This window comes from Pseudomonas sp. NC02 (assembly GCF_002874965.1).
Lineage (GTDB): Bacteria > Pseudomonadota > Gammaproteobacteria > Pseudomonadales > Pseudomonadaceae > Aquipseudomonas.
Window position 1 is genome coordinate 4279067 of the sequence record NZ_CP025624.1, and the last position, 57671, is coordinate 4336737.

The following is a 57671-nucleotide window of genomic DNA, read 5'->3' on the forward strand; positions in this document are numbered from 1 at the left end:
TACATCGAGATAATAATGCCCAGCCGCCCGGACTCATCGCCCCTGTCATTAGCCGCCGCCACCTCCCACCCCGAGCGACAGCAGGCGCGCAGCGACTTGCAGGCCAATGTGCAAAAGAATCTGAGCACGCTGGTGGAGTCCTGCCGGTCGGTGGCCGACATGTGCCGCAAAGTTGATGTGAACCGCCAGCAGTTCAACAAGTACCTGGTGGGCCAGCACGTGCCGTCGCAGAAGATTCTGCAAAAGATCGGCCGCTATTTCATGATGGAAGCCGAAGACCTCTTCCGCCCGCCCGCCGAGTTCAAGAAGTTCTATGAAGGCTATGAAAACGAACTGCCGACCGGCTTGCGGGCTTCGGAGCAGTTCAATCATTTCCTGCCGCTGGCCAAGCAGTCGGCTGACGTGCTCGAAGACTATCTGGGGGTGTATTACCGCTACCACAATTCATCGATCTACAAGGGCCGGATCCTGCGTTCGGTCACCTGCCTGTACCGCGCCGACTCGATGGTGCAGTACGTCACCGTCGAGCGCTTTCCGCTGCGCGATGGCAGCGGCAAGATCGGGTATTCATTCACCTACCACGGGTTCTGCCTGCTGCTGGGCGATCGCCTGTTCATGGTGGATTTCGAAGGCAAGCAACGTAACGAAATGACGTTTTCGATCCTGACGCCGCAGCATCGTCGGCCGATCCGTTTTCTCTATGGGTTGGTGACGGGTGTGGCGTCGTCCTCGTTCCGCCAACCCTTCTCCACGCGCATGGCGCTGGGACTAGTGGACAAGGGCAAGATCCGCAAGCATCACTTGCGCAATGCAACGGTGCTGTTGCCCAGCGACCAGTCGATCCCGCTGGACGTACGTGAATACATGACCGGCGACAACGCCACCATTGTCTGGGGCGGTCAGGACTGAGGGACCTGCAGGGGCTGGCGTGCCGTCATCATTTCAACCAGCGACGGGCCCTTGCTGTTGAGGGCTTTGACGAGGGTCGCGTTGAGTTGTGACGCGTGTTCCACGCGCCAGGCTTCAAGGCCGAAGTTTCGGGCGATGCCAGCGAAGTCCGGGGCATAGGGTTTGCCATCCGGCAGGTTGAATTCACCGGCCCGGTGTTGCTCGATGGGCGGCGTCTGTACGTCGCCCAGGGCTTCGTCACCGCTGCTGTTGAAGACCAGGAACACCACCGGAATGCTGTGCATCACGCACACAGCCATCTCTTGCATCGACTGCAGGAAATCCCGGCTGCCCACGGCACAGACCACCTGGCGGGCGGGCATGGCGAGCTTGGCGCCGATAGCCGCCGGGACGGCCCAGCCGAGGGTGGCGGGGTTGCCGGCGCACAAGTGCCTGCCGGGGTAATGCACCGGGAACATCTTGCGGGCCATGGGCTGGGTGGGGCCGCTACCGATGACGAGAATGGCGTCGTTTTCCAGCACGGAGGATGAGGCGCGGCCTTCGCGCAGTACGCTGATTTTACGCGGGGTGGGTTGGGGTTCTGCACGCAGGGTGGCGGGTGGCAGGCTGGCGTTGGTGGAGGCGCCTTGGAGGGCGTCGTCAATGGACAGGCTGACAGGGCCGGGATGGGCGCTCAGCATGGTGTCGAAGGCTTGGCGCAGGGCTTGGGGTAGCTGTTGTAGTGTCGAAACCGTCGCGTGATCTTTCATGACGTTGGCGGCTATCGTTTCGGGCTGGGCGTTGCTGATGACCAGCAGCGCGCAGGCGTCCTGGTGCGCGGTGGCGAGGGCTCCCAGGGCTGAGGGGATGCCCAGGGGGCCCGTGAGTACGACGGCCATGGGGCGACCGCACGCACGGTAGTAGCCGTCGGCGAGGTGCACGGCGCTGTGGGCCTGGATGACGTGGATAAAGGGGATGTCGGTGCCCGGGGTCAGCAGCGCTTCCACCAGGGCCCGGGCGCCGTCGCCCGGGGGCCCGGCTACGTAGTCGACACTGTTGGCCTTGAGTGCCTTGGCGATGATTTGGCCACCTGTGAATTTCACTCGATACTCCAGCGAATGCGCGGCGTCTGGGCCGGGATCAGGCTTGGAGTATTCGCCTGGTGCGGGGTGGGCTCAATTTCGCACCTTGGGTAAAAGAGACGCAGATTGACGCAGATATTGGGGCTCACTACAGCACAGCGGCCTGCAGGCCGGCTTGAGTGTTAGAAGCCAAATCAAAAGCTAAAGCGGGCACGGTCAAATGTGGGAGCTGACTTGCCAGCGATGGCATCGCCCAGGTGTGTCTGATGTACCGAGTTGTCTGCATCGCAGGCAAGCCAGCGCCTACAGAAAAGCCGCTCTGCTTCTGCTCTGGTTTCTAACCTGCAGGTCGGCTTTCAGGCCGCCGTGCTCTTGCTACGGATCCCCCCAGAAACCCCTGGCCCCCCACGTGCGCCGCTTAGGTCACTCCAATGCGTCAGAGTGCGTCGCTTTTAACCCCCCTGCGAAATTGAGCCCCCCGCCTCCCCGCTCAATACTCAACCCATGAAAACAACAAGCCGAGCCTATCAAGCGCTGGGCGCACCGCTTCAGGCCCGCAACACCCTGCAGCCCGGAATAAGCGTGCGTCGCCCCGCCAAGGAAGAGTCAATCGGAACAGTGGAGGCCTTACCACCCTCCCCAGCAGCATGGAATCAATGCTGGCCATAACACTGCCGATCCAACTGACTGCATACAAAAGGACGCACCTGGCATCGACACCAGGCCCATGCCTTGCAAGTCGCTCAACATTTGCACCCACCACCCAGGCAGGAACTCGAAATGAAAAAAGAAATAGAGACGGGTTATGGTTTGACCGGCATTGACTTCAATTCCCTCAGCTTGAAACGACGCTCGTTCCTGCTGGGCGCTGCCGCCTCTGCCGCAGGCTTGTACCTCGGCTCGTTCGTGCCCAGCGCATTTGCCGCCACCACCGGGCACCTGGAAATCCTCGGCTGGGAAGGCGAAACCGGCGACGCCGAACTCGCCGACTGGCGCAAGCAACGCAACGTTACCGTGCGCTCCAGTTATGCCAGCAACCAGGACGACATCACCGCCCGGCTGGCAGGCTCCGATCCAGTGCAGCTCGACCTGACCATGTACGCCCTGGGCTACGAAAAGATCTATCAGGAAATGGGCCTGCTCAAGGCCATCGACACCACGAAGATCCCCAACTATTCCGCCGACAATACCCTCGCGCTGTTCTACAAGGGCAGCCGTTGGTACTGGGACGGCAAGCAATGGGGCATCCCGTTGCTGTGGGGGATGAACACCATCATCTACAACCCCAAGAACGTCAAAAAGCCTTCCCAATACACCGACCTGCTGGACCCCAAGCTCAAGGGCAAGTTGACCTTTGTCGATGACGGCACCTCGAACTGGTCGCTGATCGCGACCATCGCCGGCTACGGCGACAAGTACCCCAACCTGACCCGCGCCGAGTTCAACGACGCCTTTGAAAAACTCAAGCCGTACCGTGATCAATGCCGCGTGTTCGCAGCTTCGTCGGGTGACGCGGTATCGCTGCTGGTATCGGGTGAAGTGGACGCGGTGTTCTCGGCCTCCGCCAACACCCCGAGCGAAACCATCAAGCGTGGCGTGACCACTGCCCTGTCGGTGCCCAGCGAAGGCGCAGCGCTGTGGTGCGATGCGTTGTTCATCCCGAAAACCGCCAAGGATATTCCCCTGGCCCTGGAGTTCATCAATAAGACCCTGGAGCCCGACATCCAGGCCAAGATGGCAACCACGATGTTCTCCGGCGTGGTCAACCCCAAGGCCGTGCCGCTGCTGCCGGAGGACCTGAGAAACACCTTTGACTACGCGAACCTCGACAGCTTCTTCGAGAAATCCAAACTCTATGGCCAACCGCCCCTGAGCTCCGAAAAGTATGTGACCTATGCGGAATGGATCGATCAGTGGGCGAACTTCAAAGGCTCGTTCTAGAGCGCTTGGCACGCCGGCGCTGGCAACCGTGGGGTGGGTGTTCATCAACACGCGCCCCACGGGTCAACGCGCCCTGACTCTCGAATAAAAACGCAAAGGCAACCTCATCATGACCGTAGTCAACAACACCGAGTCCATGCCCCTGGACGACGGCGATTCAAGGGTCGGTAAACACGTGAAGATGGATAAGAGAACCCTCAGCGGGTATTGGCTGGCGTCGCCGCCGTTGCTGTTTCTGGTGGTGTTCTTTCTGGTTCCGTCGGCACTGTTGCTGATTGCCAGTTTCTGGACCGCCAAGACCTTCAGCATGGAGCCCGCCGCCACCCTGGCCAACTATGCCAAGGCCCTGAGCGCCAGCGGGTTTTATGACTCGCTGTGGATCGCCCTGCAAAACGGCTTCTGGACCGCCCTGCTCTCCACCGTGATCAGTGCGCCGGTGGCCTATTACATCGTGTACCGCACACGCTCCAACGCCGTGTTGTACCTGGCGTTGGTGTCGTGGTTTTCCAGTTACCTGGTACGGGTCTACGCATGGCGCTCGATCCTGGGCACCAACGGCGTGATCAACTCCACCCTGCTGCACTTCGGCCTGATCGACCAGCCGCTGGAGTGGCTGGTGTTCAGCAAGTTCGCCGTGGTGCTGACCCTGGTGCACATCATGCTGCCTTTCACTCTGTTGCTGCTGGTGTCGGGCCTGCGGGACATCAAGAAGGACTACCTGGAGGCCGCTGCCGACCTGGGCGCCGGCGGTGTCACCATTCTGTGGCGGGTGATCATGCCGATGGCCCACAAGAGCATCGTCAGCTCCTTCATGTTCACCTTCGTGCTGGCCGCCAGCGACTACGTCACCCCGCAACTGCTGGGCGGCCGGGATGCGATGACCACCGGGCTGGTGATCGCCAACCAGTTCCGCTCGGTAGGTAACTGGCCACTCGGTGCGGCGATGGCTTATCTGCTGTTGATCGTGTTCATGCTGGTGTACGCGTTGCTGCTGGGGGTGTTGCGCGCAGCCAACCTGGCACCCGGCAAGCGTTACCACGACTGACTGCCGCTCATAAAAAAGGTAACTCGCCATGATCCGGTTATTCACTTACGTCTACATGTTGTTCCTCTACGCGCCCATCGCGATTATCGCGCTGTTCAGCTTTCACTCGTCCGCCTCGCTGTCGTTCCCGTTCGAGGGTTTTTCCACGCGCTGGTACGAGGCGCTGTTCAGCAGTTCGGACTTCATGACAGCCCTGACCAATAGTGCGATCGTCGCCGCCGGTTCGGCGATTCTCACCACGCTGCTGGGCACGTTCTCGGCCCTGGCGCTGATGCGCATGAAAGGCCGGGTAAAAGCGGTGTTCGCGTTCATGAACTTTGCCCCCATCGCCTTGCCCGGTTTGTTTTTGGGGATTGCACTGGTGATTTTCTTCTCACTGGTCGGCCTGCCCCGTTCGCTGCTGACGGTGATCATCGGCCACACCCTGTTCACCTTTCCGTTCTTCGTGGAGTCGGTGCGCTCACGGCTGGAGTATTTCGACCTGTCGTTCGAGGAGGCCGCCCGCGACCTCGGCGCCTCGCCCCTCAAAGCGTTCTGGCTGGTGACGCTGCCGATCATCGGGCCAACCATCGCCGGCGCCGCGATCCTCGCGGTGGCGCTGTCGATGGATGAATTCCTGATCACCGTATTCGTCACCGGCAGCGACACCACGCTGCCCCTCATGATTCTTTCGATGATGCGCCGCGCCGTCAGCCCCACCATCAATGCCGCCTCGGTATTCATGCTGGTGGTGACCATCGCCATCATCGCCATTGCCGGCCTGGTCATGACCTTGCGTCGTCGCCGCCTCGAACTTGAACGTGCTGAAACTGCAGAGTAATCACCATGACCAACAGTATTGAACTGACCGGGATTTCCAAGAGCTACGGCAACCTCACTGCCCTGGGCAAAGTCGACCTCACGGTAAAACGCAACGAGATCCTGACCCTGCTCGGCCCCAGTGGCTGCGGCAAGACCACCCTGATGCGGATCATTGCCGGCTTCGAAGAGCCCACCACCGGCAAAGTGGTGATCGACGGCAAGGACTCCACCGCCCTGGCGCCTGAACACCGCCCGGTGAATATGGTGTTCCAGAAGTACGCGCTGTTCCCGCACCTGGACGTGTTCGACAACGTGGCCTTCGGGTTGCGTTTGAAGAAGAAGCCCAAGGATGAGATCAAGCGTGAAGTGAACAAGGCGCTGGAACTGGTGCAACTGGAAAGCTTCAAGAGCCGCTGGATCTCCGAGCTCAGTGGCGGGCAGGCGCAACGTGTGGCCCTGGCCCGCGCACTGGTGAATCGCCCGGCGGTGTTGCTGCTGGACGAGCCGCTGGCGGCCCTGGACCTGAAGATTCGCCATCACATGCTTAACGAGATCAAGCGCATCCACGAAGAGACTTCCACCACGTTTGTGTATGTGACTCACGACCAGGACGAAGCGATGATTTTGTCGGACCGTGTGGTATTGCTAAACAAGGGTGGCATCGAGCAGATCGGCGGGCCGCAGGAGATGTATTGGTCGCCGCGCACGTTGTTTGCCGCCAGGTTTTTCGGCGATACCAATATCGTCAACGGCACGTATGGGCTCGGTGGCGTGGTCGAGTTGCCGTTTGGGCGTTATGCCCATACGGCTAAAAGCGGCGTGGGTGCAGGGCCGGTGAATGTGTCGATCCGGCCTGAAACCATCGGCCTTGAGCCGGCGCTGGGCGCCGCACTGGCCGACGGTGCGTTTGCCGGGAAGGTCAAGGACACTTCGTTTATCGGTAATCGGGTGATCTACCGCGTGGAGGTGGCCGGTGGCACGCTTGATCTCAAATGCCAGCAACTACCGACTCCCGGCAGCCACGCACTGCCGCCGGGTACGAACGTGGCGTTGACCTGCAAACCGGAAAGCTTTGTGGTGATTCCGGTCTGAAGGGGTTGAACATGGGGCCTGGCTGAAGCAGCCGAGGTTCATTTTTACGCTGGATCATGCGCTCTTTCACGGGAGGCTGGTCTGGCGTTTTTTTTGCCCGGGGGGAAGAGAGTAATGGTCGGTTTTATTGAGCGGGAAGTGGGCCCTCCGGTAAGTCTAGATTTACCGGGGGCCCGTGCCGGGCTGACCATCTCATTAGGGCTCTGCCCCGCCTGTCGGCGCCTCGCCTAGGCTCGGCGTTCCCTCACTCCGGCACCGCGAAGCGGGCTGCCGCGACGGGCCATCCATGGCCCGGCGCGGCTAAACCGGCGTCCTGCCGGTTTACCCGCTGCGCAATACCTGCGTTCGGCCTCGGGCTTATTGGGGCAGTCAGATCAAGATGAAGATCAAAAGCACGGCGGCCTGAGAGCCGACCTGAGTGTTAAAAGCAAAGGCAAGATCCAGAGCGAAAGCAGAGCTGCTTTTTTGTAGGAGCTGGCTTGCCGGCGATGCAGACACCTCGGTGCATCAGACACACCCAGTTGATGCTATCGCCGGCAAGCCAGCTCCTACAGTGGACCGTGCCCGCTTTAGCTTTTGATTTGGCTTTTAAACACTCAAGCCGGCCGGGAGGCCGCTGTGCTCTTGATCTGCTTTTGATCTTGGGCGCCCCGTTAAACCACGCTGGCCGAACGCAGGCTTTGGAGCGTGGGTAACCCGGCAGGACGCCGGGTTAGCCGTCCTGGGCCAAGGATGGCCCATGACGGCGGCCCACGGTCCAAAGCCGGAGTGAGGGCACTCCGAGCCTAAGCGAGGAGCCGAGTGGTGGGGCAAGAGCGTTTTGCTTACTTTTGCGCTGTTCAAAAGTGAGCCGCTGTAAGAGCGGAACCAATCTCAGCCATCACCCAAATAACGGATATGTACCCTCAACCGTGCTTCTTGTAACGACGAATCCGAATATCCGCCTGCTCCTTGTGCCCCGCAAACCCTTCCATCCCGCAAAGCCGCGAGCAGTATTCCCCTACCAACACCGAAGCCTCATCCGTCAGCACCCGCTGATACGTGCACGTCTTGATGAACTTGCCGACCCACAGCCCGCCGGTGTACCGCGCAGTCCCGGTGGTAGGCAATGTGTGGTTGGTCCCAATCACCTTATCGCCATAGGAAACGTTGGTGCGCTCACCAAGGAACAACGCGCCGTAATTGGTCATGTGCTCCAGGAAATACAACGGATCGCGGGTCATCACCTGCACGTGCTCGGAGGCGATGCGATCGGCTTCCTGCACCAGCTCGTCGACGCTGTCGCACAGGATGATTTCGCCATAGTCGCGCCAGGCGACAGAAGCAACCGGTGCGGTGGACAGGATCGCCAACTGCCGCTCGATCTCCGCCGGCAGGGTTTGCGCCAACTCCGCACTGTTCGTCAAAAACACCGCAGGCGAATTAACCCCATGCTCCGCCTGCCCCAACAAATCGGCAGCGATGATTTCAACATCGCTGCTGTCATCAGCAATCACCAGTGTCTCTGTAGGCCCGGCAATCAAGTCAATACCAATCTTGCCGAACAACTGACGCTTGGCCTCGGCCACATACGCATTACCCGGCCCAACGATCATATCCACCGGCTTGAACGTATCGGTGCCCAACGCAAACGCAGCAATCGCCTGCACCCCGCCCACGCAATAGATCTCATCGGCACCCGCCAAATACATCGCCGTCACAATGGCCGGATGAGGCTTGCCATCAAACGGCGGCGCGGCCGCAACAACGCGCTTCACCCCGGCCACCTTGGCCGTCAGCACGCTCATATGCGCCGACGCCAGCAACGGGTACTTGCCGCCCGGAATGTAGCAAGCCACCGAGTTCACCGGAATATTGCGATGCCCAAGGATCACGCCAGGCAAGGTCTCGACTTCCACATCGTGCATCGAGGCTTTTTGCACCTCGGCGAAGCGCCGGACCTGGGCCTGGGCAAAGGTGATATCGCCGATTTCCTGCTCGGACAGGCTCGCCACGCAGGCGGCAATTTCTTCGTCGCTCAGCCGGAAAGATACAGGCGACCACTGATCAAACTGCTTCGAGTATTCACGTACGGCCGCATCGCCGTTACGGGCGACGTTGGCGATGATGCGCTCAACGGTATCGCGGACTTGGGCGGCAATCTCGGCTTGGGCTTCGACCGGTTTAGGCGTTTTCAGGTAACGAATCATCAGTGGCTCCAGGTGGTTCTTGAGGGCACGCGACATGCCCCCGGCATTGGCAACCATCTTTTCCTACCCCCCTGCCCCGGGCAATTTCGCAGCCTCCCTATTGGTGACGCAACCTGACGCAACACAGACGCAGTGTTGAAGCACTGCGGCGAGCTGCTGACGTTATTCGTATAACCCCCGATGAAAAACATGTAAGCCCCATTGACTTAGGGATTCGGAGTGATAGGTTAAATAAGCGGTTATACGTATAACCTAACAATCACGCCCAACGTAAAGAGGTGATCAACCGTGAGTCGAGTCTTGTATCTATTCGGTGGCTGGCCCGGCCATTTCCCCTACGAAATTGCGGCATGGGCGCGCACCGTTTTCCAGGAACTGGATTTCGAGGTCGAAGAGTCCACCGACATCTTCACACTGGACAGGGACTTGACCGGTTATGACCTGATCGTGATCGGCTGGAACAACGCCGTCACTACCGAGACGCTCACCGCGTCCCAGGAAAACCGCCTGCTGGAAGCGATCGAAAGCGGCACCGGCCTGGTGGGTTGGCACGGCGCAGGCGCGGCGTTTCGCGCCAGCCTCAAATATCACTGGGTGCTCGGCGGCTCATTCCTCGAACACCCGATGGGCGAAGGCTTTCCCCACCCGTACCAGGTCAACGTCATCGACCACAGCCACGAGGTGACCCAGGGCGTCGAGGATTTCGAGGTACGGTCCGAGCAGTACTACATGCAGGTCGACCCGAACATTCATGTGCTGGCTGAAACCACCTTCGACGGCAACCCCTTCCCCTGGCTCAACGGCCATCGCAGCCCGGTGGCGTGGGTGCGCCAGTGGGGCCAGGGGCGGGTGTTCTATCACTCCATCGGGCACGACACCAGCAACCTCGCCGACCCGAATATCCGCCGCCTGACCAAGCAAGGCCTGAACTGGGCGACACGCGGGCGTGCAGCCAGTACCGCCGAGGCAACCCCCTCCGTTTCATCAACCCAAGGAGTCCTGTCATGACTAAATTGACCGGCAGCCAGATCGTGGCTCAAACCCTGAAAAACTATGGCGTCGAATACGTCGCCGGTATTCCCGGCCACGGTATCTGGACCCTGACCGACGCCTTCCTCGAAGAAGACTCCAAGCTCAAGTTCATCCAGGTGTTCCATGAGCAGAGCGCGGTGCATCTCGCCGACGGTTACTACCGGGTGAGCGGCAAGCCGATGGCGGCAGTGACGTCCATCGGTGCCGGCGCCGCCAACACGGTGATCGGCATGGCCACCGCGTTTACCGACTCCACCAGCCTGATGCTGATCACCGGCGGGCCACCCACCCACATGCGTGGCCATGGCTTGCTGCAGGAGCTGGAGCGCTACACCGACAACGACTTCCCGAAAATCGCCGAGGCCGTGACCAAGCGTCATTGGGTGGCGACCCGTGTTGAAGAGTTGCCGTTCATGATGCACCGCGCCTGGAGCGCAATGGTCACCGGACGCCCGGGGCCGGTGCACCTGGAAATCCCGATGGATGTGCAGGCCGAGGCCGCTGAAGTGACCCTGCATGCCCTCGAAGAGCGCACCCCGATCGGCAAATGCTTCCCGGACCCGGCAGCCACCGCACGCGCAGTGGAAGAGCTGAAACTGAGCAAGCGCCCGGTGCTGGTGATCGGCGGCGGCGTGATTACCGGCGAAGCCAGCGCGCAATTGTTCGCCCTGGCCGAAGCCTGGAAGATCCCGGTGGTCACCACCTGGAACGGCAAGAGCGGCTTCCCGGAAGATCACCCGTTGTTCGCCGGCAGTGTCGGCCAGACCGGCACCCTGTGCGGCAATAAAGTCGCGTCCACCGCAGACGTGATCATCGCCGTGGGCTGCCGTTTCACCGACTGGTCGTCGTCCAGCTACGCCAAGGGCGTGACCTTCGCGATCCCGCCGTCGAAGCTGATCCACATCGACATCGACCCGCATGAAATCGGCAAGAACTACCCGGTGACCGTGGGCATTTGTGCCGACGCCAAATACGCCCTCGCCGCCATTGTCGAAAGCCTGAAAGGCGAGACGGTTGAGCGCGAAGAGTACCTGAGCGACCTGCGCGGTTATCAGGAAGAATGGGAAACCAAACTGGCGGGCCGTCGTGACTCCGATCGCTTTCCGTTCACCTCGCAACGCCCCCTCGGCGCGCTGCGCAAAGTGTTCCCGCGGGACACCATCGTGGTGGTTGGCTCGGGCAACACCCAGGGCGCGGTCAAGCAGACCTTCCCGGTCTATACGCCACGTACCCACCTGACCTCCGGCGGCTTCTCGTCCATGGGCTGGGCCGTACCTGCGGCCATCGGTGCGAAGCTGGCGGCGCCTGACCAGCCGGTGGTGTGCATCCTCGGGGATGGCGATTTCCTGATGACCTCCCAGGAAATTGCGATCTGCGTGACCAACAATATCCCTGTGGTGTTCCTGATCCAGAACAACGCCGGCTACATGTCGATTCGCGGTGGCCAGCGCAAGCAGACCAGCCGCCATATCGGCACTGAGTTCAACCACCCGGACGGCACGCCCTACAGCCCGGACTTCAAGGCGGTGGGCGAAGCCTTCGGCCTCAAATCCTACCGTGTGGAGCGCCCGGAAGACCTTGAGCCTATCCTGCAGGAAGCGCTGGATTTGAATGTGCCGGTGCTGATCGAAGTACCCACCGACCGCGATGCGGCTGGCCCTTGGGTGCCCGGCTGGTGGGACTTCCCGATTCCGGAATACATCACCGACGAACGCCAGGATGAGTACTGGCAAATCCGTAATTCCGAACAACACCTGTAAATGCCGGAGCGGCTCACATGAGTGATGCATTGATTTCGCATCATGCAGAGCTGAATCCACAACCGGGGGCGCCGCGCGAACCGCGCGCCCTCGACGTGGTGACACCTGATGCAGATGGCACGATCAACTGTGACGTGGTGATTATCGGCTCGGGCATGGGCGGTTCGACCTTCGCCCATGCCCTGCGTGACAGCGGGCTGGATATTGTGATCGTCGAACGAGGGGATTTCCTGCCCCGGGAAATCCAGAACTGGAGCGCTGAAGCGGTGTTCGGCCAAGGACGCTATCGCAATGCCGAACCGTGGCTGGACCAGGCCAACCAAGCATTTTCGCCGGGGGTGTTTTATTACGTCGGCGGCAACACCAAATTCTACGGCGCCATGCTGCCACGGTTTCGCGAGGCGGACTTTGGCGAGATCCAGCATGCCGAGGGCGTGTCGCCTGCGTGGCCCGTCAGCTACGCCGAATTTGAACCCTGGTACGCCGAAGCGGAAAAGCTCTACCGCGTGCATGGCCAGGCCGGCATTGACCCAAGCGAACCCTGGCGTTCAGGACCCTTCCCGCAACCGGCACTCAAGCACGACCCGGCCCTGGTTGCGCTGGAGCAAAGCATGCAGCGTGCCGGACTCAAGCCGTTCGTGATGCCGGCGGCGGTGGACTATGGCGATGGCGGCGATTGCGTATTGTGCTCAACCTGCGATGGCTATCCGTGCCTGGTGGAGGCCAAGGCCGACGCTGAAGTTTCTGCGCTCAGGCCCGCCCTGCGCAGTGGCAGCATTCGGCTGATGACTCGCACCACGATCAGGCAGCTGAACACCGATAACGATGGCAAAACCGTGACTCAAGCGCGGGGTCTGTTCGATGGACGCGAGGTGACACTGCGTGCCAAACGCTTCGTGCTGGCGTGCGGCGCAGTCAACAGTGCGGCATTGCTGTTCAAGTCTGCGAACGCTCAACATCCTCATGGCCTGGGCAATAGCTCTGGGCAGTTGGGGCGTAACTACATGGTGCACAACAGCACCTTCATGCTGGCGGTGGACCCGCGACGCAAGAACAACGTGACCTTCCAGAAAACCCTGGCCATCAACGACTGGTACAGCGCCAGCCCGCACAACGCATTCCCCTTGGGTAACGTGCAGATGCTGGGGAAAATCCGCGAGCCGATGATCAGTGCCATGCGGCCCTGGCTGCCGAAATTCGCTTCACGCTATATCACTGACCACAGCGTAGACCTGTACCTGACCTCGGAAGATCTGCCGACCCAGGACAACCGCGTCACCTACGACACGCAGCGCGGTGCGATCAAGGTTCACTGGACGCCGAACAACCTCAAGGCCCATGAAGGACTGGTGAGCAAGGCCACCCAAACCATGCGTGATGCAGGGTATCCGCTGATCCTCAAGGCGCGCATGGGCATCGCGACGAACTCCCACCAGTGCGGCACTGCCGTGATGGGCAAGGACCCAACCACCAGCGTGCTGGACCTGAACTGCAAGCTGCATGACCTGGAGAATGTATGGGTGGTGGACAGCTCGTTCTTCCCGTCGTCGGCGGCAGTTAATCCGGCACTGACCATCGCGGCGAATGCCCTCAGAGTAGCGGCACACTTCAAGGGGCAGCCCGGGTAAAGGTGGGAGCTGGCTTGCCTGCGATGCAGTCGACTCGGTCTGTCAGTGGTATTGAGTCGATGCCATCGCAGGCAAGCCAGCTCCTACAGCGATCCCTTACCAACGGGATCAGGCGTCTGCCTGCTGGATACTGCGGGTCGAGGTACGCACCACCAGCTTGGTGGCGAAAATCTTTTGCTCGGGCGCCAGCGGCGCATCAGCCGGGGCATTCAATTGCTCGGTCAGCATGCGTGCGGCGTACACGCCCTTCTCCACCATGGGTTGGGCAATGGTGGTCAACCCGAGCTGCACCGCCTCGGGAATATCGTCGAAGCCGATCACCGAAAGTGTCTGCGGCACTTGGCGACTGAGGGCGTGGGCGGTTTTCATGCAGGCAATCGCCATCACATCCGAGCACGCCACCACTGCCGTGACGTCGTTGGAGGTCAGCAATGTGAACGCTGCGGCCTGGCCGGACGTGGAATCCAGCCCACCGGCCTCGATCACGCTCAGGTCTTCAAACGCCAGGCCCGCGGCGGTGGCCGCCTCCACGTAACCGGTGAGGCGTTCGCGGACAATCCGCTCACTGGCACTTTTGAAGCGTTGCAGGTCAATCGGGCCGCGGTAACCATCCGGGTTGAGGCGGTCAATGATGACGCCGATCTTGCGGTGGCCCAGGTCCAGCAGATGCTGCATTTGCGTGCGAGCCGCACCGCGATCGTCGATGCCGACAAAAAACGAATTCTCGACCAGCGGCGAGTCGATCACCACGAACGGAATACTGTGCTTCACCACCGCCAGCACCGCCGGGTGATCATCGGGCAGGGTCGAGATAATCAGGCCATCCACCAGCCCGCGCAGGGCCAGGCTGCCGTGGCTCGCCGCCGGGCCCCGGCCCACCAGGCGGTTGTTGTTGAGCGGAAACAGTGTCAGTGCGACATTTTCCAACTCGCCCACTTCACTGATGCCGCGCAGCATGGCGATGGTGCACGGGTCGGCAAAGGCCAGGGACAACTTGTCCATCATCATCAACCCGATGGCGCCGATCTTGCCCGAGCGCAGGCTGCGGCCCAGCACATTGGGGCCCGGGTAGCCCAATGAAGCGGCCACCTCGAGGATATGCTCGCGCTGGGCCGGGGACAGTTTGGAAGGTCGGTTGTAGGCGTAAGACACCGCAGGCTGGGACACCCCTGCCGCCAGTGCTACGTCTTTCATTGAAACGGCCATCGCTTGCTTCCCAATCCTTTTGAAACCTCATGCGAGGTCATGAAAAAACAGGCGCTCAGTGTACCCGTTGAGGGGAAACCTTCGGAACCAGTCGTGTGGCACTGAACATGATTGCGACCATCAGCGAGGCAACCGCCAGCAGCGCCCAGGATAGATTCGTCGCGTGGGCGAACAAGCCGATCACCGCCGGGCCCATCAGGATACCCAGATAACCGAGGCTGGTGGCAGCGGCAATCGCCAGTTCCCCCGGCATGGTCTTTTGCGCGCCCGCCAGCGACAGGTACACCGGCGCGATATTGGCCAAACCGATGCCGATGACCGCAAACCCCACCAGGTTCACCTGCCAGTTCGTCGCGAGCACCACCGTGAGAAAGCCCAGGATTACAATCAGGCCACCGCCCACCAGTACCAGCCGGGCGCCGAGCCTGAGCAGAATCCGGTCGCCACTCAAGCGCCCCAACGCCATCATCACGGCGAAGCAGGCGTAGCCCAGGCCTGCAATGGAAGGCTCGACATCACGCACCTGGGTCAGGAACACCGCGCTCCAGTCGAGAATCGCACCTTCGGCCAGAAACGCGAACAGGCACAGCACCCCCAGCACCAGGACTTTACGCGTGGGCCGCACAAAGATCGGGCTGCCCTCTTCGCCGCTGCGCCCGAGCATCTGGCGCCCGTAACTCAGGACAAACGCAGCCAGTGCCGCCATCACCGCGCTGCTGGCCAGCAACGGCGTGGCGCCCAGCCAGAGCAGCGCGGTGATCCCCGCCGCACTGACAATCGTGCCCAGGCTGAACAAGCCATGAAAACCCGACATCAAGGACCGCCCGGTCGCACGCTCAACCATCACGCCCTGTACGTTCATCGTCACATCCACTGCGCCGCACCCTGCACCGAACACGGTCAGGGCAAACATCAAGCCCAAGAATGAATGTGTGGTCGCCAGCAGAGGCAGCGTCAGAAACACCAGGGCGATGCCGATGTGCATGGTAAAGCGGCAACCTTTGCGGGCGTTCAGGATGCCCGCCAGCGGCATCATCACCAGTGAGCCGAGGCCCAGGCACAGCAACAGGATGCCCAATGCGCCGTCGTCCACCCCGGCCCGGCTGCGCGCATAGGGAACCAGCGGCGCCCAGGCGCCCATGCACAGGCCGGACAGCAGAAACGTCAAGCGGTAGGCCGACATATGCGGCGTGGAGCACGGCAATAACAACTCTTGAGACGACACGGAAACCCCAATACCTGAACAGTTGGAGTTATACGTATAACTTAAAACTCAAGCGCCAGCCACTGCCTTGTTACTGTTACATATTCTGGATTGATAAAGCATTGACAGCCCACAGGGTGCAGGTTTTACTTCCGCAAGGTTATTCGTATAACCCAAAATTGCATAACCACCCCACAAAAACAAAAGGGACCATGCAGCGTGATAAGCACTTTCCAGAAAACCCCGATCCCCCCGCGTATTCGCAAGGCACGTATCGCCACCTTTCTCGGCTTCATGATGATCGGCGCCATGATGTACATCTGGTCCACCGGTGTAAGCGTGTTCAGGACCCAGCTTGGCCTGACGGGAGAACTCGGGGACTCGAGTTTCGGCCTGATTGCCCTCGGGGTCGGTGTCGGCTCCGCAGCCGGTGCGCTGCTGGTCGGGCGGCTGCTGGACACCTTCGGCGCCAAGCCGGTAATTACCCTTGGCGCCCTCGCCTATCCCCTTTCGATTATCCCGCTGGGCTTCGTCAACGGTTTCTGGTTTGCGCTGTGTTTCGGCTCTGTGCTGGGGCTGTTGCGCGGCGCCCTGGATACCGCCTTGAATGCCCACGGCGTGCAGGTTGAACGGTTTTATCGACGCTCGATCATGTCCGGCTTCCATGCCTTCTATTCCCTGGGCGGCTTCCTGCTGGGCATGGCATGCAGTTGGCTGACCCGGTTCTACACCGACAGCGTGCTGGTGCCTTACACCGTACTGGGCCTGGCGATGTTCATTCTGGGCTGTGTGTTCAGCCGATGGTTGCTGGGCAAGCATGATGTGCCCGACGCCCAGCTCGACGACTGGCAAGCCGGCACCCAGTCCCGGGACGAAACCGGCAAGGGCCCTTCGGCCAAGACGCTGCTGGTGATGATCGCTCTCGGCACCTTGCTGCTGGGCAGCATGATGGGCGAAAACGCAATTGCCGACTGGGGCCAGGAATACATTCGCCGGGAGTTCGCGACCACCACCTCGACCGCAGGCATGGCGGTCTCACTGTTCGTCGGTGCGTCATTCGTGGGGCGTCTTTTTGGCGACCGCCTGGCCGCTGCGTTCGGTAATGCGCAGGTGGTGTTTGGATGCGGTACGTTGTGCGTCCTCGGCATGATCACCACGATATTGGGCGGTACGGCCGTGACCGGCGTTGTCGGCTTCGCGTTGTTTGGCCTCGGCCTTTCGTGCATCGCACCGTTGATGATCTCCGCCGCCGGGCGCCGGAACCCGGCACATGCCGGGCGCAATATCGGCATCGTCAACTGCATCGGATTTTCCGGGATGCTGGTGGGCCCCGCCGTCATCACCGTCATCGTCAGCAACTTCGGCCTGAGCAAGCTGATGTTCTTCCCGCTGGTGATGCTCGGTTTGCTCGCGACGTTCGGCCCACTGCTGATGCGCGCGCCGAGAAAAACCGTTGCCCGCGGCAAAGCGCAAACCGAGGTGTGAGGGAGGCCCGCATCGTCACTGCACCGGCAGGAAATTCATTAGCAGCAAGCTTTGCGCGTAGTTGAGCCCGATGCGCCGGTAGCGTTCGTCGAGCATCTGGGTCAACAGGTCGAGGCGCGCGACGATCTTGCCGAACTCCACGGCAAAGCTGAGGTTGCTGCCCGCCTCCGAGATCTCGTTGGAGAACAGCAACAGCGAGCCATTGGCATCCTGGCGCTGACTGAGCAGCCAGGTGGCCTTCTCGATATTGCGCGCGGCATTGCTGACGAACTGCGGGTTGATCGAGTCCGTTATATAAAACTCGGTGCGCCCGCCGTGTGCCGTCACCAGCATGCTGCCGATCGCGTAGATGAAGGCGCCTACCCGGTCGCCGCGAAACTCCGGGCTCAGGGAATAGCTCAGCGCCGCCAGGTCGCGACGATCCCCCAGGGCAGGCAGTGGTTGGCGAAGTTCGATGGCCTGGCGGATTTGCCGGGCGGCGGTCACCGCGTCGGTGTAACCCGATTGACGCCACTGGTTGGGGTTGCGCAGGTAGAGCTTGCTCATCAGCAGATACAGGCTTTGCAGGTTGTCGCGCATGCTCAGGGTGGCCATGCGATCAACGCTGGTCTGGAAGAACTCGTCGGGCTTGCCGTTGCTGAACTGCGTGGCAATATCGCGCCCCTGCTGCTGGCTGCAACCGTTGGCGCAAAGCATCAAAACCGCAGCCAGCCACAGCGGCTGACGCATCCATCGGGTGATAAAAACAGGTAACGTGCGATCCATCGGCACCAGGTCTGGGTCTGCTGTCCACGCCGGAAATTAGTGTGGTCGGGACAGAGATAGATCGGAAGAACGGGAAAAAGTGCAGTGAGGGCGGCAAACCAATAATTTTTCCAGAGGTGCATCCACTTTGATCCTTGGTACGTAGATTCAATACCCTCACCCGGAGGGCACAAGCACCAAGGAGATACATCATGCACGCCATCTACAAAAAAATTGCTGCCGTTGCCTGCTTTACGATCCTCTCCGTCACCACATCCCTAAGTTTTGCCGCCGACACCGTAATGGTGGGCGGCGCGGCGATGTATCCGACGAAAACCATCGTCGAAAACGCAGTCAACTCAAAGGACCACACCACTCTGGTTGCGGCGGTCAAGGCAGCCGGACTGGTGGATACCCTTAACAGCAAAGGCCCGTTCACCGTATTCGCACCGACCAACGAAGCTTTCGCCAAGCTCCCCGCAGGCACCGTGGATACGCTTGTGAAACCTGAGCACAAAGCCGATCTCACAAAAATCCTGACCTATCACGTGGTGGCTGGCACTCATACCTCTGCACAACTGATGGCCGACGCCAAGAAGAACGGCGGTACCGTGATGTTGAAAACCGTGCAGGGTGAGTCGCTGACGATCAAGCTGCATGACGGCAAATTGTGGGTGGTGGATGCCAAGGGTGGCAAGGCCAGCATCAGCATTGCGGATGTGATGCAGTCCAATGGCGTGATTCATGTGGTTGATTCGGTGCTGATGCCGTAATCGTCGCTTGACACCGAAAAGCCCGACGCAGTGTGCGTCGGGCTGATTCGGATGCTTCAGTTGTCGGGGTGTTCACTCGCGACAGAATCAGCCGCATCCACATCCGACATATCCTCTTCCAGAGGGGCGTCATCGTCCGGCGGTAGAGGCGCTTCAGGTTGATCGCGCCGAGGATCATGCCCGGTTTCATTGTCTGTACCGCGCGTTACGCCCTGCTGGGATACGTTTCCAGGGGCCTTCTCGTTAATTTCCATGCTGGCTCTCCGTTCTAGCGCGGGATGTCCGTGCTTGAACATGAGAAACGGTGCGGTGTCGCGAGTGCCGGCCGATGGACGAACGGTGGGGATCAATTTCATAACGGCCCTAACGCTCCGAGAGACTCTATCCACCGCAGGATCGCGGGTTTCTCTGCTGGTTTTTCGCCAATGCAACACACCTCGGGGTCGGTGAGAGAACACCAGACAGACACCGGGTCTCCCACTCGCAAGCCATACGAGGCTTTACGAAGCGCCGTCGTTGACCAAGCGTCAACCGTCTCGTTGAGAGACTTGTGAAAGTGCTGCCCATTGACGCTATAGCTGAAGCTCATGAACTGGCGTCCGGCCCACGATGCCTCACGCCCTACGAAGGTTACGTAGCCAGGCACCACTTGCCCCGCGTCCATGGCGCTCATGAGTTCTCTCCTGAAAACAGCCCGGAAACACGTTTGTTTTTTGTGCTTTTACACTGTTATAGCTCAGAGGCCCGCAGCGCGACAGGTCCTTGGTCGCCGCCTCCGGTGAGGCCTGAAACTGACTACCCTTTATATCTGACACACATTGACATATCGATAATTCTCGATATGATCACGCCATGGACTTACTCGAAATATTCAAAGCCCTCTCAAACCAGACACGCCTCGAAATCCTGAAAGGTTTGAAAGACCCCGAAAAGAACTTCCCTGCACAAGATGAAGGGGACGTTCACACGGTGGGCGTGTGCGTCAGCAGTATTCAGGAAGGCATCGGGCTCTCGCAGTCGACGGTGTCCGGTTACCTGGCAACGCTGCAACGGGTGGGCCTGGTCGAAGTCAGGCGCATCGGCCAGTGGACTTACTACAAGCGCAATGAAGCCACTATCCGCAGGCTTGCCGAGATCATAGGGAAAGATTTGTAGTTTTTTTTTTCGCCACATAATATCGAGATTTCGCGATATCCCTTTTTGTCGAAACGAGGAAATGCAATGAAGGCGTTGATACTCAAGTCATTTGGCGGCCCGGAATCATTCGAACTTCGCGACGTTCCCAAGCCCGTTCCGCACACGGGGCAAGTCCTGGTCCGCGTACACGCAACCTCCATCAACCCGCTGGATTACCAGGTCCGACGTGGCGACTACGCTGACCTGGTGCCGCTACCGGCGATTACCGGGCATGACGTATCGGGGGTCGTTGAGGAAGTCGGGCCGGGGGTTACGTCCTTCGCGCCAGGCGACGAAGTCTGGTACACCCCGCAAATATTTGACGGACCCGGCAGCTATGCCGAATACCACGTGGCGGCCGAAGGCATTATCGGGAAGAAGCCCCCTGCCCTGAGTCACCTTGAAGCGGCAAGCCTGAGCCTGGTCGGCGGCACCACCTGGGAAGCGCTGGTGGTGCGTGCAGCCCTCAGGGTGGGAGAAAGCATCCTGGTGCACGGCGGCGCGGGCGGCGTCGGCCATGTGGCGATCCAACTGGCGAAAGCCATTGGCGCCCAGGTGTTCACCACCGTACGCGACGTCAATGTCGAGTTCGCGCGAAGCCTGGGCGCGGACGTAATCATCGACTACGAAAAGGAAGATTACGTCGACGCCATCCTGCGGGAAACGGGTGGCCGTGGCGTTGATGTGGTGTTCGATACCATCGGCGGCACCACATTGTCCCGTAGCCCGGACGCGCTTGCGCAACTGGGTCGCGTGGTCACGATTGTGGACACGGCGCACCCCCAGAACCTCGTCCAGGCCTGGGGCAGGAACGCGAGTTATCACTTCGTTTTCACACGACAGAACCGCGGTAAGCTGGATGAAATGAGCGCACTGATCGCCAACGGTCAACTGCGGCCACACGTTGGCGCGGTCTATTCCCTTGCTGACATCCCGCTCGCCCATTCCCGCCTTGAAAGCCCCAACAACGGCATTCAAGGGAAAATCGCGATTGCCGTGTTTGCCGGCTTACAGGAGGATTGGCGCAACGGTGCCTGAGCTGATCGCACTGAACCACTTTTTTGGAGAGCACGGGTAAATGGCAGAACTGATGGAAATGCTCGACGGCCCAAGGACCGCACAGCAGGAACTGTTCTACGACCTCGAAGATGCGACGGCCGTTATCGCCTGGTCGGTCAATCAATTGGCCACTATCGCCGGGGTCGCCAAATCACCCGACGAAGCAGTCGCCCTGATGAAGATGGGTGCACTGCTCGCGGCTCAGCAGGAAAAGCTCAGCGGGTACGCGGATGAGGTGAAGGCCGGAAGGATTGTGCGAGGAGAGGATCACTCGTGATAAATACGCTACGCACCCAACAACCTTTCACATCCCTTTCACACTCGAGCGCTTATCGTCACTCCAGCTCCTAAGTGAACACCTTTAAGCCCGCACTCCCCATCGCGGGCTTTTCTTTGCCTGGAATTTGGTAAAAGGGATATCAAAACCTTCATCCAGTTTCATTTGTTGATGGCCTGGGCTGTCGCCTTAATGCTCCCACACGAACTCGTGCACAGGAGCAAAATATAATGAAAAAACGTCAACCGTTACTTCAGCTCAATACCTTGGCCGTGGCGCTGGCATTTGCCTTGCCGGCCATGAGCTATGCCAGCGATCAGTCCGACTCCAAGGGCTTTGTCGCCGACAGCAGCTTGAATATCCTCAACCGCAACCTGTTCTGGAACCAGAACGGCAACGGCGCCCACACCCGTGACTGGAGCCAGGCGCTGATGGCGACCTACAGCTCGGGCTTCACTCAAGGCACCATTGGCATCGGCATTGATGCGTTTGCCGACCTGGCGTTGCGCATCGACGGGGACACCGACCGCGCCGGTGGCCCGAACATACCGTCCGACGCCAATGGCAATCCGGATCATGGCTTCGCGAAGGCTGGTGGTGACGTCAAGTTCCGTATTTCCAATACCACGCTCAAGGTCGGCGACCTGCAACCTACGTCGCCGGTGTTCGCCACCGCCGATAACTACCTGATGCCACAGACCGCAACAGGCTTCCAGATCGACAGCCATGAAATCACCGGCCTGAACCTGGAGGCCGGCCATTACACCTCCGGCACCGGTACCACCACCACCTCGCGCAGCGGCGACATTCTCGCCAGCTATGCGGGCGTGGAAGCGTCGTCGGCCAGCTTCGCGGGGGGCAAATACCAGTTCAGCAAGGAATTCACCGCGTCGCTGTACGGAGCACACCTGGAAGACGTGTGGAATCAGTACTACGTCAACCTGAACCTTGTTCATCCACTGACCGATGACCAATCCGTCGCGCTGGACTTCAACCTCTATCGCACACTGGACGACGGCAGCGCCAAGGCCGGGACCATCGACACCACCGCAGCCTCGCTGGCGGCTGCCTACACCCTGGGTGCACAGACCTTCACCCTGGCCGGGCAGAAAGTGCATGGTGACGAGCCGTTCGACTACGTCGGCTTTGGGGAGACCAATGCCGGCGTCGGTGCCGGGCGCTACGGCAACTCGATCAACCTGGCTGACTCGGTGCAATACTCCGACTTCAACGGCCCGGGCGAGCGGTCCTGGCAGATGCGCTATGACCTGGACATGGGAGCCTTTGGCGCCCCCGGCCTGAGCTTCATGGCCCGCCATATTCGCGGTGCCGGCATCGACGGTACGCATACCCCCGGCAATTCGGCCTACACCGGGTTCTATGGCGCCAACGACCAGGAACACGAAACCGACGCCGAAGTGAAATACGTCGTGCAGAGTGGCCCGGCCAAGAAGCTGTCCTTCCGCCTGAGGGAAGCCTGGCACGATGGTGATGCGTCCACCGGGGGGCATCTGGTGCAGACACGCCTGATTACCGAGTACCCGTTGAATATCTTCTAAACAGGCGGGAGTGCCCGGTTGATGGATCTACCGGGTACTCTGCGTAGCCAGGTATTGATCGGTAGGCGTTTTGATTCCACACACAAAAAAAGGCGCTACCAAGAGCGCCTTTTTTGTTACCGCTGACTTATTGCAAACTAACCTGACGCAGTTCGGGCTCTTTCCCGCTACCAATCGTGATGCGCTTGGGCTTGGCCTCTTCAGGAACCACGCGCAGCAAGTCGATGCTTAACAGCCCGTTGTTCATCGAAGCACCGCGCACCTCGATATGATCTGCCAGCCGGAACGACAGCCGAAATGCTCGTTGCGCGATGCCCTGGTGCAGATAAGTGACTGCTTTCTCGGTTTCGCGCTTGTCGCCAACGACTGTCAAAACGCCCTTCTCGACCTGTATATCCAGATCCGCTTCAGTAAGCCCAGCGACAGCAATGACAATGCGATATTCGTCATCACCGTGCTTTTCCACATTGTGAGGCGGATAAGTGTTCGGAGCCTCGCTGCGAAGCGCCGACTCAAACAGGTCATTGAAGCGATCGAAGCCCACGGATTGACGGAACAAAGGGGCCAACGAAAGGGTAGTAGCCATCTCAAAATCTCCTGATTAAATCCAAGTGATTAAGTGCGCGACCCGCATTCGGCGTCGCGTGATAAAAATTTATGTTCGCCGGGAAAATTTTCAAGAGGGCAGATAAAAATTTTTACATTTGAGTACCAGCCGGGAACGGCTTGCTCGGTTGGATAGACAGGCCGCCCTCAGGCTGCGATGCGTAGTCAGCCCACCTTTCTCTTGAGTGCTTGCCTGGGTCGGGTTCAGCAAGCGGTGGCTTCTTGGAACTCTCTGGCATGTTCGCCATTACTCGCGGCATGTCTTAAAATATCCGGTTGCCGAAGAACCGCCATGACATATCCATGAAGGGCTTCAATCCTTTACAAATAAGTGTGGTCAAGATGAACAAGCCTTTCATTTCGCTGTGCCCTGAAATTACGCGGGCGCACGCGCTGACGTTGGTGGATTGGTTAGAGGATGAACGCATCACCTGCTATCTGAGCGATTCGCGTCATGTCTCCCGCTCCATTGAGCAAGTCATTGATCGGACTCAGTTGCCGATCCTGACTCATCTATTCAACCAGGGCGGCAGATTCTTTATGGCCTATGACCGGCATGACGCTCCGGTGGGCTTTGTCCGTCTCATCAAGACCGGCTCAAATTGCGAGATTGTCCTGGTCATCGGAGACAGCGACAAATGGGGCCGGAACCTGGGCGCCAGCACGATCCGCGAAGGCATGAAACTGGCCTTCCTCGACATGCGGGCCGAGAAGCTCATCGCCAAGATTCACCCGGACAACTCGCGCTCGCTGAAAGCCTTTCTGCGCAGCGGCTTTATGCTGGAGAGCGAAACGCCGACATTGACGTCATTTTCCATGACGGCGGCGAGCTATTTCCAGTTCTTGCGCGAAGGCGCCGGTGGCGACTCCACCAGGATCTACATCACTGAAATCGACAAGGCCAGGCTCGAGGATCTGATCGCGTTCGAGCAAGGCCCGGCGGTTGTTGAACTCGAACATGAGCTTGAGCGGGCCATTGTCGTCAAGCCGCAGCAGGTGGCGTGCAATGTCATCACGATGAACTCCAGGGCCTTGCTGCAACTGGACGATGAAGAGTTCGAAGTGGCCTTGGTCTACCCTGAAGACGCGGACAGCAACGCAGCAAAGCATTCCGTGTATTCCGACATAGGCACCGCCATCCTTGGCTATCAGGAGGGAGACGCCATCGACTGGCGAATTGCTGACCGGACCCGCCGGATTGAGATCAAGAAAGTGCTTTACCAGCCGGAGGCTGCGGGCGACTTCCACCTGTAATTGCGCCTTTTCTCAGTAACGAATCACGCCAGACAGCGCGCCCGGCTTGGGTGCCTGACTTCTCCAGCGTGAACTGATAACCGAGACGGTTATCGGCGCGGGGGGTGAGATCGTGAAACCTACCCGCTGACGCCCACTTTTTGCAGAGTTGCGGAAACTGCCTGAAATGATACGGAAACGATTAGAGGTGTATTCCTGAACCCCAGAAACGCAAAAGCCCCGCAATAGCGGGGCTCTTGAGTAAATCTTGGCGGGAAACCAGGGATTCGAACCCTGGAGACGCTATTAACGTCCGCCGGTTTTCAAGACCGGTGCATTCAACCACTCTGCCAATTTCCCTTGTGCAACACAGGATTAGCGTAGCTCATCCTGCCTCAGCGGGCGCCATAATACCCGAATGAAACACACTGTCAAACTCTCGCCATAGCTTGTTACAGAGCGTCTGTTATGATCCTTGCGACTGAATGTTTCAAAACTGAAGGAGTGTCGCCATGCGCGAACAAAATTACGCAGTGAATGGAAACGCGCAGGCTGAGCAGCTAGAAGTTAGCCGCGTCCTGCGCAATACGTACGGCTTGCTCGCTCTCACCCTCGCGTTCAGCGGCGTGATGGCCTTCGTAGCCCAGCAAATGCGCGTCGGCTACCCGAATATCTTCGTCGTGCTGATCGGCTTCTACGGTCTGTTCTTCCTGACCAACAAGCTGCGCGACTCGGCCTGGGGCCTGGTGTCGGCGTTTGCCCTGACCGGTTTCATGGGCTTTATCCTCGGCCCGATCCTTAACCGTTACCTCGGCATGGCCGGCGGCGCGGAAGTGGTCAGCTCGGCATTTGCCATGACTGCCCTGGTATTTGGCGGCCTGTCGGCCTACGTGCTGATTTCCCGCAAGGACATGAGCTTCCTGGGTGGTTTCATCACCGCCGGTTTCTTCGTGTTACTGGCTGCGGTACTGGCAGGCATGTTCTTCCAGATCAGCGGCCTGCAACTGGCGATCAGCGCAGGTTTCGTGCTGTTCTCCTCGGCCTGCATCCTGTTCCAGACCAGCGCAATCATCCAGGGTGGCGAGCGTAACTACATCATGGCCACCATCAGCCTGTATGTATCGATCTACAACCTGTTTATCAGCCTGTTGCAGATCTTCGGCATCATGGGCCGCGACGACTGATCGCAGCCGCATGCAAAAAGCCCGCTTCGGCGGGCTTTTTGTTGCCTGCGGCTTTATCATTGCCACAGGTTTTGCCTTCAGAGTGTTCCATGAAGTTCGCGATTGCGCTTTTTTCCGCCGCCCATGCGCCCTCCTCGCGCCGTGCCTTGCTGTTCGCCCAGGCGGCGCTGGCGGGTGGGCATGAGATTGTGCGGCTGTTTTTTTATCAGGATGGCGTCTACAGCGCGTCCACCAACATTGTTGCGCCGCAGGACGAGCAGGATATTGCCCGTCAGTGGCGCGAGTTTGTCAGCGAGCATCAGCTTGATGGCGTGGTGTGCATCGCCGCGGCCCTGCGCCGTGGCGTGCTGAATGCCGAAGAGGCCACCCGTTATCAGCGCAGCGCGGTGAACCTGGACGCGCCTTGGGCATTGTCCGGGCTTGGGCAGTTGCATGACGCCGCCCAGTCCGCTGACCGTTTGATCTGCTTCGGAGGGCCGTGACATGTCGAAATCCTTGCTGGTGATCAGCCGACAGGCGCCGTGGTCCGGCCCCGGCGCCCGTGAAGCGCTGGATATCGTATTGGCTGGCGGCGCGTTTGATTTGCCGATTGGCCTGTTGTTTCTGGATGACGGCGTGTTTCAACTGGCCGCAAGCCAGGACGCCAGGGCCGTGCAACAGAAAGACCTGAGCGCCAACCTCCAGGCCCTGGAATTATTTGGCGTCGAAGAGGTGTTTGCCTGCAGCCATAGCCTCGCCGTGCGCGGGCTGGCCACCTCCGGCAACGCACAGCCGCTGAGCAGTGAACAAATTTCACAGATGATTGACCGTTACGACCAGGTGATTACCCTCTGATGTCGACCTTGCATGTGGTATCCCACTCGCCTTTTACCGACAGCCGGCTGGACAGCTGCCTGCGCCTCTGTGGCACCCAGGATGCGATCCTGCTGTGCGGCGACGGCGCCTACGCCCTGCAACCCGCCAGCGCGCCTTGCCAGGCCCTGCAGGCCAGGGGCGTGAAAGTGTTTGTACTGGCCGAAGACAGCCAGGCGCGTAACCTCGCCGTGCCTGAATGGGCCGGCAGTGTCGATTACCCGGCGTTCGTCCAGCTGTCGATCGACTATGACAAGGTCAACACCTGGCTATGAACACTTTGACCGTAGGTGAACGCACCCTCGAACTGGACAAGGACGGCTACCTCGTCGACCTGACCGAGTGGTCCAGCGACGTGGCCAACGCCCTCGCCACCGCCGAAGCGCTGGAGCTGACCCCGGAACACTGGGAAATCCTCGAACTGCTGCGCGGCTTTTATACCGAATTCCAGCTGTCGCCCGCCACCCGCCCGCTGATCAAGTACACCGCCTTGAAGCTGGGCCCGGAAAAGGGCAACAGCCTGCACCTCAACCGACTGTTCAAAGGCACTCCCGCCAAACTCGCCGCCAAGCTGGCGGGCCTGCCCAGGCCGACGAATTGCTTATGACTGATTTTGCCCCGTTGATCACTGAAACCCCTGCCGAACATCCGTTCGCGCCGTTCGTGCGCATCCTCGGCAAAGGCAAGCGCGGCGCCCGCAACCTCACCCGTGAGGAAGCCCGGGAAGCCATGGGCATGTTGCTGGACGAGAAGGTCGAAGACACCCAGCTCGGCGCCTTCCTCATGCTGCTGCGGCACAAGGAAGAAAGCCCGGAAGAACTCGCAGGCTTCACCGAAGCCGTGCGCGAGCGCCTGAATGCACCGTCGCTCAATGTGGATGTCGACTGGCCGACCTACGCCGGTAAAAAACGCCACCTGCCGTGGTACCTGCTGGCAGCCAAGTGCCTGGCACAGAACGGCGTGCGTATCCTGATGCACGGCGGCGGCGCGCATACGGCAGGCCGGCTCTACACCGAGCAGTTGCTGGATGGCTTGCAGATTCCGTTGTGCCGCAATTGGCAACAGGTGGAAGCGGCCCTTGAACAGGGCAACCTGGCGTTTATTCCCCTGGGGGACTGGGCGCCGCAACTGCAGCGCATGATCGACCTGCGCAACACCCTGGGCCTGCGCTCGCCGATCCATTCACTGGCGCGCATCCTCAACCCGTTGAGCGCCCGCTGCGGCCTGCAAAGCATCTTCCACCCGGGCTACCAGGGCGTACACCGCGATGCCAGCGGCCTGCTTGGCGACAACAGCATCGTGATCAAGGGCGACGGCGGCGAGATCGAGATCAACCCGGACACCATCAGCCACCTGTACGGCACTACCGGCGGCGAAAGCTGGGATGAAGAGTGGCCCGCCCTCTCCGCCCAGCGCCACGTCAAGCCTGCGGCCCTGGAGCCCGAGCATTTGAAGGCGCTATGGCGCGGTGAGGTGCAGGACAGCTACCCGCAACTGGCACTGATCGCCACCATGGCCCTGGCCTTGCGCGGCCTCGGCCACCCGCGGGAACAGGCGTTCGAACTGGCCCAGCAGTACTGGGATGCCCGGGACAAATCGATTTAGTCGATCATTACCCCCCAGCCTTTGCGCTTTTTGTTCGAACTCAGACCTTTAGACTGCACTCCAACGCTTATTAGCCAAGGAGTCAGTCATGGGTTTGCTGATCGAAGGACGCTGGCATGACCAGTGGTACGAAAGTAGCGCAGACGGCGCCTTCCAACGGGAGCAGGCGCAACGCCGCAACTGGGTGACCGCCGATGGTGAACCCGGCCCGACCGGCGAAGGCGGTTTCGCGGCTGAAGCCGGTCGCTACCATCTGTACGTATCCCTCGCCTGCCCCTGGGCGCACCGCACATTGATCCTGCGAAAGCTCAAAGGCTTGGAAAGCCTGATCGACGTGTCGGTGGTCAGTTGGCTGATGCTGGAAAACGGCTGGACCTTCGACAAGGCCCATGGCTCCAGCGGCGACAAGCTTGACGACTTCACCTTCATGCACCAACGCTACACCGCCGACACCGCCAGCTACACCGGGCGGGTCACAGTGCCGGTGTTGTGGGACAAGAAGCTCAAGCGGATTGTCAGCAATGAGTCGGCGGAGATTATTCGCATGTTCAACAGTGCGTTTAATGAACTGACCGGCAATCAACTGGATTTCTATCCCGAAGCCCAGCGCTCGACCATTGATGCACTGAACGATCGAATTTATCCCGCCGTGAACAACGGTGTGTACCGCGCAGGCTTTGCCACGTCACAAAAGGCTTATGAGGCCGCATTTGATGATGTGTTTGCCGAACTGGATCACCTTGAGCAGCACTTGGGTGAGCATCGTTACCTGGCGGGAGAATACCTGACTGAAGCCGATGTAAGGCTTTTCACCACGGCGATTCGGTTTGATGCGGTGTACTACAGCCACTTCAAATGCAACCTGCGACGGATTGCGGATTATCCGAACCTGTCGAACTGGCTAAGGGAGTTGTATCAGTGGCCGGGGATTGCCGAGACGGTGGATTTTGCTCACATCAAGGGGCATTACTACGCCAGTCACCGCACGATTAATCCGACGGGGATTGTGCCGAAGGGGCCGTTGCAGACGTTTGAGGCGGAGCATGACCGCGCGAGACTGAGCGGAAAAGGCATCTTGAGCTGACACACCCTGTGGCGAGGGAGCTTGCTCCCGCTGGGCTGCGAAGCGGCCCCAAAATCCTGGGAGCGCTTCGCACTCCAGCGGGAGCAAGCTCCCTCGCCACAGCAAGCTCCCTCCCCACAGCAAGCTCCCTCGCCACAGAGACGGTCTCGCCACAGGAGACGTGTCAGACTTGCGACTGAGCGCCTTCAAACCACTTCAGCTTCTCACGCAACTGCACCACTTCTCCCACAATCACCAGTGTCGGCGCATGAACCTCATGTTCCGCCACCATGCGTGGCAGGTCAGCCAGGGTGCCGGTAAACACCCGCTGGTTGGACGTGGTGCCCTGCTGGATCAACGCCGCCGGCGTATCCGCCGAACGACCATGCTTGATCAGCTGTTCGCAGATGATCGGCAACCCGATCAAGCCCATGTAGAACACCAGGGTCTGCGAAGGGCCCACCAGGTCACTCCACGGCAGGTCCGAAGTCCCGTCCTTCAAGTGCCCGGTAATGAAGCGAACCGATTGCGCATAGTCGCGGTGGGTCAGCGGAATACCGGCATACGCCGCGCAACCACTGGCCGCGGTAATACCCGGCACCACCTGGAACGGGATGCCATGGGCCGCCAATTCTTCGATCTCTTCACCGCCACGCCCAAAGATGAACGGATCGCCACCCTTGAGCCGCAGCACGCGCTTGCCTTGCCTGGCCAGGTCCACCAGTTGCTGGTTGATCTGGTCCTGCGGCACCGCATGGTCGGCGCGACGCTTGCCGACATACACCCGCTCGGCATCGCGACGGCACAGCTCAAGAATCGCCGGCGCCACCAGGCGGTCGTAGAGCACCACGTCGGCCTGTTGCATCAAGCGCAAGGCGCGGAATGTCAGCAGGTCCGGATCACCCGGGCCTGCGCCCACCAGGTAGACTTCGCCCGGTGCGTGCGGCGGTGCGCCGTTGATTTTCTCCACCAGCAAACGTTCGGCTTCATCACCCTGCCCGGCCAGTTGCCGATCAGCAATCGGACCCTGGAAGACATCTTCCCAGAACGCGCGACGTTGCTGCACATCCGGGAACAAGCCTTTGACCTGGCTGCGAAACCGCGCCGCCAGCCCGGCCAACTGGCCGTAAGTCGACGGAATCCAGGTTTCCAGCTTGGCCCGGATCAGCCGTGCCAGCACCGGCGCATCGCCGCCGCTGGACACTGCGATCACCAACGGCGAACGGTCGACAATCGCCGGGAAGATCACGCTGCACAAGGCCGGCGCATCCACCACATTGACCGGTACGCAACGACGCCGGGCATCGCTGGACACTTGCGCGTTCAGCGGCTCGTCGTCGGTTGCCGCGATGATCAGGGTGCAACCGTCGAGGTCGGCCTCCTGATAACCACGCAAAATCAGTTCACCGCCACTGCCCTGCACCAGTTCACGCAACTGGTCTTCAATCTGGGGAGCAACCACCCGCAACAACGCGCCGGCGTCGGCCAGCAGCCGGGATTTGCGCAAGGCAATCTCCCCGCCACCGACGACCAACACACGACTGCCGCGCAGGTTATGAAACAGCGGCAGAAATTCCATTTAGCCGATGACCTCAACGCCCGCCATGTACGGCTTGAGCACTTCAGGCACGCGGATCGAACCGTCAGCCTGCTGGTAGTTTTCCAGCACGGCCACCAGGGTACGGCCTACTGCCAGGCCCGAACCGTTGAGGGTGTGGACCAGCTCGGGCTTGCCGGTTTCCGGGTTACGGAAACGCGCCTGCATGCGACGGGCCTGGAAATCACCGCAGTTGGAGCACGACGAAATCTCGCGGTATTTGTCCTGGCTCGGCACCCACACTTCCAGGTCGTAAGTCTTCACGGCACTGAAACCCATGTCGCCGGTGCACAGCGCCAGAACGCGGTACGGCAGCTCCAGCAGTTGCAGGACGCGTTCGGCGTTGGCGGTCAGGCCTTCCAGCGCTTCCATGGAAGTCGACGGCTCGACAACCTGCACCATCTCGACCTTGTCGAACTGGTGCTGGCGAATCATGCCGCGGGTGTCGCGGCCCGATGCACCGGCTTCGCTGCGAAAGCACGGCGAGTGGGCGACAAACTTGATCGGCAGCTGCTTGGCGTCGAGGATTTCCCCGGCCACGATATTGGTCAGCGACACTTCGGCGGTCGGGATCAGGTACAAGTCGGCTTCGCCGTCGCGGCTGATCTTGAACAGGTCTTCCTCGAATTTCGGCAGCTGGCTGGTGCCCATCAGCGCCGGAGCCTGGACCAGATACGGGGTGTAAGCCTCTTCGTAGCCGTGCTCGCCGGTGTGCAGGTTGATCATGAACTGCGCCAGGGCGCGGTGCATGCGTGCAATCGGGCCACGCAGCAAGGCAAAGCGCGCGCCGGACATTTTGGCCGCCGTTTCGAAGTCCAGGCCACCGGTCAGTTCGCCCAGGGCGACGTGGTCCTTGATCTCGAAATCGAAGGCTTTTGGCGTGCCCCAGCGACGGACTTCGACGTTGCCGTCTTCGTCTTCGCCGATCGGCACGGATTCGTGCGGCAGGTTCGGGATGCCCAGCAGGATCGAGTCCAGTTCGGTCTGGATAACGTCCAGCTCGACTTTGCCGGAAGCCAACTCGCCAGCCATACGCTCGACGTCCGCCATCAACGGCGCGATGTCTTCGCCGCGCTGCTTGGCCTGACCGATGGATTTGGAACGCGCATTACGCTCAGCCTGCAGTGCTTCGGTGCGGGTCTGGACGGTCTTGCGCTGTTCTTCCAGCGCTTCGATGCGCGCAACATCCAAGGCAAAGCCACGGGATGCCAGGCGGTCCGCTACGTCCTGAAGGTTGCTACGTAACAGTTTGGAATCGAGCATGTCGGTCTCTCGTTTATCAAAGTTTGGTCAAGGACAGGCCAGCCCAGGTGGCGAGCAGCCCGCCGAACACGCTGACGGCCAGGTACCCGAAGGCGACCGGTGCCTGCCCGCTTTCCAGCAGGCGTAGCGTGTCCAGTGAAAAGGATGAAAAGGTCGTCAGACCGCCTACAAAACCGACAATCAAGCCGGCACGAATCTCAATCGGCACTTCCGGGCGAAGCAGAAACCACCCGTACAACAAGCCGATGATCAAACAGCCCACCAGGTTGACCGCCAGGGTCGCCGCATAAAAATGCTTCGGCCAATTGGCGCTGACCCAGGTGCTGGTGGCGAAACGCAATAATGTACCAGCGATGCCGGCCACGGACACGGCAAGAATCGTTCTGAGCACTACTTTCTCCGCTGTTTCGGACTGAGCCGGTCAAGTTGGGCAAGGTGATTGAGCTTTTCGCCGATCTTCAGCTCCAGGCCGCGGGGCACCGGCTGGTAAAACGGCTGCGGCTCAAGGTCATCCGGGAAGTAATCTTCGCCAGCCGCATAGGCGTCCGGTTCATCGTGGGCGTAGCGGTACTCATCGCCGTAGCCGAGTTGCTTCATCAGCTTGGTCGGCGCATTGCGCAGGTGCAGCGGCACTTCCAGGGAACCATGCTCGGCGGCAGCACGCAGGGCGGACTTGAAGCCCATGTACACCGCGTTGCTCTTCGGTGCGCAGGCCAGATAGGTGATGGCCTGCGCCACCGCCAACTCGCCTTCCGGGCTGCCCAGGCGTTCCTGCACTTCCCAGGCGGCCAGGCACAGGCTCAGCGCGCGCGGGTCGGCATTGCCGATGTCTTCGCTGGCCATGCGCACCACGCGCCGGGCGAGGTACAACGGGTCGCAACCGCCGTCGATCATCCGCGCAAACCAGTACAGCGCGCCGTCGGGGTTTGAGCCGCGCACAGACTTGTGCAGCGCGGAAATCTGGTCGTAGAACGCTTCGCCGCCCTTGTCGAAACGCCGGCGGGTGTCGCCCAACAGGCTCTGCAGCAAGTCGACGCCGATTTCGCTGCCATCCTCGGCCAGGTCGGAAGCGTTCTCCAGCAGATTGAGAAAACGTCGACCGTCGCCATCCGCAGCAGTCAGCAGGATCTTGAAGCCTTCCTCACTGACACTCAACTGGCGCTTGCCCAGGCCCTTGTCTTCGTTCAGCGCACGCTGCAAGAGCTTCTGCATCGCGGCTTCGTCGAGGCTCTTGAGCACATAGACACGCGCCCGGGACAGCAAGGCATTGTTCAGTTCAAAAGACGGGTTTTCGGTGGTGGCACCAATAAAGATCAGCGTGCCGTCTTCGACATACGGCAAGAACGCATCCTGCTGCGACTTGTTGAAGCGATGCACTTCGTCGACGAACAGGATGGTGCGCTTGCCGTACTGCCCGGCCTGCTGCTTGGCGACTTCCACCGCCTGGCGGATCTCCTTGACCCCGGCCAGCACCGCCGAGACCGTCTCGAAGTGTGCATCCGAGACTTTTGCCAGGAGCCGCGCCAGGGTGGTTTTACCCACGCCCGGCGGCCCCCAGAAAATCATCGAGTGCAGCGCACCCTGCTCAAGGGCCTCGCGCAAAGGCTTGCCGCGGGCGAGCAGGTGTTCCTGCCCGACGTACTCGTCCAGGTTGGTCGAGCGCAGGCGCGCCGCCAGAGGCTGAGCAATCGGGTCACTTCGAAACAGGTCCATGGGCAGCGTTTGAAACCTCTGGGCAGTTTATTCCTGGATCACGTCGGCACCCTTCGGGATGTCGAACTTGAACTTGGATGCCGGTACCGGCTGGTTGGCCTTGACCCCGGAGAACAGGATATCGGTGCGCTGGCCGACGCTGTCAACCAGGCGCATGTTGTTGATCACGCCGTTGCCAAACGACAGGGACAGCGTGTCAAAGAGCGTGTCCTTGGATTTCGGCTTAAGGGTGAATTCAATCACGTTGCTGGTCTGCTTGGAGGTAATGTCGAAGCTGTCGTTGATCTTCGACACATCGCCCGACAGCAACAGCGCTGGCGTCTGGTTCAGGCGCGGGTCGAGCTTCTTGATGGTCGCCTGCTCCAGGTCCGGGTCCCACAGGGTGACTTTTTGGCCGTCAGAGACGATGGTCTGCTCGGCCTTGCCTTCTGTGTGCCAGTAGAACAGCCCTGGGCGCTGCACAGCCATCTCGCCGGCGGTTTCCTGCAACTGGGTGCCACCGGCATCCAGCGTGAGCTGGGAGAAGCGCGCGGTCAGGGTCTGGGATTTGTCCAACAGGTTTTTCAGGCTGGCGACGGAAGCCGGGTCAGCATGAGCCGAAACAGCAGTCAGGGCCAATGCAGGCAACAACAGCATGCGGATAAGACGCATGGGAGTCCTCTTAGATTCGGTTGCAAGGCGTGCCGCGTGTTGCCACGCGGCACGTAATCAGTCACGCATCTGCGCTGGCGCAATCACTTCGCGCGAGCCGTTGGTGTTCATCGAGGTGACCACGCCGGCCATTTCCATGGCTTCGATCATGCGGGCAGCGCGGTTGTAGCCAATCTTCAGCTTGCGCTGTACGGCGGAGATCGAGGCGCGGCGGCTTTCAAGCACGAACTGCACCGCTTCGTCGTAGAGCGCATCGGTCTCGGCATCATCGTCGCCACCGCCGCTGCCACCGTCGAAGCCGCTGCCGGCCTCTTCGACGCCGGCGAGGATGTCGTCGTTGTATTCCGGGGCGCCACGCAGTTTCCAGGCTTCCACCACACGGTGCACCTCATCGTCGGAGACGAACGCGCCGTGGACACGGATCGGCAAACTGGTGCCCGGCGGCATGTAGAGCATGTCACCGTGGCCCAGCAGTTGCTCGGCGCCGCCCTGGTCGATGATGGTCCGGGAATCGATCTTGCTCGACACCTGGAACGCCATGCGGGTCGGGATGTTGGCCTTGATCAGGCCGGTGATCACGTCCACCGACGGACGCTGGGTCGCGAGGATCAAGTGGATCCCAGCGGCCCGCGCCTTCTGGGCGATACGGGCGATCAGCTCTTCGACCTTCTTGCCGACGATCATCATCATGTCGGCAAATTCGTCGACCACCACCACGATGGTCGGCAATTTGGTCAACAGCGGCGCTTCGTCGTGGATGCTTTCGCGCTTGTACAACGGGTCGGTCAGCGGCGTGCCGGCGTCCTGGGCTTCCTTGACCTTGGCGTTGAAGCCCGACAGGTTACGCACACCCATCTTCGCCATCAGCTTGTAGCGCCGTTCCATCTCGGCAACGCTCCAGCGCAGGGCGTTCGCCGCATCCTTCATGTCGGTCACCACCGGGCACAACAGGTGTGGAATGCCTTCGTAGATCGACAGCTCAAGCATTTTCGGGTCGATCATGATCAGCTTGGCGTCATCCGGGCCCGACTTGAACAGGATCGACAGGATCATCGCGTTCACACCCACCGACTTACCGGAACCGGTGGTACCGGCGACCAGCAAGTGAGGCATTTTCGCCAGGTCGGTGATCACCGGCTTGCCGCCGATGTCGTGGCCCAGGGCCAGGGTGACCGGCGACTTGAAGTTGTCGTACTCCGGGGTCGACAGCACTTCGGAGAAGCGCACGATCTGCCGGTCTTCGTTGGGAATCTCGATACCGACGGTGGTCTTGCCCGGAATCACTTCCACCACCCGCACGCTGGTCACGGCCAGCGAACGCGCCAGATCCTTGGCCAGGTTGGAAATGCGGCTGACCTTGACGCCGGCAGCCGGCTGGATTTCGTAGCGGGTAATCACCGGGCCCGGGTGGATCGAATCCACCGAGACTTCGACGCCGAATTCCTTGAGCTTGATTTCCAGCAGGTGGCCGACGGCCGCCAGGGATTCAGGGGAATAATTGAGCTGTTTCTTTTCCGCAGGATCAAGAATCGAGATCGGCGGCAAGGTGCCTTCCACGGCGCTGTCGACAAACAACGGCGCCTGTTTCTCTTTCTGCACGCGGTGGCTCGGCTCGGGGGCCTTCGGCGGCGCAGGGGCAATCACCGGCGGCACTTGCTTCTCGCGGTCCGACATGTGCTTGGTCAGGGCCTGCTCACGTTCGATCAGGCGTTCCTTGACCTTGGCCTGCTCACGCCGGTCCGGCGTGCTCGGGGCTACCACCTCGTTGACGCGGGTATCCACCTCGCGCAGTTGCGCAACCATGCGTTTGCGGTCCACCCGGGCCGACCACCAGCGATTGGCCGCGCCCTGGAACAGTTCGAGCAGGTCGAGGGTGATCTTGCCGGTCACGTCCATGACCTTGAACCAGGACAGGTCGGTAAACACGGTGAGGCCGAACAGGAACAGCGCAATAAACATCAGGGTGCTGCCCTGGATGTTCAGGGTCCTGCGGGCCAGATCGCCGAGGCTTTCGCCCAGAGCGCCGCCGGCACCGGCCGGCAGACCGGTAGGTGCATGGAAATGGATATGGGCCAGGGCCGCGCCGGACAACACCAGGAACACCAGGCCGATCAGGCGCCAGGAGAACAGCCAGCCGCTCCATTGCCACGGCTCGTGACGCTGGCGGAAGATCTGCCAGGTCTTGATGGCCAGCAGCAACGGGAAGATGTAAGCGAAGTAACCCAGCACCATGAACAGGATGTCGGCGCTGTAGGAACCGGCCGGACCACCGAAGTTCTGCACGTCTTCGATCTTGCTGTTGTGGCTCCAGCCTGGATCGTCCTTGCCATAGGTGAGCAAGGCCATCATCAGGAACAGGCACAGCGCGCCGATGGCGATCAGTGCACCTTCCTTGAGTCGGTAGTGCAGGTGCTGGCGCCAGGCGGGCACGACTGCGGCTTTAGGTGTTGCGGCGGATTTCTTCAAAACGGGTCTTTTCCTGCGCCTTTAGCGCGTCCATCTGTTGAATGACTGCAAAACACTGCCCAATCCGGGCAGGTAAAAAATGAACGAGTGCCAGTGGAGCTACTTTTAACACCCTGCTACTGATTCATGAAACGGCGATAACGCCCCAATGGCCGCATTGTACGGGTTTGTGTGCGCGATGCCACGCACTTGGCCCTACGTTACACAGCATAGCCAATGTTCAATTTCATAACGTTCAATTTGAGCATGCATTGTCTTTACTGACAAAGGCTTATGAGCTGTTTTTGCCAATCCAGGCTAGCTTACTGACCGACGTACGCGATTACGACCACGCCCCCGGCATAGAGTTGCAGAAACACCCGTTCATGCTTATCTGCACCGATCCCATGTTCGGGGTAGCCCCAGAGCGTTTCGTCGACAATAATCACAGTTCTTGCAACGGACAACATCGCCGTTACCGCCCTCCCCTTCCGTAAGCCTGGATGCCATGCTGACCTGGTTACAACGCAACACCCTGACCTTCCCACCGCTGGCCAAGGCCATGCGCGAACCCAATGGCCTGCTCGCGGCCGGTGGCGACCTGTCGGCCGACCGCCTGATCCAGGCCTACCGCCACGGCTGCTTTCCCTGGTTCTCGGAAGGCCAGCCCATCCTCTGGTGGTCGCCCGACCCACGCACCGTACTCTTCCCCGATGAGCTGCACGTTTCCCGCAGCCTCGGCAAATTGTTGCGCCAGCAGCGTTACACAGTGACCTTCGACCAGGACTTCGCTGCGGTCATCCAGGCGTGCGCGGCGCCGCGCAGTTATGCCGATGGCACCTGGATCACCGAAGCCATGCAGAACGCCTACCTGCAACTGCACCAGCGCGGCTATGCGCATTCGGTGGAGGTGTGGGACGCGGGCGAACTGGTGGGCGGCCTGTACGGCCTGGCGATGGGCCAGTTGTTTTTCGGCGAGTCCATGTTCAGTCGCGCCGACAACGCCTCGAAATACGGCTTTGCCACCCTGGTTCGGCAACTACAGGCCTGGGGCTTTGTGCTGATCGACTGCCAGATGCCCACCGATCACCTGCACAGCCTCGGCGCCCGCGCCATTCCCCGCAGCGACTTCGCCAACTACCTGCGCGACCATTTGGACCAAACCAGCTCTGCTCCGTGGGTTTCCTAGGCGACTTCCCCGCACCTGGCTTACACTTATTTCAAAGCTTATCCGAGGGTTGATCATGACCGAGCTGGCGCGTTTGAAGTTTTATGCCACTCAACCCCACTCATGCAGCTATCTGCCCGATGAGCAGGCCACCACGCTGTTCCTCGACCCCAGCCAGCCGATGGACGTGCATGTGTATGCCGATTTGTCGGAAATGGGCTTCCGGCGCAGCGGCGACCACCTTTACCGGCCGCACTGCCAGAACTGCAACGCCTGCGTACCGGCGCGCATCCCGGTGGCGCAGTTCCTGCCGGACCGCAACCAGAAACGCATCCTGAAGCGCAACGCCGACCTGACCGTTACCGCCACCAAACCCGGCTTCAGCGAAGAATATTTCGACCTTTACCAACGCTACATCGAACAGCGCCACGCCGACGGCGACATGTTCCCGCCCAGCCGCGACCAGTTTTCCACCTTCCTGGTGCGCGACCTGCCCTTCTCGCGCTTCTATGAGTTTCGGCTCGAGGGACGACTGGTGGCGGTCGCCGTGACTGACCTGCTGCCCAATGGCCTGTCGGCGGTCTACACCTTTTATGAGCCCGCCGAGGAACGGCGCAGCCTGGGACGCTTTGCGATCCTGTGGCAGATCGGTGAAGCCTTGCGCCTGGAATTGGAGGCGGTGTACCTCGGATACTGGATAAAAAACTGCAAAAAGATGAACTACAAGACCCAATATCGGCCCATTGAGCTGCTAATTAACCAAAGATGGGTCACGTTGAACTAGAACCTCTTGGCTTAAACACCCTTTTTCGGGCACAATGCACGCCGCTTTTGCCTGGCGCAGTTGCACCGGGCCATTCACTGGATACCGAGGGCTTTACTGCATGTCGAAAGAAGACAGCTTCGAAATGGAAGGCACTGTCGTCGACACCCTGCCCAACACCATGTTTCGTGTGGAGTTGGAAAATGGGCACGTCGTAACCGCGCATATCTCCGGCAAGATGCGCAAGAACTACATTCGTATTCTTACCGGTGACAAAGTGCGCGTCGAACTGACGCCCTATGACCTGAGCAAAGGGCGCATCACTTACCGCGCCCGTTAATCAAGTCAATACAAAACGCCCGGTTATGCCGGGCGTTTTTGTGTGCGCGCGATTTACCTGAAACCAGCAATCCCTTGTGGGAGCGGGCTTGCTCGCGAATGCGGCATATCAGTCACTGACTGTGTCGACTGGCACACCGCATTCGCGAGCAAGCCCGCTCCCACATTTGATCTGCATCGGTTTCAAGACAGCAAAAAGGCGCCTCTCGGCGCCTTTTTGTTTTGTTGCGTCAGCTATCAGGCCATTTCAGCCGTGGTTTCGAAGTCGAAGGTCAACTCGCCGTCCTTCAGATCGATATGCACCACGCCACCATGGTCTGCCAGTTCGCCGAACAGGATCTCTTCCGCCAGTGGGCGCTTGATCTTGTCCTGGATCAGGCGAGCCATTGGCCGAGCGCCCATTGCCGCGTCGTAGCCACCTTCCGCCAGCCAGTTGCGCGCCGCGTCCGAGACTTCCAGCTGCACGCGCTTGTCTTCCAACTGCGCCTGGAGCTCGGTGAGGAACTTGTCCACCACGCTTTTGATGACCTCATGGCTGAGGCGACCAAACTGGATGATGGTGTCCAGGCGGTTGCGGAATTCCGGCGTGAAACTCTTCTTGATCACTTCCATGGCGTCGGAAGAGTGATCCTGATGAGTAAAGCCAATGGAAGCCCGCGCGGCCGTTTCGGCACCGGCATTGGTGGTCATGATCACGATCACGTTGCGGAAGTCCGCCTTGCGCCCGTTGTTGTCGGTCAGGGTGCCGTGGTCCATGACCTGCAACAGCAGGTTGAAGACTTCCGGGTGCGCCTTCTCGATTTCATCGAGCAGCAGCACGCAATGTGGCTGCTTGGTGATCGCCTCGGTCAACAGGCCGCCCTGGTCGAAGCCGACATAGCCCGGAGGCGCACCGATCAGGCGCGACACGGTGTGACGCTCCATGTACTCGGACATGTCGAAACGCACCAGCTCGATCCCCATGGCCTTGGCCAATTGCCGCGCCGCTTCGGTCTTGCCGACGCCGGTAGGCCCGGCGAACAGGAACGAACCGACCGGCTTGTCCGGCGACTTGAGGCCAGCGCGGGACAGCTTGATCGCGGTGGACAGCGAGTCGATGGCTGCATCCTGACCAAACACGGTCAGCTTGAGGTCGCGCTCCAGGTTACGCAGCAGCTCCCGATCGGAGGTGTTGACGTGTTTTGGCGGAATCCGCGCGATCTTCGCCACGATATCCTCGACCTGAGGCACGTCGATGCGTTTCACACGCTTCTCTACCGGCTGCAGGCGCTGGTAGGCACCCGCCTCGTCGATCACGTCGATGGCCTTGTCCGGCATGTGCCGGTCATTGATGTAGCGCGATGCCAGCTCGGCGGCTGCACGCAGCGCCTCATCGGTGTACTCGATGCCATGGTGCGCTTCAAAGCGCCCCTTGAGCCCGCGCAGGATGCCAATGGTGTCTTCTACCGAAGGCTCGGACACATCCACTTTCTGGAAGCGGCGCGCCAGGGCACGGTCTTTTTCGAAGATCCCGCGGAATTCCTGGAACGTGGTCGAACCGATGCAACGGATATCGCCCGAAGACAGCAGCGGCTTGAGCAGGTTCGACGCATCCATCACGCCACCGGAAGCAGCACCGGCACCGATGATGGTGTGGATTTCGTCAATGAACAGGATCGCCTGCGGGCGTTTTTTCAGCTCGCCGAGCAACGCCTTGAAGCGCTTCTCGAAATCGCCACGGTACTTGGTCCCGGCGAGCAATGCGCCCAGGTCAAGGGAGTAGACGACGCTGTTGGCCAGCAGGTCGGGCACCTGGTTATCAACAATGCGTTTGGCCAGGCCTTCGGCAATCGCGGTTTTACCCACGCCTGCCTCACCGACCAACAACGGGTTGTTCTTGCGGCGACGCGCCAGGATCTGCGCCACGCGCTCAACTTCCAGCTCACGCCCCACCAGCGGATCGATCCGCCCCTGGCGCGCCAGTTCGTTGAGGTTGCTGGCATAAGCGTCCAGCGGGTTGCTCGAAGAAGAAGACTCACCGCCCTCGTCATCCTGCATATCCTGCTCACCTTCCGAGTGATCGCCATGCCCCGGCACCTTGGAAATGCCATGGGCGATGTAGTTGACGACATCAATACGGGCAACGCTTTGCTGCTTGAGCAGGAACACAGCCTGGCTTTCCTGCTCGCTGAAGATCGCCACGAGCACATTGGCCCCTGTGACTTCGCGCTTGCCGGAGCTCTGTACGTGGAAAACGGCACGCTGCAGTACCCGCTGGAAGCCCAGGGTTGGCTGGGTCTCGCGGTCCTCGTCATGAACGGGGATCAACGGCGTGGTGGAGTCGATAAACTCCTGCAGGTCATGCTTGAGTTTGTCGAGATTGGCACCACACGCACGCAGTACGGTGGCGGCAGCTTCGTTATCCAAAAGTGCCAGCAGCAGGTGTTCGACGGTCATGAATTCATGACGCTTCGAACGGGCCTCCTTGAAGGCAAGATTGAGGGTGACTTCGAGCTCGCGGTTTAACATAGCTTCACCTCATACCCAAGTGGTCGGAGTTAACCGTCCTTCTCGATTTCACAGAGTAGCGGATGCTGGCTTTCCCTGGCGTACTGGTTGACCTGCATGGCCTTTGTCTCGGCGATGTCGCGGGTAAACACTCCACATACTGCCCGTCCTTCTGTGTGAACGGCCAGCATTACCTTGGTCGCCAACTCGCGGTTCAGGTTAAAAAACACCTCGAGTACTTCGACGACGAAATCCATCGGTGTGTAGTCATCATTGAACAAAACCACCTTGTACATCGGCGGCGCCTGTAAAGCAGGCTTGGCCTCCTGGACAGCAATGCCTGCAGAACCGTCGTCGTCTTCTTGATGATCCGGGCGATCCTGATTGAATGTTAGTCGAATCTGGCTGATTGCATGCATGGAAAGAAAGGTTCGTCAGTGGTTCAAATACAGTGGTGGGGGCGACCTGTCAGAATTTCAACTCTGACCGACTGGTCGCCTTGACTATCGGCAAATCAGTGTTACAACCAATAGAACCCACAGTGGGTAAAAAAGGTCCGCGCAGTCAACCTTATTTATTCGGGTTAGGACGGATAAACTGGATGATACTCCAGTGATGGAGTCTGGTGCAGAGGGATATGGGCATGGCGAGCGGTAAGGTCAAGTGGTTCAACAATGCCAAGGGTTACGGCTTCATCAACGAAGACGACAAGACTGACGACCTATTTGCGCATTACTCGGCTATCCAAATGGATGGCTACAAGACACTAAAGGCAGGGCAACCGGTTTCCTTCGACATCATTCAGGGACCCAAGGGCTTGCACGCAGTGAATATCAGCGCTCCAGTCAGCGCCACTACCCCCAAAGAGGGCGTCGCTCAAAAATCAAAAAGACAACTGGCCTGATCAGCCACTGAGCAAACGCTCTAAAAAAAACCGGCCCATCAGGCCGGTTTTTTTACGCCTCCGTATCAGCTTACATATGCGAAATCAGCGCATCCCCGAACGCCGACGACGACAGCAACTTGGCGCCGTCCATCAAGCGGTGGAAGTCATAGGTCACGGTCTTGGCCGAAATGGCGCCGTTGGTGCCCTTGATGATCAGGTCGGCCGCTTCGGTCCAGCCCATGTGGCGCAACATCATTTCCGCCGACAGGATCAGCGAACCCGGGTTGACCTGGTCCTTGCCGGCATACTTCGGCGCAGTACCGTGGGTGGCTTCGAACATCGCCACGGTGTCGGACAGGTTGGCGCCCGGCGCAATACCGATACCGCCCACTTCCGCCGCCAGGGCGTCGGACAGATAGTCACCGTTAAGGTTAAGGGTGGCGATCACGTCGTATTCGGCCGGGCGCAGCAGGATCTGCTGGAGCATGGCGTCGGCAATGGCGTCCTTGACCACCACATTCTTGCCGGTGCGCGGGTTCTTGAATTGCATCCACGGGCCGCCATCCAACAGGGTCGCACCGAACTCTTCGGCCGCCACTTCGTAGGCCCATTCCTTGAAGGCACCTTCGGTGAACTTCATGATGTTGCCTTTGTGCACAATGGTCAGCGAGTCGCGGTCGTTATCCACGACATACTGCAAGGCCTTGCGCGCCAGGCGCTTGGTGCCTTCCAGGGACACCGGCTTGATGCCGATCCCGCAGTTCTGGTCGAAACGGATCTTGGTGACGCCCATCTCTTCCTTCAGGAACTTGATGACCTTGATCGCTTCCGGGGAGCCGGCTTTCCACTCGATGCCGGCGTAAATATCCTCGGAGTTCTCGCGGAAGATGGTCATGTCCACATCGCCTGGCTTCTTGACCGGGCTTGGCACGCCTTCGAACCAGCGCACCGGGCGCAGGCACACATAAAGGTCGAGCTGTTGGCGCAGGGCAACGTTCAGCGAACGGATACCGCCACCGACTGGGGTGGTCAGCGGGCCCTTGATGGAAACCACGTAGTCCTTGACCGCATCCAGGGTTTCCTGGGGCAGCCAGGTGTCCTGGTCGTAAACCTGGGTGGCCTTTTCGCCGGCATACACCTCCATCCAGGAGATTTTGCGCTTGCCGCCATAAGCCTTGTTAACAGCTGCATCGACCACCTTGATCATCACCGGGCTGATGTCGACGCCAATACCGTCACCCTCGATGAAGGGGATGATCGGGTTGTCAGGAACATTGAGAGAATGGTCTGCATTGACGGTGATTTTGTCGCCGACTGCCGGAACCTGAATCTTCTTGTATCCCATGCTGAACTCCATCTATGGATTGAACATCTGGCTGCGTTCGAGCCTACTCCAGATAAATGAGGACTGAAACCTCAGGCCCTGCACATTTGCGTCGAAAACAGCATATTTAGCGGCCTACAAGCTTGAAAGCAAAGGGAAAAGCGCCAATCTTGAGCACATCATGCGACTTTAGGCGCAACCCGCTGCCTGCGACCTTTAGACCAATGGACGACACACCTTTTGTATGAAGGCTCGGCGTAAGCATAGCGACCTATGTATAATGCCGCCGCTGACCAAAGAGTCACGACGGCCGACCGCTCTAGACAGACGCCCTCCGCCAGAAAAGCCGAGCTGCTACAGTAGCTCACCCGCTTGACGCTCGACTGATGCAACCCAACATCACCGCGAAGAAACTTCGACATTTCGCTCATGGATGACTTTGAACGAACGCGCTTTACCCGGCGCATCTCGAGTTTCTGCGCATGCTTTCAGCAAAGAAGAGAGTTAATCCGAATATGCCCACCCGCTCGAAGATCATCTACACCTTCACCGACGAAGCCCCAGCCCTCGCCACCTATTCACTGCTGCCTATCGTAGAGGCCTTCACCGCTTCCGCTGATATTGCCGTGGAAACCCGCGACATTTCCCTGGCCGCGCGCATCCTCGCAAGCTTCCCCGAGCAACTGGGCGCCAAGGCCGTGCCGGACCACCTCGCCGAACTGGGCGACCTGGCCGTTACCCCTGAAGCCAACATCATCAAGCTGCCGAACATCAGTGCCTCGACCCCTCAGCTGCAAGCTGCGATCAAGGAACTGCAGGCCCAGGGCTACGCCCTGCCGGACTACCCGGAAACCGTAACCACCGACGCGGAAAAAGAAACCCGTGCACGTTACGACAAGGTCAAGGGCAGCGCCGTGAACCCGGTACTGCGCGAAGGCAACTCCGACCGCCGCGCCCCGCTGTCGGTCAAGAACTACGCTCGCAAGCACCCGCACAAAATGGGTGCCTGGGCTGCCGACTCCAAGTCCCACGTTGCCCACATGAGCAACGGCGACTTCTACGGCAGCGAGAAAGCCGTTCAGATCGAAGGCGCTGATGCCGTCAAGATCGAACTGATCGCCAAGGACGGTACTGCTACCGTCCTGAAGGAAAAAACCAGCGTACAAGCTGGCGAGATCATCGACACCGCCGTGCTGAGCAAGAAAGCCCTGCGCAGCTTCATCGCCGCTGAAATCGAAGACGCCAAGAAACAAGGCGTGCTGCTGTCGGTTCACCTGAAAGCCACCATGATGAAGGTTTCCGACCCGATCATGTTCGGCCAGATCGTTGCCGAGTTCTATAAAGACGCGCTGGCCAAGCACGCTGTGGTGCTGGAGCAGATCGGCTTCAACCTGAACAACGGCATCGGCGACCTGTACGCTCGCATCAAGGCCCTGCCGGCCGATCAGCAAGCGCAGATCGAAGCCGACATCCAGGCGGTATACGCTGCTCGCCCTTCCCTGGCGATGGTCAACTCCGACAAAGGCATCACCAACCTGCACGTGCCGAGCGACGTCATCGTCGACGCATCGATGCCTGCCATGATCCGTGACTCCGGCAAGATGTGGGGCACCGACGGCCAGCTGCACGACACCAAGGCTGTGATCCCGGATCGCTGCTACGCCACTATCTACCAGGCAGTGATCGAAGACTGCAAGGCCAATGGCGCCTTCGACCCAACCACCATGGGCAGCGTGCCAAACGTTGGCCTGATGGCGAAAAAAGCCGAAGAGTACGGCTCCCACGACAAGACCTTCCAGATCAAGGCTGACGGCGTAGTCCGCGTCACCGACAGCAAGGGCAACCTGCTGATGGAACAGGCTGTTGAAGCCGGCGACATCTTCCGCATGTGCCAGACCAAAGACGCGCCGATCCAGGACTGGGTCAAACTGGCCGTCAACCGCGCCCGCGCCAGCAACACCCCGGCCATCTTCTGGCTGGACCCACAGCGCGCGCACGACGGCGTCGTGGTCGAGAAAGTTCAGGCTTACCTGAAAGACCACAACACCGAAGGCCTGGACATCCGCATCATGTCGCCGGTCGACGCGATGAAGTTCACCCTGGAGCGCACCCGCAAGGGCCTGGACACCATCTCGGTGACCGGCAACGTTCTGCGCGACTACCTGACCGACCTGTTCCCGATCATGGAACTGGGCACCAGCGCCAAGATGCTGTCGATCGTGCCACTGATGAACGGTGGCGGCCTGTTCGAAACCGGCGCTGGCGGCTCGGCTCCGAAGCATGTGCAGCAACTGGTTGAAGAGAACTTCCTGCGCTGGGATTCCCTGGGCGAGTTCCTGGCCCTGGCCGCATCCCTCGAGCATTTGGGTGTGACGTACAACAACCCGAAAGCCCTGGTGCTGTCCAAGACCCTGGACCAGGCCACCGGCCAGTTCCTCGACAACAACAAGTCGCCATCGCGCAAAGTCGGCAACATCGACAACCGCGGCAGCCACTTCTACCTGGCGCTGTACTGGGCTCAAGCCCTGGCGGCCCAGAGCGAAGACACTGCATTGCAAGCGCAGTTTGGCGAACTGGCCAAGACCCTGACCGCGAATGAGGCAACCATCGTTGCCGAGCTCAACGCTGTCCAGGGCAAGCCAGTGGACATCGGTGGCTACTACGCACCGAACGCCGAGCTGACCAGCAAGGCCATGCGCCCAAGCGCCACCCTCAACGCGGCAATCGCTGCGCTGGTGTAAGGTTGTAAGGATGCAAAGAAGCCCCGGCCCTGTGCCGGGGTTTCTGTTTCTGGACATGGCGCTTTTATTGAAGAAACCCAATCAAAATGTGGGAGCGGGCTTGCTCGCGAATGCGGTGGATCAGTCAATACCTCTTTAACTGACACGCCGTATTCGCGAGCAAGCCCGCTCCCACACTGAATGCAATCGCGCCTGAAGACAGCGTTACACCTTGAATCGAGGCACTTTATGACCTGGCTACCTCACATCACCGTCGCCACCATCGTCGAAGACAACGGCCGCTTCCTGATGGTCGAAGAACTCAAGGGCGGCCGCGCCGTGCTCAACCAGCCCGCCGGCCACCTCGACCCGAACGAAACCCTGACCGAGGCCGCCGTGCGCGAAACCCTCGAAGAGACCGGCTGGGACGTCGAAGCCACCGGGATTGTCGGGATTTACCTGTACACCGCTCCCAGCAATGGCGTGACCTATCAGCGCGTATGCTTCATCGCCAAGGCCCTGCAACACCACCCGGACTACCCACTGGACGACGGTATTCTGCGCGCCCGCTGGCTGACCCGTGACGAATTGATGGCCCTGCGCGAAGACTGGCGCAGCGAGCTGATCATCCGCTGCATCGACGATTATCTGGCCGGCCAGCGCCACAGCCTCGAATTGATCCGCCCTTCTCTTTAGCCTTGCAGACGCGAGCCTGCTAGAATCGCGTCCTTTTTAAAGACTCCCGTTGAAATCCTATGCGTGATCCAGCCCCTTCTGACACACAAAAGAAGCGCGTCATCGTCGGTATGTCCGGCGGCGTGGATTCTTCCGTTTCCGCCGTTCTGCTCATGGAGCAGGGTTATGAGGTGGAAGGCCTGTTCATGAAGAACTGGGAAGAAGACGATGGAACGGAATATTGCACCGCCATGGACGACCTGGCGGATGCCCAGGCCGTCTGCGACAAAATCGGCATCAAGCTGCACACCGCCAACTTCGCCGCCGAGTACTGGGACAACGTGTTCGAGCACTTCCTGGCCGAATACAAGGCCGGCCGCACGCCGAACCCGGACATCCTGTGTAACCGCGAGATCAAGTTCAAGGCGTTCCTCGACTACGCGATGATCCTCGGTGCCGATCTGATTGCTACTGGCCACTACGTGCGCCGTCGCGACATCGATGGCCGCACCGAACTGCTCAAGGGCCTGGACGCCAACAAGGACCAGAGCTACTTCCTGCACGCCGTCGGCGGCGAACAGATCGCCAAGACACTGTTCCCGGTGGGCGAGCTGGAAAAGCCCGAAGTGCGCGCCATTGCCGAGAAACACGGCCTGGCCACCGCCAAGAAGAAGGATTCCACCGGGATCTGCTTTATCGGCGAGCGCCGTTTCAGCGACTTCCTCAAGCAGTACCTGCCGGCGCAACCGGGCGAGATCAAGACCACCGAAGGCGAGATCATCGGCCGTCACCACGGCTTGATGTACCACACCATCGGCCAGCGCCAGGGCCTGGGCATCGGCGGCTTGAAAGACGCCGGCGAAGAGCCGTGGTACGTGCTGGTCAAGGACCTGGAGCACAACGAGCTGATCGTGGGCCAGGGCAATGACCACCCATGGCTGTTCTCCCGCGCCCTGCTGGCCTCGGACATCTACTGGGTCAACCCGGTGGACCTCAGCAGCCCGCGCCGCCTGACGGCCAAAGTGCGCTATCGCCAGAGCGACCAGCCCTGCACGCTGGAAAAAACCGCCACCGGCTATCGCGCCACCTTCGACGACCCGCAGCGCGCCGTAACGCCCGGCCAATCGGTAGTGTTCTATGACGGAGAGATTTGCCTGGGGGGCGGTGTGATCGAAGTTGCCGAACCCTGGAGCAGCCAGGCATGAGCCCGACCCAGGAGCAACTGACGGCACTGGGCGGCGTGTTTCTCGCCGCGGTGCTGGTGGACAAGATCGCCAAGACCGGCCAGGTCACCGAGGCAGGCCTGACCTGCATGCTCGGCAGCCTGCTGATCCGCGACCCGAAGGACACCCTGGAAGTGTACGGCGGCGACGACCTGGCCCTGCGCGAAGGTTATCGCGCACTGGTCGGCGCCCTCGAGCGCGACCCAAGCACCTTGCAGCGCGAGCCGCTGCGCTACGCCCTGTCGATGCTCGGCCTGGAGCGCCAATTGGCCAAGCGCGACGACCTGCTGGACACCATCGGCAAGCGCCTGCCGCAGATCCAGTCCCAGGTCGAGCATTTTGGCCCGGCCCACGAAAACGTGATCGCAGCCTGTGGCGCCCTGTACCAGGACACCCTGAGCACCTTGCGCCAGCGGATCCAGGTGCACGGCGATATGCGCAACCTGCAACAACCAAACAACGCCTCGAAAATCCGCGCCCTGCTGTTGGCCGGTATTCGTTCGGCGCGGTTATGGCGCCAATTGGGCGGTCATCGCTGGCAGTTGGTGGTCAGCCGACGCAAATTGCTGAAAGAGCTTTACCCGTTGATGCGCAACGAATAAGTCGCAGCAACCGATTTTTTATAGCCCCACGCGTAATACGCCGGTCAGTTGGCAACGGACCGGCGGATTTTTTCATGTATGATACGCGCCCCATTTCGTTGCCCGACTGTCCGAGAACACCCCATGCAGCTTTCTTCGCTCACTGCGGTTTCCCCTGTTGACGGCCGCTACGCCGGCAAAACCCAGGCCCTGCGCCCTATTTTCAGCGAATACGGCTTGATCCGTGCTCGTGTTCTGGTTGAAGTGCGCTGGCTCCAGCGCCTGGCCGCTCACCCTGGCATCAGCGAAGTGCCGGCGTTCTCTGCCGAAGCCAACGCTGTGCTGAACGCCCTGGCGGAAAACTTCGCTCTGGAGCACGCCGAGCGTGTCAAAGAGATCGAGCGCACCACCAACCACGACGTTAAAGCCATCGAATACCTGCTCAAAGAGCAAGCGGCCAAGCTGCCGGAACTGGCCAAGGTCAGCGAGTTCATCCACTTTGCCTGCACCAGCGAGGACATCAACAACCTGTCCCACGCCCTGATGCTGCGCGAAGGCCGTGATGACGTGATGCTGCCACTGATGCGCCAGACTGCCGACGCCATCCGCGAACTGGCGATCCGTTTCGCCGACGTTCCGATGCTGTCGCGCACCCACGGCCAGCCGGCTTCGCCGACCACCCTGGGTAAAGAACTGGCCAACGTGGTGTACCGCCTGGAGCGCCAGATCGCTCAAGTCGCGGCCGTACCGCTGCTGGGCAAGATCAACGGCGCCGTAGGCAACTACAACGCCCACCTGTCAGCCTATCCTGAGATCGACTGGGAAGAAAACGCCCGCGCCTTCATCGAAGACGAACTGGGCCTGGGTTTCAACCCGTACACCACGCAAATCGAACCCCACGACTACATCGCCGAGCTGTTCGACGCGATTGCGCGCTTCAACACCATCCTGATCGACTTCGATCGCGATATCTGGGGCTACATCTCCCTGGGCTACTTCAAGCAGCGCACCATTGCCGGCGAAATCGGTTCATCGACCATGCCGCACAAGGTCAACCCGATCGACTTCGAAAACTCCGAAGGCAACCTCGGGATCGCCAACGCCCTGTTCCAGCACCTGGCCAGCAAGTTGCCAATCTCCCGCTGGCAGCGCGACCTGACCGACTCCACCGTACTGCGCAACCTCGGCGTGGGCTTCGCCCACAGCGTGATCGCGTACGAAGCCAGCCTCAAAGGCATCAGCAAACTGGAGCTCAACGAGCAGAAGATCGCCGCCGACCTGGACGCTTGCTGGGAAGTCCTGGCCGAGCCGATCCAGACCGTGATGCGCCGCTATAACATCGAAAACCCGTACGAGAAGCTCAAAGAGCTGACCCGCGGCAAGGGCATCACCTCCGAAGCGCTGCAAACTTTCATTGACGGCCTGGACATGCCAGCCGCCGCCAAGGCCGAGCTGAAACTGCTCACCCCGGCCAACTACATCGGCAACGCTGTGGCTCAAGCCAAACGCATCTGATAGAAGCTTGACCCCTTGAGACGCCCGGCAGCGCCGGGCGTTTTTATTCCCGTCTGAAAAGTGCTTTTTTTCAATAGGTTACACATGAATCCTGACATTCCTCTTCAACTTCTGGGCGGCATCACGGCACGGGAATTCCTGCGCGACTACTGGCAGAAAAAACCCCTGCTGATCCGCCAGGCCATCCCTGACTTCGAAAGCCCGATCGACGCCGACGAACTGGCCGGCCTGGCGCTGGAAGAAGAAGTCGAGTCGCGCCTAATCATCGAACACGGCGAACGCCCGTGGGAGTTGCGCCGCGGCCCGTTCGCCGAAGATGCCTTCAGCACCCTGCCCGAGCGCGAGTGGACCCTGCTGGTGCAGGCGGTCGACCAGTTCGTGCCGGAAGTGGCCGAACTGCTGGAAAACTTCCGCTTCCTGCCAAGCTGGCGCATTGACGATGTGATGATCAGCTACGCCGCCCCGGGTGGCAGCGTGGGCCCGCACTTCGACAACTACGACGTGTTCCTGCTGCAAGGTTCCGGCAAGCGCAACTGGAAGATCGGCCAGATGTGCAACTCCGAAAGCCCGCTGCTGCAACACGCGGACCTGCGCATCCTCGCTGAATTCGAAGAGACCGCCGAATGGGTGCTGGAACCGGGCGACATGCTCTACCTGCCGCCCCGCCTGGCCCACTGCGGCGTGGCCGTGGATGATTGCATGACCTACTCCGTAGGCTTCCGCGCCCCGAGCGCCGCTGAAGTGCTGACCCACTTCACCGACTTCCTCAGCCAGTACCTGACTGACGAAGAGCGCTACACCGACGCCGATGCCCAGCCGGTCAGCGACCCGCACCAGATCCAGGGCGACGCCCTCGACCGCCTGAAAAGCCTGTTGGCCGAGCACATGAGCGACGAGCGCATGCTGCTGACCTGGTTCGGCCAGTTCATGACCGAGCCGCGCTACCCGGAACTGGTCGCCGGCCCGGAAGTGGAAGAAGAAGACCTGCTGGGCAGCCTGGAAAACGGCGCCGTGCTGATCCGCAACCCGAGCGCCCGCCTGGCCTGGTCCGAAGTCGACGACGACCTGCTGCTGTTCGCCAGCGGCCAGAGCCGCCTGTTGCCGGGCAAGCTGCGGGAACTGCTGAAGCTGGTGTGCGCCGCCGACGCCCTGCACATCGACAACCTCGGCCCATGGCTGGCGGATGAAGATGGCTGCGCCCTGCTGTGGGAACTGGTCAAGCAAGGAAGCCTGGGGTTTGCCGATGAATAAGATTCACGTAAGTGTCGCGGACTGGCAAAAGGATATCGCCGAGATACGGCGCATTCGTGAAGCGGTATTTATCGCTGAACAATCGGTTCCACCGGAGCTGGAATGGGATGCAGACGACGCGAGTGCCGTGCATTTCCTGGCGTTCGAAGGCGACTTTCCCATCGGTACTGCACGCCTGCTGCCTACCGGCGAGATCGGCCGCGTGTCGGTTCTCAAAGACTGGCGCGGCCTGAAGGTCGGCGACAAGCTGATGGAAGCGGTGATCGGCGTGGCCGAGAAACGCGGCCAGACCCGGCAGATCCTCAGTGCACAGGTCCATGCGGCGCCGTTTTATGAGCGCCTGGGCTTCAAGATTGTCAGCGATGAGTTCCTGGAAGTCGGGATTCCTCACGTTGATATGGTGCGCGAGGGCTGATCCGAGACCGCGCCGCGCCCTTCGCAGGCAAGCCAGCTCCCACATTCGATCCAGTACATCCTTTGGAATGAGGTCAAATGTGGGAGCGGGCTTGCTCGCGAAGGCGCCATCAGCAACACCTCAAAAGGCCCTGCCATCCCCCGATGCCAGGGCCTTTTGCCGTCCAGGATTCAACTTGCACCCCGCCAGGCCGACAAACTGGCAATATCTAGCCTAAATGACTCGCAGAGATAACGGACATGTCCCTACGCACCCTGCTCACCCTGTTGCTCCTGGCCACCAGTTTCTCGGTGATGGCCGCCACCGAAGTCGTGCCCCTGAGCAACCGCACCAGCGCCGACCTGCTGCCGGTGGCGCAGAACTTTATCGGCAAGGACGGCACCGTCAGCGCCTACGGCAACCAACTGATCGTGAATGCCGAGCCCGACAAGATCCAGGGCCTGCGCGCCCTGCTCGCGCAACTGGACACGCCTTCCAAGCGCCTGCTGATCACCGTCGACACCAACGAAAACAACCAGCAGAGCAACGGCAACAATCAAACCCAGGTCATCACCTACAGCACCGAGAGCCGTGACGGCGGGATCCAGCAGATCCAGGCCAGCGAAGGCGTGCCCGCGCTGATCCAGGTCGGCCAGAGCGTGCCCCTCACCACCACCCAGCCCGATGCCTACGGCCGCCCGCAGAACCAGACCCAGTATCGCAACGTAACCCAGGGTTTCTACGTGACGGCCAGCGTCACCGGCGAGACCGTTCACCTGAGCATCAGTACCAATCGTGACCGCATGAGCCAGGAACGTCCCGATGTAGTGAACGTGCAAAGTACCGACACAACTGTCAGCGGACGCCTGGGCGAGTGGATCACCCTGGCCGGGATCAACCGCCAGACCCAGGCCGACAAAAGCACTACAACCCGCAGCTACTCTACTCAAGGGCGCGATGACCTGACATTGCGGGTCAAAGTCGACACGCTGAACTGAAGCACCAAAAACTGACTGGCGAGTCGTATTAGACTAAAGATGTAGTGCTTGAAAAAAAGCACTACAAAACATTTGACGATCCAAAAAAGCATGGGCATGATGGCCTCGCTCCCGCTAATCAGGGGCCCTGGCAAGGGCCTTCGGATCGTCGCTCAAAGCCACCCACCTGAGCCGATTCGTGTCTGTACCGCCCACAAGGTGTGTTTGACGAGGTTGCGACTGGAACGAAGTTGTCCCGAGGGACGGAAGCTAACCAGGTAACCCGGCAACACACTGATGGATCGTACAAAGGCCCACGACGCCCGAAGACTGTTCGCAGTTCGCCCTTACCTGCTCAACTCCCCCTTGAGCCACTCGTTCATCCCGTCGCCTTCCCCGCCGAGCCTGACTTGACCGCCTAAGCTTCTGGTCAGCGAGCAGCCATAACCACGCACTGATTACGTGGCTGGCAAATGGAATTTTCCACCTAGACCTATGCGACGAGGTTTTTCCCCATGGCACTGACACGCGAACAGCAAATTGCAGCCCTTGAAAAAGACTGGGCTGAAAACCCACGCTGGAAAGGCGTGACCCGCGCTTATTCCGCTGCTGACGTCGTCCGCCTGCGTGGCTCGGTTCAACCTGAGCACACCTTTGCAAAACTCGGCGCCGAGAAGCTGTGGAAGCTGGTCACCCAGGGTGCCAAGCCGTCCTTCCGTCCCGAAAAAGATTTCGTCAACTGCATGGGCGCCCTGACTGGCGGCCAAGCGGTTCAACAGGTCAAAGCCGGTATCCAGGCGATCTACCTGTCTGGCTGGCAAGTGGCAGCGGACAACAACTCCGCTGAATCCATGTACCCCGACCAATCGCTGTACCCGGTGGACTCCGTGCCAACCGTGGTCAAGCGCATCAACAACTCGTTCCGCCGTGCCGACCAGATCCAGTGGAAAGCCGGTAAAGGCCCGGGCGATGAAGGCTACATCGACTACTTCGCACCGATCGTTGCAGACGCTGAAGCCGGTTTCGGTGGCGTACTGAACGCCTACGAGCTGATGAAGAGCATGATCGAGGCAGGCGCTGCCGGCGTTCACTTCGAAGACCAGCTGGCTTCGGTGAAGAAATGCGGCCACATGGGCGGCAAGGTACTGGTTCCAACCCAGGAAGCTGTTCAAAAGCTGACGGCTGCTCGTCTGGCTGCTGACGTTGCTGGCACTCCGACCATCATCCTGGCCCGTACCGATGCCAACGCGGCTGATTTGCTGACCTCGGATTGCGACCCGTACGACCAGCCGTTCGTGACTGGCGAACGTACCCAGGAAGGTTTCTATAAAGTGCGCGCCGGTCTCGACCAGGCGATCGCTCGTGGCCTGGCCTACGCGCCGTACGCCGACCTGATCTGGTGCGAAACTGCCAAGCCGGACCTGGACGAAGCCCGCCGCTTTGCCGAAGCCATCAAGAAGGAATACCCGGATCAACTGCTGTCCTACAACTGCTCGCCTTCCTTCAACTGGAAGAAGAACCTGGACGACGCGACCATCGCCAAGTTCCAGCGTGAACTGTCTGCCATGGGCTACAAGCACCAATTCATCACCCTGGCCGGCATTCACAACATGTGGCACAGCATGTTCAACCTGGCGCACGACTACGCCCGCAACGACATGACTGCCTACGTGAAGCTGCAGGAACAAGAGTTCGCTGATGCTGCCAAGGGTTACACCTTTGTGGCGCACCAGCAGGAAGTGGGCACCGGCTACTTCGACGACATGACCACCGTGATCCAGGGCGGCACCTCGTCCGTGACTGCGCTGACCGGTTCGACCGAAGAAGAGCAGTTCCACTAAGTACTGAGTACACGGCCACTGCGGCCCCACGGAAGACCTAACCGCAGTGCCGCACGATCTGACGCCCCGACTGGTTCGGGGCGTTTTTTTTGCACTGATGAAACCCTGCCTGACACAACACAGATCAAAATGTGGGAGCGGGCTTGCTCGCGAATGCGGTGTATCAGTCAACAGATTCATTGGCTGACCCACTGCATTCGCGAGCAAGCCCGCTCCCACAAGGGGAATGTGTGCATTCTGAAAATTTGTGCAAAACATTGATCTAGAGCGGTATCTGCATCAACCAGATCGGTTAAAAGATCTCCGTCAGCAACTAAGCGACAATCTAGCAAGTAACGGCAACTTCCCCCGCCACACGAGAAACATTCGCTTAAACCCCACGCAAACAATATTCATTATCATTTAGAGCATGAAAACTTCTTTACCGGTTAAACAAAACACAATTCGTGAAAAGCCCGCTAATGCCCGCAGCACAAGGGCTACAGCCCCAAGAAGGTGCACTATGTGCTTATTCCATCGAATAATTTCGCTATAGGAATTTTACTTGCCCGGTGTTTAGCCATAAAATCACCGCGATTGATTGCGCTGCGACATATCGTCACTGCATCGTTACTTTTTCGAGCTCAGAGACCTTTGCTCTCTGTTAAGGATTTCCAGCATGACCGAAGCGACAGGACTCATGGCCCACAACTGGGGCTTTGCCATTTTCCTCCTCGGTGTAGTCGGCCTTTGCGCCTTCATGCTCGGCGTCTCCAGCCTCCTCGGGTCAAAAGCCTGGGGCCGCAGCAAAAACGAACCGTTCGAGTCCGGCATGCTACCTACAGGTGGCGCCCGCTTGCGGCTCTCAGCCAAATTCTATCTGGTCGCGATGCTCTTCGTGATCTTCGACATCGAAGCCCTTTTTCTCTTTGCCTGGTCTGTGTCCGTCCGCGAAAGCGGCTGGACCGGATTCGTCGAAGCCCTCGTTTTCATAGCAATTCTGTTGGCAGGCCTTGTCTACCTATTTCGAGTGGGCGCCCTTGACTGGGCTCCGGAAGCTCGTCGCAAGCGGCAAGCGAAGCTGAAACAATGAGGCTTTGGCGATGCAATACAATCTCACCAGGATCGACCCGGATGCTCCTAACGAGCAGTACCCAATCGGCGAACGGGAAACCGTTTCCGACCCGTTAGAAGACCAAGTCCACAAAAACATCTACATGGGCAAGCTGGAAGACGTGCTGAGTGGTGCGGTCAACTGGGGACGTAAGAACTCCCTGTGGCCGTACAACTTCGGTCTGTCCTGCTGCTACGTGGAAATGACCACCGCCTTCACGGCGCCCCACGACATCGCGCGCTTTGGCGCCGAAGTTATCCGGGCATCGCCGCGTCAGGCGGATTTCATGGTTATCGCCGGTACCTGCTTTATCAAGATGGCGCCGATCATTCAGCGTCTCTACGAGCAAATGCTCGAGCCAAAGTGGGTTATCTCCATGGGTTCGTGCGCCAACTCCGGTGGCATGTACGACATCTACTCCGTGGTTCAGGGGGTGGACAAGTTCCTGCCCGTGGACGTCTACGTGCCTGGCTGCCCGCCCCGCCCTGAAGCATTTCTGCAAGGCTTGATGCTGTTGCAGGAATCGATTGGCAAGGAGCGTCGCCCACTTTCCTGGGTTGTCGGAGATCAAGGCGTATACCGCGCCGAGATGCCGTCACAAAAGGAACAGCGCCGCGAACAGCGTATTCAGGTAACCAACCTGCGCAGCCCCGACGAAGTCTGATCCAGAACCGCTTCTTTTATAGAACGAAAACCTGGCTTCATTCTTTACGTTGACCGAAAGCGATAAAAAACCATGACTACAGGCAGTGCTCTGTACATCCCGCCTTATAAGGCAGACGACCAGGATGTGGTCGTCGAACTCAACAACCGTTTTGGCCCTGACGCCTTCACCGCCCAGGCCACACGCACCGGCATGCCGGTGCTGTGGGTGGCGCGTGCCAGGCTCGTCGAAGTCCTGAGCTTCCTGCGCAACCTGCCCAAGCCGTACGTCATGCTCTATGACCTGCATGGCGTGGACGAGCGCCTGCGCACCAAGCGCCAGGGGCTGCCGAGCGGCGCCGACTTCACCGTGTTCTACCACTTGATGTCGCTGGAACGTAACAGCGACGTGATGATCAAGGTGGCCCTCTCCGAGAGCGACCTGAGCGTTCCGACCGTGACCGGTATCTGGCCTAACGCCAACTGGTACGAGCGTGAAGTGTGGGACATGTTCGGCATCGATTTCCCGGGCCACCCGCACCTGTCGCGCATCATGATGCCGCCGACCTGGGAAGGTCACCCGCTGCGCAAGGACTTCCCTGCCCGCGCCACCGAATTCGATCCATTCAGCCTGACCCT

54 protein-coding genes and 1 tRNA gene (1 of these 55 cut by a window edge) are annotated in these 57671 nt (G+C 60.0%); 38 read left to right on the forward strand and 17 right to left on the reverse strand.

Annotated elements, in window-relative coordinates:
- Positions 1–42: 42 nt before the first annotated feature.
- Positions 43–909 carry a helix-turn-helix transcriptional regulator gene (locus C0058_RS20150; RefSeq protein ID WP_032899479.1) on the forward strand — a complete coding sequence of 289 codons (867 nt, stop codon included), beginning with the start codon at positions 43–45 and terminating at the stop codon, positions 907–909.
- Here C0058_RS20150 and C0058_RS20155 read toward each other — a convergent pair.
- On the reverse strand, positions 900–1991 hold the full coding sequence (locus C0058_RS20155; RefSeq protein WP_102369426.1) for a thiamine pyrophosphate-dependent enzyme: 1092 nt from the start codon (positions 1989–1991) through the stop codon (positions 900–902). The genes C0058_RS20150 and C0058_RS20155 overlap by 10 nt on opposite strands.
- Positions 1992–2750: 759 nt before the next feature.
- On the opposite strand from C0058_RS20155, the gene C0058_RS20165 reads away from it, so the two are divergent.
- The 4 genes from C0058_RS20165 to C0058_RS20180 all read left to right on the forward strand — a co-directional run bounded on the left by C0058_RS20165 (position 2751) and on the right by C0058_RS20180 (position 6849).
- Positions 2751–3911 carry a PotD/PotF family extracellular solute-binding protein gene (locus tag C0058_RS20165; protein WP_102369427.1) on the forward strand — a complete coding sequence of 387 codons (1161 nt, stop codon included), beginning with the start codon at positions 2751–2753 and terminating at the stop codon, positions 3909–3911.
- Between the two features lie 109 nt (positions 3912–4020).
- Positions 4021–4956: an ABC transporter permease gene (locus C0058_RS20170; RefSeq protein WP_008430156.1), complete on the forward strand. Its 936-nt coding sequence runs from the start codon at positions 4021–4023 to the stop codon at positions 4954–4956.
- A 28-nt stretch (positions 4957–4984) separates the two neighbouring features.
- On the forward strand, positions 4985–5776 hold the full coding sequence (locus tag C0058_RS20175) for an ABC transporter permease (RefSeq protein ID WP_008430153.1): 792 nt from the start codon (positions 4985–4987) through the stop codon (positions 5774–5776).
- A 5-nt stretch (positions 5777–5781) separates the two neighbouring features.
- Complete coding sequence (locus C0058_RS20180; RefSeq protein ID WP_008430152.1) at positions 5782–6849, forward strand: ABC transporter ATP-binding protein; 1068 nt, start codon at positions 5782–5784, stop codon at positions 6847–6849.
- 905 nt (positions 6850–7754) lie between these two features.
- Here the strand turns inward: C0058_RS20180 and hisD are convergent.
- The gene (hisD, locus tag C0058_RS20200) at positions 7755–9038 is read right to left on the reverse strand and encodes a histidinol dehydrogenase (protein WP_008431521.1); all 1284 of its coding nucleotides are present in this window, start codon (positions 9036–9038) and stop codon (positions 7755–7757) included.
- 288 nt (positions 9039–9326) lie between these two features.
- Between hisD and C0058_RS20205 the strand changes: the two genes are divergently transcribed.
- From C0058_RS20205 to C0058_RS20215, 3 genes are read left to right on the forward strand one after another with little or no spacing between them, the layout of a single operon-like run.
- Positions 9327–10046, forward strand: coding sequence for a ThuA domain-containing protein (locus C0058_RS20205; protein ID WP_032898774.1), 720 nt, complete (start codon positions 9327–9329; stop codon positions 10044–10046).
- Complete coding sequence (locus tag C0058_RS20210; protein ID WP_102369429.1) at positions 10043–11830, forward strand: thiamine pyrophosphate-binding protein; 1788 nt, start codon at positions 10043–10045, stop codon at positions 11828–11830. Before C0058_RS20205 ends, C0058_RS20210 begins: the two co-directional genes overlap by 4 nt.
- A gap of 17 nt (positions 11831–11847) precedes the next feature.
- Positions 11848–13458, forward strand: coding sequence for a GMC oxidoreductase (locus C0058_RS20215; RefSeq protein ID WP_102369430.1), 1611 nt, complete (start codon positions 11848–11850; stop codon positions 13456–13458).
- A gap of 108 nt (positions 13459–13566) precedes the next feature.
- Here the strand turns inward: C0058_RS20215 and C0058_RS20220 are convergent, their stop codons facing one another.
- Complete coding sequence (locus tag C0058_RS20220; protein WP_008431528.1) at positions 13567–14664, reverse strand: LacI family DNA-binding transcriptional regulator; 1098 nt, start codon at positions 14662–14664, stop codon at positions 13567–13569.
- Positions 14665–14719: 55 nt separating this feature from the next.
- Entirely contained in the window at positions 14720–15847 is a 1128-nt protein-coding gene (locus tag C0058_RS20225) for an MFS transporter (RefSeq protein ID WP_050550296.1), read from the reverse strand.
- 243 nt (positions 15848–16090) lie between these two features.
- Between C0058_RS20225 and C0058_RS20230 the strand changes: the two genes are divergently transcribed.
- Positions 16091–17353 carry an MFS transporter gene (locus C0058_RS20230; RefSeq protein WP_102370285.1) on the forward strand — a complete coding sequence of 421 codons (1263 nt, stop codon included), beginning with the start codon at positions 16091–16093 and terminating at the stop codon, positions 17351–17353.
- 15 nt (positions 17354–17368) lie between these two features.
- Here C0058_RS20230 and C0058_RS20235 read toward each other — a convergent pair whose 3' ends face one another.
- Positions 17369–18118, reverse strand: a complete 750-nt coding sequence (locus C0058_RS20235) for a hypothetical protein (RefSeq protein WP_032898777.1) — start codon at positions 18116–18118, stop codon at positions 17369–17371.
- Between the two features lie 191 nt (positions 18119–18309).
- Between C0058_RS20235 and C0058_RS20240 the strand changes: the two genes are divergently transcribed.
- The gene (locus C0058_RS20240; RefSeq protein ID WP_003219652.1) at positions 18310–18870 is read left to right on the forward strand and encodes a fasciclin domain-containing protein; all 561 of its coding nucleotides are present in this window, start codon (positions 18310–18312) and stop codon (positions 18868–18870) included.
- Between the two features lie 56 nt (positions 18871–18926).
- On the opposite strand, the gene C0058_RS20245 is transcribed toward C0058_RS20240, so the two are convergent.
- Complete coding sequence (locus C0058_RS20245) at positions 18927–19124, reverse strand: hypothetical protein (protein ID WP_023658951.1); 198 nt, start codon at positions 19122–19124, stop codon at positions 18927–18929.
- A gap of 598 nt (positions 19125–19722) precedes the next feature.
- Here C0058_RS20245 and C0058_RS20255 point away from each other — a divergent pair.
- The 4 genes from C0058_RS20255 (at position 19723) to C0058_RS20270 (ending at position 22941) form a co-directional block, all read left to right on the forward strand.
- On the forward strand, positions 19723–20025 hold the full coding sequence (locus C0058_RS20255) for a helix-turn-helix transcriptional regulator (RefSeq protein WP_003219649.1): 303 nt from the start codon (positions 19723–19725) through the stop codon (positions 20023–20025).
- 66 nt (positions 20026–20091) lie between these two features.
- On the forward strand, positions 20092–21084 hold the full coding sequence (locus C0058_RS20260; RefSeq protein ID WP_102369432.1) for a zinc-dependent alcohol dehydrogenase family protein: 993 nt from the start codon (positions 20092–20094) through the stop codon (positions 21082–21084).
- 40 nt (positions 21085–21124) lie between these two features.
- Entirely contained in the window at positions 21125–21382 is a 258-nt protein-coding gene (locus C0058_RS20265; protein WP_003219645.1) for a hypothetical protein, read from the forward strand.
- Positions 21383–21612: 230 nt separating this feature from the next.
- Entirely contained in the window at positions 21613–22941 is a 1329-nt protein-coding gene (locus C0058_RS20270) for an OprD family porin (RefSeq protein WP_003219643.1), read from the forward strand.
- A 127-nt stretch (positions 22942–23068) separates the two neighbouring features.
- Here the strand turns inward: C0058_RS20270 and C0058_RS20275 are convergent, their stop codons facing one another.
- On the reverse strand, positions 23069–23527 hold the full coding sequence (locus tag C0058_RS20275) for an Hsp20 family protein (protein ID WP_003219642.1): 459 nt from the start codon (positions 23525–23527) through the stop codon (positions 23069–23071).
- 362 nt (positions 23528–23889) lie between these two features.
- Between C0058_RS20275 and C0058_RS20280 the strand changes: the two genes are divergently transcribed.
- Positions 23890–24801: a bifunctional GNAT family N-acetyltransferase/nucleoside diphosphate kinase regulator gene (locus C0058_RS20280; protein WP_008431545.1), complete on the forward strand. Its 912-nt coding sequence runs from the start codon at positions 23890–23892 to the stop codon at positions 24799–24801.
- A 248-nt stretch (positions 24802–25049) separates the two neighbouring features.
- Here the strand turns inward: C0058_RS20280 and C0058_RS20285 are convergent.
- Positions 25050–25140, reverse strand: a tRNA-Ser gene (locus C0058_RS20285).
- 152 nt (positions 25141–25292) lie between these two features.
- On the opposite strand from C0058_RS20285, the gene C0058_RS20290 reads away from it, so the two are divergent.
- From C0058_RS20290 to C0058_RS20320, 7 genes are all read left to right on the forward strand, one after another.
- On the forward strand, positions 25293–25964 hold the full coding sequence (locus C0058_RS20290) for a Bax inhibitor-1/YccA family protein (RefSeq protein ID WP_003219636.1): 672 nt from the start codon (positions 25293–25295) through the stop codon (positions 25962–25964).
- Between the two features lie 89 nt (positions 25965–26053).
- Complete coding sequence (tusD, locus tag C0058_RS20295) at positions 26054–26446, forward strand: sulfurtransferase complex subunit TusD (protein ID WP_003219632.1); 393 nt, start codon at positions 26054–26056, stop codon at positions 26444–26446.
- A 1-nt stretch (position 26447) separates the two neighbouring features.
- Complete coding sequence (tusC, locus tag C0058_RS20300; RefSeq protein ID WP_102369433.1) at positions 26448–26798, forward strand: sulfurtransferase complex subunit TusC; 351 nt, start codon at positions 26448–26450, stop codon at positions 26796–26798.
- On the forward strand, positions 26798–27091 hold the full coding sequence (gene tusB / locus C0058_RS20305) for a sulfurtransferase complex subunit TusB (protein WP_003219628.1): 294 nt from the start codon (positions 26798–26800) through the stop codon (positions 27089–27091). The genes tusC and tusB overlap by 1 nt, the downstream gene beginning before the upstream one ends.
- Complete coding sequence (locus C0058_RS20310; RefSeq protein WP_102369434.1) at positions 27088–27423, forward strand: TusE/DsrC/DsvC family sulfur relay protein; 336 nt, start codon at positions 27088–27090, stop codon at positions 27421–27423. The genes tusB and C0058_RS20310 overlap by 4 nt, the downstream gene beginning before the upstream one ends.
- Positions 27420–28421: a glycosyl transferase family protein gene (locus C0058_RS20315; RefSeq protein ID WP_102369435.1), complete on the forward strand. Its 1002-nt coding sequence runs from the start codon at positions 27420–27422 to the stop codon at positions 28419–28421. Before C0058_RS20310 ends, C0058_RS20315 begins: the two co-directional genes overlap by 4 nt.
- 88 nt (positions 28422–28509) lie before the next feature.
- Positions 28510–29505 carry a glutathione S-transferase family protein gene (locus C0058_RS20320; protein WP_102369436.1) on the forward strand — a complete coding sequence of 332 codons (996 nt, stop codon included), beginning with the start codon at positions 28510–28512 and terminating at the stop codon, positions 29503–29505.
- A 163-nt stretch (positions 29506–29668) separates the two neighbouring features.
- On the opposite strand, the gene cysG is transcribed toward C0058_RS20320, so the two are convergent.
- The 6 genes from cysG to ftsK are packed head-to-tail and all read right to left on the reverse strand — an operon-like array spanning position 29669 to position 37174.
- The gene (gene cysG / locus C0058_RS20325; RefSeq protein WP_003219620.1) at positions 29669–31063 is read right to left on the reverse strand and encodes a siroheme synthase CysG; all 1395 of its coding nucleotides are present in this window, start codon (positions 31061–31063) and stop codon (positions 29669–29671) included.
- Positions 31064–32344: a serine--tRNA ligase gene (gene serS / locus C0058_RS20330; protein WP_003219618.1), complete on the reverse strand. Its 1281-nt coding sequence runs from the start codon at positions 32342–32344 to the stop codon at positions 31064–31066.
- 16 nt (positions 32345–32360) lie between these two features.
- Complete coding sequence (gene crcB, locus C0058_RS20335; RefSeq protein ID WP_003219617.1) at positions 32361–32735, reverse strand: fluoride efflux transporter CrcB; 375 nt, start codon at positions 32733–32735, stop codon at positions 32361–32363.
- Positions 32735–34057: a replication-associated recombination protein A gene (locus C0058_RS20340; RefSeq protein ID WP_003219616.1), complete on the reverse strand. Its 1323-nt coding sequence runs from the start codon at positions 34055–34057 to the stop codon at positions 32735–32737. Before C0058_RS20340 ends, crcB begins: the two co-directional genes overlap by 1 nt.
- A gap of 27 nt (positions 34058–34084) precedes the next feature.
- Complete coding sequence (lolA, locus tag C0058_RS20345; protein WP_016975527.1) at positions 34085–34708, reverse strand: outer membrane lipoprotein chaperone LolA; 624 nt, start codon at positions 34706–34708, stop codon at positions 34085–34087.
- A 57-nt stretch (positions 34709–34765) separates the two neighbouring features.
- Complete coding sequence (ftsK, locus tag C0058_RS20350; protein WP_003219614.1) at positions 34766–37174, reverse strand: DNA translocase FtsK; 2409 nt, start codon at positions 37172–37174, stop codon at positions 34766–34768.
- Between the two features lie 487 nt (positions 37175–37661).
- Here ftsK and aat point away from each other — a divergent pair, with 487 nt between their 5' ends.
- The 3 genes from aat (at position 37662) to infA (ending at position 39424) form a co-directional block, all read left to right on the forward strand.
- Positions 37662–38342 (forward strand): leucyl/phenylalanyl-tRNA--protein transferase, encoded by a 681-nt coding sequence (gene aat / locus C0058_RS20355; RefSeq protein ID WP_003219611.1) that lies wholly within the window; start codon positions 37662–37664, stop codon positions 38340–38342.
- A 55-nt stretch (positions 38343–38397) separates the two neighbouring features.
- The gene (locus C0058_RS20360; protein WP_003219609.1) at positions 38398–39105 is read left to right on the forward strand and encodes an arginyltransferase; all 708 of its coding nucleotides are present in this window, start codon (positions 38398–38400) and stop codon (positions 39103–39105) included.
- Positions 39106–39205: 100 nt separating this feature from the next.
- A complete protein-coding gene (infA, locus tag C0058_RS20365) occupies positions 39206–39424 on the forward strand; it encodes a translation initiation factor IF-1 (protein ID WP_002553999.1) in 219 nt (72 codons plus the stop codon).
- A gap of 236 nt (positions 39425–39660) precedes the next feature.
- Here infA and clpA read toward each other — a convergent pair whose 3' ends face one another.
- Entirely contained in the window at positions 39661–41931 is a 2271-nt protein-coding gene (gene clpA / locus C0058_RS20375) for an ATP-dependent Clp protease ATP-binding subunit ClpA (RefSeq protein ID WP_003219606.1), read from the reverse strand.
- A 29-nt stretch (positions 41932–41960) separates the two neighbouring features.
- Complete coding sequence (clpS, locus tag C0058_RS20380; RefSeq protein ID WP_003219604.1) at positions 41961–42329, reverse strand: ATP-dependent Clp protease adapter ClpS; 369 nt, start codon at positions 42327–42329, stop codon at positions 41961–41963.
- Between the two features lie 224 nt (positions 42330–42553).
- Between clpS and cspD the strand changes: the two genes are divergently transcribed.
- A complete protein-coding gene (gene cspD / locus C0058_RS20385) occupies positions 42554–42814 on the forward strand; it encodes a cold shock domain-containing protein CspD (protein ID WP_023658953.1) in 261 nt (86 codons plus the stop codon).
- Positions 42815–42884: 70 nt separating this feature from the next.
- Here cspD and icd read toward each other — a convergent pair whose 3' ends face one another.
- Positions 42885–44141 (reverse strand): NADP-dependent isocitrate dehydrogenase, encoded by a 1257-nt coding sequence (icd, locus tag C0058_RS20390; protein ID WP_003219599.1) that lies wholly within the window; start codon positions 44139–44141, stop codon positions 42885–42887.
- 494 nt (positions 44142–44635) lie between these two features.
- Between icd and C0058_RS20395 the strand changes: the two genes are divergently transcribed.
- The 12 genes from C0058_RS20395 to nuoC form a co-directional block, all read left to right on the forward strand.
- Positions 44636–46861: an NADP-dependent isocitrate dehydrogenase gene (locus C0058_RS20395; RefSeq protein ID WP_003219595.1), complete on the forward strand. Its 2226-nt coding sequence runs from the start codon at positions 44636–44638 to the stop codon at positions 46859–46861.
- A 228-nt stretch (positions 46862–47089) separates the two neighbouring features.
- The gene (locus C0058_RS20400) at positions 47090–47536 is read left to right on the forward strand and encodes an NUDIX hydrolase (protein WP_008431568.1); all 447 of its coding nucleotides are present in this window, start codon (positions 47090–47092) and stop codon (positions 47534–47536) included.
- Between the two features lie 59 nt (positions 47537–47595).
- Positions 47596–48720, forward strand: a complete 1125-nt coding sequence (mnmA, locus tag C0058_RS20405) for a tRNA 2-thiouridine(34) synthase MnmA (protein WP_003219588.1) — start codon at positions 47596–47598, stop codon at positions 48718–48720.
- Positions 48717–49340, forward strand: a complete 624-nt coding sequence (hflD, locus tag C0058_RS20410) for a high frequency lysogenization protein HflD (protein ID WP_003219586.1) — start codon at positions 48717–48719, stop codon at positions 49338–49340. Before mnmA ends, hflD begins: the two co-directional genes overlap by 4 nt.
- A 123-nt stretch (positions 49341–49463) precedes the next feature.
- The gene (gene purB, locus C0058_RS20415; RefSeq protein WP_003219584.1) at positions 49464–50834 is read left to right on the forward strand and encodes an adenylosuccinate lyase; all 1371 of its coding nucleotides are present in this window, start codon (positions 49464–49466) and stop codon (positions 50832–50834) included.
- A gap of 84 nt (positions 50835–50918) precedes the next feature.
- Positions 50919–52085 carry a cupin domain-containing protein gene (locus tag C0058_RS20420; RefSeq protein ID WP_003219582.1) on the forward strand — a complete coding sequence of 389 codons (1167 nt, stop codon included), beginning with the start codon at positions 50919–50921 and terminating at the stop codon, positions 52083–52085.
- On the forward strand, positions 52078–52500 hold the full coding sequence (locus C0058_RS20425) for a GNAT family N-acetyltransferase (protein WP_003219580.1): 423 nt from the start codon (positions 52078–52080) through the stop codon (positions 52498–52500). Before C0058_RS20420 ends, C0058_RS20425 begins: the two co-directional genes overlap by 8 nt.
- 239 nt (positions 52501–52739) lie before the next feature.
- Positions 52740–53477, forward strand: a complete 738-nt coding sequence (locus C0058_RS20430; protein WP_003219578.1) for a secretin N-terminal domain-containing protein — start codon at positions 52740–52742, stop codon at positions 53475–53477.
- A 494-nt stretch (positions 53478–53971) separates the two neighbouring features.
- The gene (gene aceA, locus C0058_RS20435; protein ID WP_003219577.1) at positions 53972–55297 is read left to right on the forward strand and encodes an isocitrate lyase; all 1326 of its coding nucleotides are present in this window, start codon (positions 53972–53974) and stop codon (positions 55295–55297) included.
- Between the two features lie 658 nt (positions 55298–55955).
- Complete coding sequence (locus tag C0058_RS20440) at positions 55956–56369, forward strand: NADH-quinone oxidoreductase subunit A (RefSeq protein ID WP_003219575.1); 414 nt, start codon at positions 55956–55958, stop codon at positions 56367–56369.
- Positions 56370–56379: 10 nt separating this feature from the next.
- Positions 56380–57054 (forward strand): NADH-quinone oxidoreductase subunit B family protein, encoded by a 675-nt coding sequence (locus C0058_RS20445; protein WP_003219572.1) that lies wholly within the window; start codon positions 56380–56382, stop codon positions 57052–57054.
- A gap of 72 nt (positions 57055–57126) precedes the next feature.
- Positions 57127–57671, forward strand: the start of a protein-coding gene (gene nuoC / locus C0058_RS20450) for an NADH-quinone oxidoreductase subunit C/D (protein ID WP_003219570.1). The gene runs 1240 nt beyond the window's last position; only the first 545 of its 1785 coding nucleotides appear in the window; its start codon is at positions 57127–57129; its stop codon lies off the right edge, out of view.

Excerpts from the sequence above, each read along its gene's own strand:
- C0058_RS20165 (WP_102369427.1), top strand. The coding sequence starts at position 2,751 with ATGAAAAAAGAAATAGAGACGGGTTATGGTTTGACCGGCATTGACTTC.
- C0058_RS20170 (WP_008430156.1), top strand. The coding sequence starts at position 4,021 with ATGACCGTAGTCAACAACACCGAGTCCATGCCCCTGGACGACGGCGAT.
- C0058_RS20175 (WP_008430153.1), top strand. The coding sequence starts at position 4,985 with ATGATCCGGTTATTCACTTACGTCTACATGTTGTTCCTCTACGCGCCC.
- C0058_RS20180 (WP_008430152.1), top strand. The coding sequence starts at position 5,782 with ATGACCAACAGTATTGAACTGACCGGGATTTCCAAGAGCTACGGCAAC.
- hisD (WP_008431521.1), bottom strand. The coding sequence starts at position 9,038 with ATGATTCGTTACCTGAAAACGCCTAAACCGGTCGAAGCCCAAGCCGAG.
- C0058_RS20210 (WP_102369429.1), top strand. The coding sequence starts at position 10,043 with ATGACTAAATTGACCGGCAGCCAGATCGTGGCTCAAACCCTGAAAAAC.
- C0058_RS20215 (WP_102369430.1), top strand. The coding sequence starts at position 11,848 with ATGAGTGATGCATTGATTTCGCATCATGCAGAGCTGAATCCACAACCG.
- C0058_RS20220 (WP_008431528.1), bottom strand. The coding sequence starts at position 14,664 with ATGGCCGTTTCAATGAAAGACGTAGCACTGGCGGCAGGGGTGTCCCAG.
- C0058_RS20225 (WP_050550296.1), bottom strand. The coding sequence starts at position 15,847 with ATGTCGGCCTACCGCTTGACGTTTCTGCTGTCCGGCCTGTGCATGGGC.
- C0058_RS20235 (WP_032898777.1), bottom strand. The coding sequence starts at position 18,118 with ATGGATCGCACGTTACCTGTTTTTATCACCCGATGGATGCGTCAGCCG.
- C0058_RS20240 (WP_003219652.1), top strand. The coding sequence starts at position 18,310 with ATGCACGCCATCTACAAAAAAATTGCTGCCGTTGCCTGCTTTACGATC.
- C0058_RS20245 (WP_023658951.1), bottom strand. The coding sequence starts at position 19,124 with ATGGAAATTAACGAGAAGGCCCCTGGAAACGTATCCCAGCAGGGCGTA.
- C0058_RS20255 (WP_003219649.1), top strand. The coding sequence starts at position 19,723 with ATGGACTTACTCGAAATATTCAAAGCCCTCTCAAACCAGACACGCCTC.
- C0058_RS20260 (WP_102369432.1), top strand. The coding sequence starts at position 20,092 with ATGAAGGCGTTGATACTCAAGTCATTTGGCGGCCCGGAATCATTCGAA.
- C0058_RS20265 (WP_003219645.1), top strand. The coding sequence starts at position 21,125 with ATGGCAGAACTGATGGAAATGCTCGACGGCCCAAGGACCGCACAGCAG.
- C0058_RS20270 (WP_003219643.1), top strand. The coding sequence starts at position 21,613 with ATGAAAAAACGTCAACCGTTACTTCAGCTCAATACCTTGGCCGTGGCG.
- C0058_RS20275 (WP_003219642.1), bottom strand. The coding sequence starts at position 23,527 with ATGGCTACTACCCTTTCGTTGGCCCCTTTGTTCCGTCAATCCGTGGGC.
- C0058_RS20280 (WP_008431545.1), top strand. The coding sequence starts at position 23,890 with ATGAACAAGCCTTTCATTTCGCTGTGCCCTGAAATTACGCGGGCGCAC.
- C0058_RS20290 (WP_003219636.1), top strand. The coding sequence starts at position 25,293 with ATGCGCGAACAAAATTACGCAGTGAATGGAAACGCGCAGGCTGAGCAG.
- tusD (WP_003219632.1), top strand. The coding sequence starts at position 26,054 with ATGAAGTTCGCGATTGCGCTTTTTTCCGCCGCCCATGCGCCCTCCTCG.
- tusC (WP_102369433.1), top strand. The coding sequence starts at position 26,448 with ATGTCGAAATCCTTGCTGGTGATCAGCCGACAGGCGCCGTGGTCCGGC.
- tusB (WP_003219628.1), top strand. The coding sequence starts at position 26,798 with ATGTCGACCTTGCATGTGGTATCCCACTCGCCTTTTACCGACAGCCGG.
- C0058_RS20310 (WP_102369434.1), top strand. The coding sequence starts at position 27,088 with ATGAACACTTTGACCGTAGGTGAACGCACCCTCGAACTGGACAAGGAC.
- C0058_RS20315 (WP_102369435.1), top strand. The coding sequence starts at position 27,420 with ATGACTGATTTTGCCCCGTTGATCACTGAAACCCCTGCCGAACATCCG.
- C0058_RS20320 (WP_102369436.1), top strand. The coding sequence starts at position 28,510 with ATGGGTTTGCTGATCGAAGGACGCTGGCATGACCAGTGGTACGAAAGT.
- cysG (WP_003219620.1), bottom strand. The coding sequence starts at position 31,063 with ATGGAATTTCTGCCGCTGTTTCATAACCTGCGCGGCAGTCGTGTGTTG.
- serS (WP_003219618.1), bottom strand. The coding sequence starts at position 32,344 with ATGCTCGATTCCAAACTGTTACGTAGCAACCTTCAGGACGTAGCGGAC.
- C0058_RS20340 (WP_003219616.1), bottom strand. The coding sequence starts at position 34,057 with ATGGACCTGTTTCGAAGTGACCCGATTGCTCAGCCTCTGGCGGCGCGC.
- lolA (WP_016975527.1), bottom strand. The coding sequence starts at position 34,708 with ATGCGTCTTATCCGCATGCTGTTGTTGCCTGCATTGGCCCTGACTGCT.
- aat (WP_003219611.1), top strand. The coding sequence starts at position 37,662 with ATGCTGACCTGGTTACAACGCAACACCCTGACCTTCCCACCGCTGGCC.
- C0058_RS20360 (WP_003219609.1), top strand. The coding sequence starts at position 38,398 with ATGACCGAGCTGGCGCGTTTGAAGTTTTATGCCACTCAACCCCACTCA.
- infA (WP_002553999.1), top strand. The coding sequence starts at position 39,206 with ATGTCGAAAGAAGACAGCTTCGAAATGGAAGGCACTGTCGTCGACACC.
- clpA (WP_003219606.1), bottom strand. The coding sequence starts at position 41,931 with ATGTTAAACCGCGAGCTCGAAGTCACCCTCAATCTTGCCTTCAAGGAG.
- clpS (WP_003219604.1), bottom strand. The coding sequence starts at position 42,329 with ATGCATGCAATCAGCCAGATTCGACTAACATTCAATCAGGATCGCCCG.
- cspD (WP_023658953.1), top strand. The coding sequence starts at position 42,554 with ATGGCGAGCGGTAAGGTCAAGTGGTTCAACAATGCCAAGGGTTACGGC.
- icd (WP_003219599.1), bottom strand. The coding sequence starts at position 44,141 with ATGGGATACAAGAAGATTCAGGTTCCGGCAGTCGGCGACAAAATCACC.
- C0058_RS20395 (WP_003219595.1), top strand. The coding sequence starts at position 44,636 with ATGCCCACCCGCTCGAAGATCATCTACACCTTCACCGACGAAGCCCCA.
- C0058_RS20400 (WP_008431568.1), top strand. The coding sequence starts at position 47,090 with ATGACCTGGCTACCTCACATCACCGTCGCCACCATCGTCGAAGACAAC.
- mnmA (WP_003219588.1), top strand. The coding sequence starts at position 47,596 with ATGCGTGATCCAGCCCCTTCTGACACACAAAAGAAGCGCGTCATCGTC.
- hflD (WP_003219586.1), top strand. The coding sequence starts at position 48,717 with ATGAGCCCGACCCAGGAGCAACTGACGGCACTGGGCGGCGTGTTTCTC.
- purB (WP_003219584.1), top strand. The coding sequence starts at position 49,464 with ATGCAGCTTTCTTCGCTCACTGCGGTTTCCCCTGTTGACGGCCGCTAC.
- C0058_RS20420 (WP_003219582.1), top strand. The coding sequence starts at position 50,919 with ATGAATCCTGACATTCCTCTTCAACTTCTGGGCGGCATCACGGCACGG.
- C0058_RS20425 (WP_003219580.1), top strand. The coding sequence starts at position 52,078 with ATGAATAAGATTCACGTAAGTGTCGCGGACTGGCAAAAGGATATCGCC.
- C0058_RS20430 (WP_003219578.1), top strand. The coding sequence starts at position 52,740 with ATGTCCCTACGCACCCTGCTCACCCTGTTGCTCCTGGCCACCAGTTTC.
- aceA (WP_003219577.1), top strand. The coding sequence starts at position 53,972 with ATGGCACTGACACGCGAACAGCAAATTGCAGCCCTTGAAAAAGACTGG.
- C0058_RS20440 (WP_003219575.1), top strand. The coding sequence starts at position 55,956 with ATGACCGAAGCGACAGGACTCATGGCCCACAACTGGGGCTTTGCCATT.
- C0058_RS20445 (WP_003219572.1), top strand. The coding sequence starts at position 56,380 with ATGCAATACAATCTCACCAGGATCGACCCGGATGCTCCTAACGAGCAG.